This window comes from Limibacter armeniacum (genome assembly GCF_036880985.1).
GTDB classification, from domain to species: domain Bacteria; phylum Bacteroidota; class Bacteroidia; order Cytophagales; family Flammeovirgaceae; genus Limibacter; species Limibacter armeniacum.
Map to the genome: position 1 here is coordinate 230,686 of NZ_JBAJNO010000003.1, position 57,671 is coordinate 288,356.

49 protein-coding genes (2 of these 49 only partly in view) are annotated in these 57,671 nt (G+C 39.4%); 31 read left to right on the forward strand and 18 right to left on the reverse strand.

Annotated features, from left to right (window positions below; all coding sequences use genetic code 11):
- Nucleotides 1–1,170 carry the 5' portion of a sodium/sugar symporter gene (locus V6R21_RS03265; protein WP_334240852.1) on the reverse strand. The gene continues 396 nt to the left of window position 1, outside the view, so 1,170 of the gene's 1,566 nt are visible here — the first part of the coding sequence; its start codon is at nt 1,168–1,170; its stop codon lies off the left edge, out of view.
- Between the two features lie 207 nt (nt 1,171–1,377).
- Nucleotides 1,378–1,791, reverse strand: a complete 414-nt coding sequence (locus V6R21_RS03270; protein WP_334240854.1) for a hypothetical protein — start codon at nt 1,789–1,791, stop codon at nt 1,378–1,380.
- Nucleotides 1,792–2,063: 272 nt separating this feature from the next.
- Between V6R21_RS03270 and V6R21_RS03275 the strand changes: the two genes are divergently transcribed.
- From V6R21_RS03275 to V6R21_RS03315, 9 genes are all read left to right on the forward strand, one after another.
- Nucleotides 2,064–3,224 (forward strand): hypothetical protein, encoded by a 1,161-nt coding sequence (locus tag V6R21_RS03275; RefSeq protein WP_334240856.1) that lies wholly within the window; start codon nt 2,064–2,066, stop codon nt 3,222–3,224.
- Between the two features lie 1,728 nt (nt 3,225–4,952).
- Nucleotides 4,953–5,225 carry a hypothetical protein gene (locus V6R21_RS03280; protein ID WP_334240858.1) on the forward strand — a complete coding sequence of 91 codons (273 nt, stop codon included), beginning with the start codon at nt 4,953–4,955 and terminating at the stop codon, nt 5,223–5,225.
- Nucleotides 5,226–5,771: 546 nt separating this feature from the next.
- Nucleotides 5,772–6,761: a ParA family protein gene (locus tag V6R21_RS03285; protein ID WP_334240860.1), complete on the forward strand. Its 990-nt coding sequence runs from the start codon at nt 5,772–5,774 to the stop codon at nt 6,759–6,761.
- Nucleotides 6,754–7,659, forward strand: coding sequence for a ParB/RepB/Spo0J family partition protein (locus V6R21_RS03290; protein ID WP_334240862.1), 906 nt, complete (start codon nt 6,754–6,756; stop codon nt 7,657–7,659). The genes V6R21_RS03285 and V6R21_RS03290 overlap by 8 nt, the downstream gene beginning before the upstream one ends.
- A 789-nt stretch (nt 7,660–8,448) precedes the next feature.
- A complete protein-coding gene (locus V6R21_RS03295; protein WP_334240864.1) occupies nt 8,449–9,600 on the forward strand; it encodes a replication initiation protein in 1,152 nt (383 codons plus the stop codon).
- A 144-nt stretch (nt 9,601–9,744) separates the two neighbouring features.
- On the forward strand, nt 9,745–10,980 hold the full coding sequence (locus V6R21_RS03300; RefSeq protein ID WP_334240866.1) for an ROK family protein: 1,236 nt from the start codon (nt 9,745–9,747) through the stop codon (nt 10,978–10,980).
- A gap of 189 nt (nt 10,981–11,169) precedes the next feature.
- Nucleotides 11,170–12,096 (forward strand): nucleotidyltransferase family protein, encoded by a 927-nt coding sequence (locus V6R21_RS03305; protein ID WP_334240868.1) that lies wholly within the window; start codon nt 11,170–11,172, stop codon nt 12,094–12,096.
- An 18-nt stretch (nt 12,097–12,114) separates the two neighbouring features.
- On the forward strand, nt 12,115–13,233 hold the full coding sequence (locus V6R21_RS03310; protein ID WP_334240870.1) for a phosphotransferase enzyme family protein: 1,119 nt from the start codon (nt 12,115–12,117) through the stop codon (nt 13,231–13,233).
- Nucleotides 13,234–13,292: 59 nt separating this feature from the next.
- The gene (locus tag V6R21_RS03315; RefSeq protein ID WP_334240872.1) at nt 13,293–15,128 is read left to right on the forward strand and encodes a DUF3472 domain-containing protein; all 1,836 of its coding nucleotides are present in this window, start codon (nt 13,293–13,295) and stop codon (nt 15,126–15,128) included.
- 118 nt (nt 15,129–15,246) lie between these two features.
- On the opposite strand, the gene V6R21_RS03320 is transcribed toward V6R21_RS03315, so the two are convergent.
- Together V6R21_RS03320 and V6R21_RS03325 are read right to left on the reverse strand one after the other, a co-directional pair.
- Complete coding sequence (locus V6R21_RS03320) at nt 15,247–15,528, reverse strand: hypothetical protein (RefSeq protein ID WP_334240875.1); 282 nt, start codon at nt 15,526–15,528, stop codon at nt 15,247–15,249.
- Between the two features lie 175 nt (nt 15,529–15,703).
- A complete protein-coding gene (locus V6R21_RS03325) occupies nt 15,704–17,071 on the reverse strand; it encodes a Gfo/Idh/MocA family protein (protein ID WP_334240878.1) in 1,368 nt (455 codons plus the stop codon).
- A 273-nt stretch (nt 17,072–17,344) separates the two neighbouring features.
- Here V6R21_RS03325 and V6R21_RS03330 point away from each other — a divergent pair, with 273 nt between their 5' ends.
- Nucleotides 17,345–18,589, forward strand: a complete 1,245-nt coding sequence (locus V6R21_RS03330) for a Gfo/Idh/MocA family protein (protein WP_334240880.1) — start codon at nt 17,345–17,347, stop codon at nt 18,587–18,589.
- 55 nt (nt 18,590–18,644) lie between these two features.
- On the opposite strand, the gene V6R21_RS03335 is transcribed toward V6R21_RS03330, so the two are convergent.
- Together V6R21_RS03335 and V6R21_RS03340 are read right to left on the reverse strand one after the other, a co-directional pair.
- A complete protein-coding gene (locus tag V6R21_RS03335; protein WP_334240883.1) occupies nt 18,645–20,288 on the reverse strand; it encodes a RagB/SusD family nutrient uptake outer membrane protein in 1,644 nt (547 codons plus the stop codon).
- 19 nt (nt 20,289–20,307) lie between these two features.
- Entirely contained in the window at nt 20,308–23,229 is a 2,922-nt protein-coding gene (locus tag V6R21_RS03340) for a SusC/RagA family TonB-linked outer membrane protein (RefSeq protein WP_334240885.1), read from the reverse strand.
- Nucleotides 23,230–23,564: 335 nt separating this feature from the next.
- Between V6R21_RS03340 and V6R21_RS03345 the strand changes: the two genes are divergently transcribed.
- Both V6R21_RS03345 and V6R21_RS03350 read left to right on the forward strand, forming a co-directional pair.
- Nucleotides 23,565–23,801, forward strand: a complete 237-nt coding sequence (locus tag V6R21_RS03345; protein ID WP_334240887.1) for a hypothetical protein — start codon at nt 23,565–23,567, stop codon at nt 23,799–23,801.
- Between the two features lie 269 nt (nt 23,802–24,070).
- Nucleotides 24,071–25,282, forward strand: a complete 1,212-nt coding sequence (locus tag V6R21_RS03350; RefSeq protein WP_334240888.1) for a Kelch repeat-containing protein — start codon at nt 24,071–24,073, stop codon at nt 25,280–25,282.
- A gap of 63 nt (nt 25,283–25,345) precedes the next feature.
- On the opposite strand, the gene V6R21_RS03355 is transcribed toward V6R21_RS03350, so the two are convergent.
- Nucleotides 25,346–26,545, reverse strand: coding sequence for a tyrosine-type recombinase/integrase (locus V6R21_RS03355; RefSeq protein WP_334240890.1), 1,200 nt, complete (start codon nt 26,543–26,545; stop codon nt 25,346–25,348).
- Between the two features lie 99 nt (nt 26,546–26,644).
- Nucleotides 26,645–28,015 (reverse strand): FAD-containing oxidoreductase, encoded by a 1,371-nt coding sequence (locus V6R21_RS03360; RefSeq protein WP_334240893.1) that lies wholly within the window; start codon nt 28,013–28,015, stop codon nt 26,645–26,647.
- Between the two features lie 171 nt (nt 28,016–28,186).
- Between V6R21_RS03360 and V6R21_RS03365 the strand changes: the two genes are divergently transcribed.
- The 16 genes from V6R21_RS03365 to V6R21_RS03440 all read left to right on the forward strand — a co-directional run bounded on the left by V6R21_RS03365 (nt 28,187) and on the right by V6R21_RS03440 (nt 49,354).
- Nucleotides 28,187–28,834 carry an energy transducer TonB gene (locus V6R21_RS03365; RefSeq protein ID WP_334240895.1) on the forward strand — a complete coding sequence of 216 codons (648 nt, stop codon included), beginning with the start codon at nt 28,187–28,189 and terminating at the stop codon, nt 28,832–28,834.
- A gap of 143 nt (nt 28,835–28,977) precedes the next feature.
- Nucleotides 28,978–29,997: a YARHG domain-containing protein gene (locus tag V6R21_RS03370; RefSeq protein WP_334240896.1), complete on the forward strand. Its 1,020-nt coding sequence runs from the start codon at nt 28,978–28,980 to the stop codon at nt 29,995–29,997.
- 53 nt (nt 29,998–30,050) lie between these two features.
- Nucleotides 30,051–30,638, forward strand: coding sequence for a DUF2306 domain-containing protein (locus tag V6R21_RS03375; protein WP_334240898.1), 588 nt, complete (start codon nt 30,051–30,053; stop codon nt 30,636–30,638).
- Nucleotides 30,639–30,810: 172 nt separating this feature from the next.
- Nucleotides 30,811–31,326 carry a GNAT family N-acetyltransferase gene (locus V6R21_RS03380; protein WP_334240900.1) on the forward strand — a complete coding sequence of 172 codons (516 nt, stop codon included), beginning with the start codon at nt 30,811–30,813 and terminating at the stop codon, nt 31,324–31,326.
- A 167-nt stretch (nt 31,327–31,493) separates the two neighbouring features.
- Complete coding sequence (locus V6R21_RS03385; RefSeq protein ID WP_334240903.1) at nt 31,494–32,432, forward strand: polysaccharide deacetylase family protein; 939 nt, start codon at nt 31,494–31,496, stop codon at nt 32,430–32,432.
- A 184-nt stretch (nt 32,433–32,616) separates the two neighbouring features.
- Nucleotides 32,617–33,039, forward strand: coding sequence for a hypothetical protein (locus V6R21_RS03390; protein WP_334240905.1), 423 nt, complete (start codon nt 32,617–32,619; stop codon nt 33,037–33,039).
- Nucleotides 33,040–33,079: 40 nt separating this feature from the next.
- A complete protein-coding gene (locus tag V6R21_RS03395) occupies nt 33,080–33,490 on the forward strand; it encodes a hypothetical protein (protein ID WP_334240907.1) in 411 nt (136 codons plus the stop codon).
- A gap of 443 nt (nt 33,491–33,933) precedes the next feature.
- Nucleotides 33,934–37,041, forward strand: a complete 3,108-nt coding sequence (locus V6R21_RS03400) for a SusC/RagA family TonB-linked outer membrane protein (RefSeq protein WP_334240909.1) — start codon at nt 33,934–33,936, stop codon at nt 37,039–37,041.
- 12 nt (nt 37,042–37,053) lie between these two features.
- The gene (locus V6R21_RS03405) at nt 37,054–38,682 is read left to right on the forward strand and encodes a RagB/SusD family nutrient uptake outer membrane protein (protein WP_334240911.1); all 1,629 of its coding nucleotides are present in this window, start codon (nt 37,054–37,056) and stop codon (nt 38,680–38,682) included.
- A 155-nt stretch (nt 38,683–38,837) separates the two neighbouring features.
- Nucleotides 38,838–40,160 (forward strand): pectate lyase family protein, encoded by a 1,323-nt coding sequence (locus V6R21_RS03410; protein WP_334240914.1) that lies wholly within the window; start codon nt 38,838–38,840, stop codon nt 40,158–40,160.
- Nucleotides 40,147–41,382, forward strand: coding sequence for a glycoside hydrolase family 88/105 protein (locus tag V6R21_RS03415; RefSeq protein WP_334240916.1), 1,236 nt, complete (start codon nt 40,147–40,149; stop codon nt 41,380–41,382). Before V6R21_RS03410 ends, V6R21_RS03415 begins: the two co-directional genes overlap by 14 nt.
- Nucleotides 41,383–41,405: 23 nt before the next feature.
- Nucleotides 41,406–42,356, forward strand: a complete 951-nt coding sequence (locus tag V6R21_RS03420; RefSeq protein WP_334241021.1) for a pectinesterase family protein — start codon at nt 41,406–41,408, stop codon at nt 42,354–42,356.
- A 2-nt stretch (nt 42,357–42,358) separates the two neighbouring features.
- The gene (locus V6R21_RS03425) at nt 42,359–44,014 is read left to right on the forward strand and encodes a glycoside hydrolase family 43 protein (protein ID WP_408612968.1); all 1,656 of its coding nucleotides are present in this window, start codon (nt 42,359–42,361) and stop codon (nt 44,012–44,014) included.
- Between the two features lie 24 nt (nt 44,015–44,038).
- The gene (locus V6R21_RS03430) at nt 44,039–45,712 is read left to right on the forward strand and encodes a glycoside hydrolase family 28 protein (RefSeq protein ID WP_334240917.1); all 1,674 of its coding nucleotides are present in this window, start codon (nt 44,039–44,041) and stop codon (nt 45,710–45,712) included.
- Nucleotides 45,713–45,760: 48 nt separating this feature from the next.
- On the forward strand, nt 45,761–47,026 hold the full coding sequence (locus tag V6R21_RS03435) for a DUF4861 family protein (RefSeq protein ID WP_334240919.1): 1,266 nt from the start codon (nt 45,761–45,763) through the stop codon (nt 47,024–47,026).
- 171 nt (nt 47,027–47,197) lie between these two features.
- Entirely contained in the window at nt 47,198–49,354 is a 2,157-nt protein-coding gene (locus V6R21_RS03440; RefSeq protein WP_334240920.1) for a M3 family metallopeptidase, read from the forward strand.
- Between the two features lie 100 nt (nt 49,355–49,454).
- Here V6R21_RS03440 and V6R21_RS03445 read toward each other — a convergent pair whose 3' ends face one another.
- Entirely contained in the window at nt 49,455–50,651 is a 1,197-nt protein-coding gene (locus V6R21_RS03445; protein WP_334240924.1) for a hypothetical protein, read from the reverse strand.
- 297 nt (nt 50,652–50,948) lie between these two features.
- On the opposite strand from V6R21_RS03445, the gene V6R21_RS03450 reads away from it, so the two are divergent.
- Nucleotides 50,949–51,284 (forward strand): HopJ type III effector protein, encoded by a 336-nt coding sequence (locus V6R21_RS03450; protein WP_334240925.1) that lies wholly within the window; start codon nt 50,949–50,951, stop codon nt 51,282–51,284.
- A 68-nt stretch (nt 51,285–51,352) separates the two neighbouring features.
- Here V6R21_RS03450 and V6R21_RS03455 read toward each other — a convergent pair whose 3' ends face one another.
- Nucleotides 51,353–52,282 carry an alpha/beta hydrolase gene (locus V6R21_RS03455; RefSeq protein WP_334240927.1) on the reverse strand — a complete coding sequence of 310 codons (930 nt, stop codon included), beginning with the start codon at nt 52,280–52,282 and terminating at the stop codon, nt 51,353–51,355.
- Nucleotides 52,283–52,416: 134 nt separating this feature from the next.
- Between V6R21_RS03455 and V6R21_RS03460 the strand changes: the two genes are divergently transcribed.
- Together V6R21_RS03460 and V6R21_RS03465 are read left to right on the forward strand one after the other, a co-directional pair.
- Nucleotides 52,417–52,815, forward strand: a complete 399-nt coding sequence (locus V6R21_RS03460; protein WP_334240929.1) for a transposase family protein — start codon at nt 52,417–52,419, stop codon at nt 52,813–52,815.
- Nucleotides 52,816–52,830: 15 nt separating this feature from the next.
- Nucleotides 52,831–53,337, forward strand: a complete 507-nt coding sequence (locus V6R21_RS03465) for a transposase family protein (protein ID WP_334240931.1) — start codon at nt 52,831–52,833, stop codon at nt 53,335–53,337.
- Nucleotides 53,338–53,357: 20 nt separating this feature from the next.
- Here V6R21_RS03465 and V6R21_RS03470 read toward each other — a convergent pair whose 3' ends face one another.
- From V6R21_RS03470 to V6R21_RS03505, 8 genes are all read right to left on the reverse strand, one after another.
- Entirely contained in the window at nt 53,358–54,068 is a 711-nt protein-coding gene (locus V6R21_RS03470; protein ID WP_334240933.1) for a hypothetical protein, read from the reverse strand.
- Between the two features lie 207 nt (nt 54,069–54,275).
- A complete protein-coding gene (locus tag V6R21_RS03475; RefSeq protein WP_334240936.1) occupies nt 54,276–54,701 on the reverse strand; it encodes a hypothetical protein in 426 nt (141 codons plus the stop codon).
- Nucleotides 54,695–55,219, reverse strand: coding sequence for a hypothetical protein (locus V6R21_RS03480; RefSeq protein WP_334240938.1), 525 nt, complete (start codon nt 55,217–55,219; stop codon nt 54,695–54,697). The genes V6R21_RS03475 and V6R21_RS03480 overlap by 7 nt, the downstream gene beginning before the upstream one ends.
- A 293-nt stretch (nt 55,220–55,512) precedes the next feature.
- Entirely contained in the window at nt 55,513–55,983 is a 471-nt protein-coding gene (locus V6R21_RS03485) for a hypothetical protein (RefSeq protein ID WP_334240941.1), read from the reverse strand.
- A 108-nt stretch (nt 55,984–56,091) separates the two neighbouring features.
- Complete coding sequence (locus V6R21_RS03490; RefSeq protein ID WP_334240942.1) at nt 56,092–56,406, reverse strand: hypothetical protein; 315 nt, start codon at nt 56,404–56,406, stop codon at nt 56,092–56,094.
- Entirely contained in the window at nt 56,399–56,653 is a 255-nt protein-coding gene (locus V6R21_RS03495) for a hypothetical protein (RefSeq protein WP_334240943.1), read from the reverse strand. The genes V6R21_RS03490 and V6R21_RS03495 overlap by 8 nt, the downstream gene beginning before the upstream one ends.
- 121 nt (nt 56,654–56,774) lie before the next feature.
- Complete coding sequence (locus tag V6R21_RS03500; RefSeq protein WP_334240945.1) at nt 56,775–57,272, reverse strand: OmpH family outer membrane protein; 498 nt, start codon at nt 57,270–57,272, stop codon at nt 56,775–56,777.
- Between the two features lie 140 nt (nt 57,273–57,412).
- Nucleotides 57,413–57,671, reverse strand: partial view of a hypothetical protein gene (locus V6R21_RS03505; RefSeq protein ID WP_334240947.1) — the 3' portion only. The gene runs 128 nt beyond the window's last position; the window shows 259 of its 387 coding nt (coding positions 129–387); the start codon falls outside the window, past its right edge — the gene reads right to left on this strand; the stop codon is at nt 57,413–57,415.

Consider the following 57,671-nt stretch of genomic DNA (forward strand, 5'->3'; position numbering starts at 1 on the left):
AACAGCAATCAACAGTGCTACAGCACTTGTCAAACGACCTACTTTTACCAGATTACCTTCAGAAGAGTTTTTGTTGAAAAACGGCTTGTAGATATCTAGCGTAAAGATAGTAGAAATACTGTTGATCATTGAGCTAAGTGAAGAAACCACTGCTGCAATCAATGCTGCGAATGCCAGTCCTTTGATTCCTGTTGGCACAAATGTACTCAGAAGCCAAGGATAAGCCTCATCTGGCTTGGCAATATCTGCCTGCAATGCGAATGCTGCAATACCTGGAATTACCACGATCAAAGGCAGAACCACTTTCAAGAAACCTGCAAACAGGATACCTCTCTGTCCTTCTTCAATGTTTTTAGCTGCCAAAGCACGCTGGATAATGTATTGGTTACATCCCCAGTAACTCAAGTTAGCGATCCACATACCCCCTACCAGTACAGAAATACCTGGTAAATAAGAATATGCCTCCTGATTAGAATCAAAAATCAAATCAAACTTTTCAGGAGCTTTTTCCAATAAAGCAGAAGCACCTGCAAAGAAACCAGTATCACCACCCACTGCATTTACAGCCAAGTAAGTTGTAATCAGACCTCCACCAATTAGGAAGATCACCTGAATCACATCTGTCCATGCAACAGCCTTCAGACCGCCATAGATCGAGTACAGCCCTGAAAACAATGCCAAACCGATGATACCATACATCAGATCAACCCCCATAATGGTCTGCAATGCTAATGCACCCAAGTAAAGGATTGAAGTCAGGTTGACAAATACAAACAGGAAGATCCAGAAAATCGCCATACTTGTTCTCACTCGGCTATCGTAACGATGCTCTAGGAACTGTGGCATTGTAAATATTTTTTCCCTGATAAAAATGGGTAAGAAGAATTTGGCAACCACAATAAGTGTTATTGCTGCCATCAGCTCATAGCTGGCAATACCAAAACCGATTGCATAACCAGAGCCTGACATACCAATAAACTGTTCAGCAGAAATATTGGATGCGATCAGTGACGAACCAATAGCCCACCAAGGTAATGACTTACTGGCCAGAAAATAATCTTCGGAGTTCTTTTCATGCCCTCCCTTGTCTCGAGATACCCACAAGCCAATCCCGATGATCAGCAGGCAGTACCCGATAAACACAATAAAATCAATCGTTGAGAAATCCATATCTTATAGCTAATAGTCGTAAAAAGTACATTTTTTTACCAATTATATACTATTGACGGGATATAAAACAGTATCTATCAACAATTTTGAGTGTCTAAACACGAAATATCGTTTCCGGTAACGTTATCGGAATCTTATGCTGACTTGGTTAGCAACAAAAAAGGAGTCCTACACTGGACTCCTTCTTATTTGTCATCAAGACAATTATTATTTCAATTTTTTGACGTTGAGATCTTCTGCAACCTTCTCCCCTAATACCTTTGTCAGATAGCCTAACATTTGCCTGTATTCGTTCTCTGCACTCCTAAATTCCTTCTCTCGCTCCCTACTCTCTTCTACCTGTTTACGTAAAAAAGCGATCTCTGAGCGCAACTGAGCAATCATTTCAGACTCATCTATCGATTTATCATCTGTATTTTGATCGCTAATACCGAACAGTTGCTTAGCGTATTCCAACTCTACAAAGTATCGCACCTGTTTACCACGGTACGGCTCTGCAATAATGCTGTCATTATGCTTATTTTCCTTGAATTTGGCAGCAATTGTCTTTCTTACCGTAACTTCCGCCTTGCCAGCTAGTTCTGACAGTTCGCTTATCTTGAGATACCTTTTATTGCTCATTTATCAGTTAAATATCGATTAATTAGCGATATTTTTATCGTTATTTTATTGCTAATTTTATCGCTAATCTATAAAATTGCAGTAAATCATCCTAATCGCTCACTGAGCGCAAACTTATTGCACCCATTAGGATGATTAAGAGCTATTACTTTTGAAACCACTTTTTAGGGAAATCAACAGCTTCTCCTAAAAGAATTTAATTAAAAAAACACTTCCCCTTCCGCGACCAAACTTCAGGGGAAGCGCTTAAATCAAAATTTATCATTGATCTTATGTCAAAATTACAAAATCCTCTCGAAAAAATCCTCGAAAGAACCAAATACGAGGATCACCTGCATAGAGCACAAGATCGTTTTGCATGGAAGCCATTTGCTATCAGGTTTGCATCACTCAGAAAAATTGCATCATTGAGTAAGTATCTACTACCATTACTCTCCATTGCGACGGCAACTACTTTTCTTTGGACACTACTTGCTACTTCCCTTCCAATATGGCTGGCAATACCTTTGGCACTTCTAATGCTCACAGGTTGGGAAACAGCGAAAGCCCAATTGGTACGTATCAGTTCAGAAATGTACTATGGAGGCAGACAAGCTGGTATTGCTTTACTTGTAGTTACATTGTTTTTTTCAGTTGGAAGTGTAGTGATGAGTATGGAAGGAGCCAAACAGCTTTACAATCTAAGTAACTCATCATTCCAAGAGCTTCAAAAAAGTCACCTGAAAAGTGTCGATTCTCTTCAAAGTTACTATACTTCAGAAATCCAATCTCTAAAAGAGGAGAAAAAGCAATTCTACCAAAACAATACAGTTTATTTAGGAAAAGGAAAATATGCGCTAAACCATAAAGTCGCAAAAGCATATGCTGACTATGACAATAGGATTTCCTATCTCCAAAAATTGATGCATACCAAGCAAGGGCAATTACAGGATCAATTTAAAGAGCAAAAGTATTTACTCTCTCAAGGTCATCAGTTTAATAGTTTGATATTTGCGGCTGTCGCATGTCTGGTTGATTTACTTATTTTACTGACAGGTTGGTTTATTATTTATTTTGACTTTCAGGTGTTGCACGAGCAGCAACTTATTTATAAGTATCAGGCAGTCTCTCCAAACGATCAGCTAAAGCAATACGCCACGCTCCCATCCACTGTCTCTGACTGGCAATTGGAAACCACTACTTCAGCGAATACTTCATCCGTTAGCCACAAAGAAGAAAGTAATGCTAGTATTGGATTTAAATTTAATGGTAAAGATGAACCACAAAAAGAAGACAAAGCCGCTTCCCCAAAAATTAAAGTTTCTCCAAGAACAGACTTGGATGGCCTAATTGGAGCTGTCAGGTCTGGCATTAGAGATTATCGATACTTAATGAAAATTTTTCATGCCAATGTAAAAACTGTTACAGAAGTCATTAACACATATGGACAGTAATCGTAAATCCACGCTCTTATTACTTTTTCATCAACAACCATGGTATCAGAATGACACCATGGTTTCTTTTTTGTGATAATGGTATCAATTTGATACCATGACTTCATATCACTCAATATAAGACGGTAAACCAATTGTAGAAAGTGACAGACCTTTATACTTATTCGAGCAATTTCGATTTTATAGCTTGGTATCATTTTGATACCATACAATGAAACCTTGATTCAAAAAACTACTAACGCATGGTATCAATTTGAAACCATGACCTATCAACATCTTAATAGATATACAATTGATTTAGCTACTAGTATTAAGACCCTCAAAAAATTATTGATAAGATAAATCGTAGAATTATTTTTTAACCAACTACTTCAGGTCTCCTACCCTATTCAGAATACCTCCCACTTTTCTCTTGATCAAATTTTCAATACTGAATAATTGGTTCATTCTTCAATCAAAAATTGATTTAGCATCTGTTATTAGAATAGGCATGTAAAAAGAGTTATCCAAAATGATATTATATGTAAAAGAATATCATGGTATCAATTTGAAACCATGACTTCATATCACTCAATATAAGACGGTAAACCAATTGTAGAAAGTGACAGACCTTTATACTTATTCGAGCAATTTCGATCTTATAGCTTGGTATCATTTTGATACCATACAATGAAACCTTGTTTCAAAAAAAATACTAACCTATGGTATCATTTTGACACCATGACCTATCAACAACAGAATAGAAATACAATTGATTTAGCTACTTGTATTAAGGCTCTCAAAAAATTATTGATAAGATTGGCTGTAGAATTATTTTAGAGCGAACTATTACAAGTATAAAAACTACATCGAGTATTCAATCCAGATATTTCCCATTTTTCTCTTGATCAAATTTTCAATGTTTAAAATTTGGTTAATTCTTCAATCAAAAATCTATTTAGCTTCTGTTATTGGGATAGTCATGCAAATAGATTCAATCCTAAATTACATTTAATAACACCATGGTATCAAAATGAAACCATGGGAATCATTACCTCATATTGTCTTCTCTTGACAAAGAATAGAAAATATCAGTAGAAATTATAGATGTAAAATAGAGTATTGAAACTTGGTGTCATTTTGATACCAAGACTTCTTAATTGTAGCTTTTCATTATGCTATCTTAAGAATAGTATATATTCTATTGGCAATTGAAATTGCATTAGGATAAAACTGGATATCATCAGTCACTACATTACTGAATTGGTAATAGCATTAAGATATTTATCTGAAGGTTAGATGAAAATTAAACTTGATGAAAGGAATTCATAATATGTTTATGATATAGCCCATGAAGAATAATTTAGAAATAACTTCATTAAAGACTTTAATACAAATATGCTAGTTTAGGTATGGTATCAAATTGATACCATGATCAACTTATACATAACATTTATTTATTTTGGATAAAAAAGCCTAAAGAGAATTAGCAAAGAAGGAAGTATTTAAAACTAGATTTTTCTCAATAAACTAAAATTAGCTACATGTTATATTTTGGATTAGTTACCCTCTTTATAGGTACCATTGGATTATTGTCTACAATTAGTCACTGCTTTCTATAGCAGAAGGTCAGAATACTGGACTTATACCAGAAATAGCTTTGCTATTACAATCACGATTACATTAATACTTACCCTAATCCAGGAAAATATTTTATATCCACCTAATCCAAAAATTGACCAACTGATATTGTCAGCATATAGAGAAGCTCCATTTGGAGGATACTGGTTAGGTCTTTATACTGACTTAACTTGGGAATTAGGTAATACATCTAGAGAAATTTCTGCAAAAGGTATCTATGCAGTAAATAATGATACCTTGGAATTGACAACAGTAAAAGGGAGTTATTTTAATGGAGATACAATTAACACCTTTATTTTTGAAGGTAAACATCTTATCGAAGTAAAGAATACTGGAATAAAAGGGCTAGAAATCGAGTTAAATAAGCTACGTAAAAAATGAGCTTATATCTCAAATAGCCAAAACCTCGCTTTTATTTAGCTAGTAAAACTTCTAAACAATAGTATATAATATCACTAAGTACTTAACTACATTTTTCTATTACAGTAGTATTTAAGTGAACTATGGATTATATCTCCCTTTCAGGGCTAAAAAAATGTCCTCTCCTTTACAATGGGATAAATCCCATCGCTGATATATTTTGTCCCTTCAGTACATATACCCTGAAGGGGCTTTATACAATAGAAATGGGATTCATCTCATTGACATGATATATGCAATATCCTGCCCTAAAAAGACGAAATAAGAGCTATTTTAATCCATAACTCACGTTATTTACTAAGTCATAGGTAAGTTTAAAACTTCTCTAAAACAAGCTTCAATTACCCAAAAATAGCCTTCCCAATATAAAAAATAAGGTTTAGTAATATTTTAGTACGAAATATGATTTTTTGTCTATGATTCTTGACAATTGTGCCTCATTTTATCTTATATTGCATACAACAAAAGTTATTTTGTCGATTTTTTCAGACATAAACAAAACTAGTGATGACAAACACTGATGTTATTAATTTTTTAAAGCGCAATCCGTCTTTATCTATTTCCGGATTGGAAAAAGAGGCTGAAATTCCTGCCTCTACCTTATCAAAAGTTATGTCTGGCTCTAGGGTACTCAATGACGAGCATCTTGGAAGACTGGAACCAATTCTTAAACGATATGGCTATCACGAAACTATGGGAGCAAAAGTAATCAGCATTGTAAACAACAAAGGTGGCGTTGCCAAAACCACTACCTGTTCAAACCTTGGAAGGGCATTACACCTAGAAGGATATAAAGTTTTGATGTGTGACCTAGACCAACAGGGTAACCTGTCTCAAACTTATGGTATAGATGCTCCTGAAGATGAACTTTACCAAAGTCTTTCTTTTGCCATCAATGCGCCTCTCCATAACTGTATTATGGAAATATTTGAAGGATTGGATATTTGTCCCTCTTCAATCGCATTGGGACAGGCTGCTCTTGACCTTCAGAATAACCAACTGACAGGTTATAAACGAATGGCTAAAGTATTGGAGCAAGTTAAGAATGAGTATGACTTCATCTTGATTGACTGTCCACCTTCACTAGACATCCTGACAGGTACTGCGCTCGTTGCGTCTGATTCAGTTATTCTTCCTGTACAACCAGAAGAGCATGCCGTAAAAGGTTTACGCAATGTATTTAACCTGATTGAGCAAATGAAAGACCTTAACAGCCGTATTCAGGTTGACGGGATTCTTTACACATTGGTAAATCCAAATACCACTTTGCATAAGAGCTATATGGAAGCTATTAAGGAAGGTATGCCGCATGTAAGGTCATTTGAGGCAATGATCAGAAGGAGCATTTCCATCCCTGAAGCAACAGCTACCCATCAGAGTATCTTTGATTATGACAAAAACTCTAATGGCTCAAAGGATTATAAAGCCTTCGCTCAGGAATTGCTTGGTAAAGTAAAAAAGAAGAAAGACAAGAAAGAAAAAGTAGCAAATGGCTAAGAAAAAATTCAATACATCAAACCTTGTATCAGAAGTAGGATCAGCGGCATCCAATATCACAGGAAAGTTTTCTCCTTCACCAAGTGTACCAACAGGTGACAGAATTGAGAAAGCCGTAAGGGACAATATCAAAATATTGCCCGAATTGGAGTTCTTTATCCGTAAACTGGGAGAATCTGAGTACAACCTGCTAAAAGAAGATATCAGTAAAAACGGCTGTAAGGAATCCATTAAACTATGGAGACGTGAGGATGACTTTGTGATTGTAGATGGTCATCACCGCTATCAGATCTGCCAGGAGCTTGGTATTGATTTCAAGACAGAGTCATTGGATTTTGCATCAATCGAGGATGTGAAAATCTTTATGGCAAAGTTACAGTTAGGCAGAAGAAACCTAACTCCCCAAGAATCAAGCTACCTGAGAGGTATGCAATACGGTTTGTCTCGTAAAACAGCTGGAGGTATTCAAGAAGATAGTGGACAGGGTAGAACCCGAACATTACTGGCTCAGGAGTATGGAGTGAGTGAAGCCACTATTATGAGAGATTACAAACTTTATAGAGGGTTGGAAAAAGTAGGGGAAGCAATCAAGCAAGACTACTTGAGCGGTGATTCCTTCCTTAGAAAAATGCATATCGAATACATTGCAGTTGAGGAACTGTTGGATGTACAAAGGTTTATTTATTTCATCGAAAGGGGTGGAAGTCTTGAGGAGTATAAAGCCCAATCGCAACACGGAACTCAACAAATTCAAACTGCACCTAACGGGTCAAAAAGCAAACCTAGCTATTTTGAGGCTTTTGCGAGTAAATTTGATAAGGAGTTAAAGGTCGCTGATACTGAAAGAAAGCAAGAAATGAAGCATATGCTACAGAGAATGCTCGAAAAGATTGGCTAATAGAACCCAAAAAGATGAATATAGGCTTAGAAAAACACTCAAAAGGATGAACTTCATGTATCTTTTTCATCCTTTTGAGTGCAATAAGCCTTTTTTTATATCCTATTGGGGTGTTCAAATAGTACCAAACAGTCTCAACTAATAAGAAATTTCGACTTAATTGGTGTAAATATATCTTTTAAGGTATAATTCTAAGATCACTTTAACCTTTAAATACACCAAAAAGGATGTTATTACACCGAGTTAGATGAATCTGGATAGTATAATTGTTCATCAATTTGATTTAGGGGCTTTAATTTTTAGAAAAAGAAAAATATTGAAAAAAGAATTCATCCCAATCGGAACAGTTTATACCTATAATTATAGAGTTTGTAATTACTTTATAGTATTTATTATTTATGTAAGCCATTTCATCATGATTTACAGGTAGTTAAGGGGCTTAAATGTACCGAAATAGATGAATCACAGCACCCTGTTAGATGAATATCTACACCCATTCAGATGATGGTATTACACTTAAAAGGATGAATATCTACACCCATTCAGATGAAAAAATGCACCAAAAAAGTCGAATATTATTTTAATGTTCCAAAAAAGATGAACTTATTGCACTCAAAAGGATGAATAATTACGGCTCAGGTATCACTAGATGAGAATTGATAAAAAAATACCAGCTTAAATAAATAACCTATTTTCATCCTTTTCGGTGGTTTTTACTATTAACCAAACTTTTTACTATCCTTTTGGGAGCTTTTCAAGAGCTGAAAGCTTCAGGAACCAAAGACATCCATGAAATTCATCAAAAGAAAAAAGCTAATCAGGAAATCGAATAAACTGATTAACGCCAAAGAGAATACACCACTAACAGCCCTTGAAAGAAAGCTCATGCTATATTCAATTGCTGAAGTAGACAGTGACGGTAAAGTAATATTTCGGATTCAGGATTTATATGGTACAAGTAAGCTCAACACGAGCCATTACCGTAACGTCAGAAAAGCTGTAGAAAACCTCCTCAATGTAAAGGTGATTGTAGAGGAAGGAGATGTCTCGGATGAGGATTGGAGCATTAAGGGGATGAACGTGTTTGATGTGATAGAGGCAAGTAGGGCAGGAGGCAGGATTGCGGCAAAATTTACTCAGTCAATGATGCCTCACATCATAAACCTGAAAAGAAACTATACCACTTACCTTTATGATTCCGTTTCCTTGTTTCGTTCAGATTTTAGTATCAGGATTTATGAGTTGTTGATGCAAGGAATCGATAGGTATGGTAAGAGGGAGTTTGATGTGGAGGACTTGAAGCATAAGCTTAGCCTTAATAACCTGAAAACATATCAGAACTTTAATCAACTACGGACTAAAGTATTGGATAAAGCCTGTAATGAGATAACAGAGAAATCTGACATCAATGTCTCTTGGGAAATATCCAAAAAGGTGGGCAAGAAAGTGACAGCCATTACTTTCTTTATGAAGAGAAAGGAGAAAGAAGGTGATGGAGAGCAGCTGAATGTACTCAAAGACAGTGGCAATGATAAGCAGCTTGATGCGCTAATGGCATTGGGTTTCTCAGAAGAGCAGGTTAGGCTTATTCTCAATATGAAGAAAAGCCCAAGTTCAGGACCAAGAGAGGAACCTATTGAAGAAGCTGAAGTAGTGGACGAAGCTGATACCCAGGCAGGAGGACAACAGTCTTTATTTGGTGAAACAAAGGCTGCCGATGGAGAGTTGGAAGCCAAGCAAAAACGCCTTGTCAGCAGGTTGAAGCAGTTAGGCTTGGAGAGCCCTCTTATCAAGAAGACCTTGGAAACGACGGGAGCTTCTAAAGAATCAGGAATTTGGAAGATTCTTTATGACCTTAATATTGCGATGAAGGACAATACTGTCAAAAACCCCAAAGCTTACCTTGAAAAGGTATTATTTCAGCAATATGGCATCAAATAAAAAGCATTATATTTCCATATATTATGAATGCTAAATAAAAAGGGGTTTTAAAAAATATTTATTATTAAATTGTGAACCTACAAGAGACTACCATATGATGGCTTTTCAATTGTGAAAGAAGCTAACAAAGCATTTCTCAAGAACATGGAAAAAGAGAGTACAGGAAAAGTATCGATAAAAAAGAGAATAAGGAAAAGCCAGATATTGAGCATCCTGAGAGATCGTGAAACCCTTTCACCTTCAGAAGTTGCGGGCTATACAGAGTTTACCTTACCAATGTCATCCAGCCTGATGAAAGAGCTGATGGCTGAGGATATGTTGCTACTGGTTGAAGACAGGGCTTCTACAAAGATAGGCCGTCCGCCAACCTCATATGCGCTAAACCCCGATGGAGGCTATTTTTTGGGTGTTAAAGTGGGTTTGAGAAAAACCCGACTGATTCTTTTGAATCTCAGGGAAGAGGAAGTCTATTTTCACGCTTCAGATACCGCAGGTTTAAATGATTCTGTCTCTTTTTTGGATCAGTTATGCGATAAGATCAATTACGCATTGGCTGAGTCAGGCATTGACAGGAAGAAGTTACTGGGCTTGGGCTTGGCTGTTCCTGGACTGGTAAACCGCCAAACAGGACATTCTATTACCTATTTTTCAGACCTTGAACTCAGTTTGAAAAAATATATGGAAATGAAGCTAGGGGTAAAGGTAGAGGTTACAAATGATGTGAATGCCGTTACACTAGGTGAGAAACACTTTGGTGCAGCCAAGGACCTTCAGAACGTAGCCTGTATCAACCTTGACTGGGGTATCGGTATGGGACTCATCATAGGAGGGGAGCTTTACGAAGGTAAGTCAGGTCTTGCTGGTGAGTTGGGACATATCAAGGTAGAAGAAAACGGAGATATTTGTACTTGCGGCAAGATAGGCTGTCTGGAAACGATTGCATCAGGTAAGGCAATGCTCAAACAGTTAAAACAGGCTGTAGAGAATGGTCAGGCGACCAATATTGTCAAGATGGTTGAAAACGGAGATATTGAGAATGCTAGGCTTAATTCGCTGATTCAGTCTGTACAGACAGGAGATCACCTGACCTTGCAACTTATGGAGGATGCTGGAGCCAAAATTGGTAAAAGTATAGGTATCCTGATCAATCTCTTGAACCTTGAGTGTATCATTCTGGGAGGAAAGCTGAGCCAAGCCGGAGACTCAATCCTGTACCCAGTGCGTTCAGCAGCAATCCGTAACTCATTGATTGAGTTGTATAACGACAGTAAAATCATCTGCTCTGACATCAGACGAAAAGCAGGTTGTTTGGGGGCTTCTACGCTTATATCCAGAAGTGTTTTCAATGCTGTGGAGGATGTAGCAGCTTATTATGTATAGTTCCTGAAAAGGATTTTATAAAGTATCACCAAGCAGGTTGGTATAAGGCTGAAAGCCATTGTACTAACCTGTTTTTTTATGCCCTTTGGTGAATTTATATAAAATATATTACCATTATCTTTTAAATAATTAATAAAAATTATTTAATTGTCAGTAATTAGTTTTTAAAATATATAAATAGGCGATCGGATGAAAGCTACTTTGTTAATACTGGCGGCAGGAATGGGCAGTCGTTATGGCAGCCTGAAGCAGATAGACCAATTTGGTCCTTCTGGAGAAACCATTATTGATTATTCAATATATGATGCAATCGAGGCGGGGTTTGATAAGCTCGTATTCGTGATCAGAAAAAATATAGAAGAAGAGTTTAAGGAAGTATTTGTAGACAAGTTTCAGGACAGGATAGAAATCGACTATGCTTTTCAGGAACTGGATATTGTACCCAAAGGGATAAATGTTCCAAAGGAGCGGGTAAAACCATGGGGTACCGGTCATGCGTTGATGGTGGCAAGGGAAAAGATCAATACACCATTTGCGGTTATCAATGCCGATGATTTTTATGGAAAAGAATCATTTAAGGTAATGGCTGATTTACTTCGAGAGCTTGACCCCAATAGTATAGACACTCAGTGTATGGTGGGCTTCAGGTTAGGGAATACGCTTTCAGAGAACGGGTATGTTTCAAGAGGAATCTGTCAGGTACATGAAAACAGTATGCTTGAAGCTGTAGTGGAGCATACCAAAGTAGGATATGGGGCTGATAAGACTTCTATTTTTTCAACTGAAAATGCTCCTGAGCCTATTCAATTGGCATCTGATGCCGTAGCGTCAATGAACCTTTTTGGCTTCACCCCAAGGATTTTTGAACATGTCGAAAGGTATTTCAGGCAGTTTATTGCTGAACGCTATACAGAACTGAAATCAGAGTTTTACCTACCTTCCATCGTGAACAATCTTATAGAGGAAAATCTTTCGCAGATCAAGGTCCTAGACACACCAGAGAAGTGGTTTGGAGTTACTTACCCAGAAGACAAGAAAATAGCACAGCACAAGCTCTCTGAGCTTGTAGGTCAAGGAATATACCCTAATAACCTGTGGGCGACTGTACCACAGTAAACGAAACCAAAGATACCGATGAAGACTGAAACACTGAGAAGTATAATAGGACACTTTGCTGTCAAGGGGACAATCACTTCCATTACGCCATTTGGCTCTGGACATATTAACGATACTTTTTTGGCTGAGACAGCTGAGGAGGGAGCGACAGACTACATTTTGCAGCGTGTAAACCACGCCATTTTTCCGAGAGTAGACAAGGTAATGGAAAATATGGAGCGTGTGATTGATCACCTGAAGGCAAAGTATACATCGATGGAAGGGTATGACCCTTCTCGTAACACAATGACGATCATTCCGACGCTTGAAGGAGCACTTTACCTGTTTGATGAGGAAACAGGCTATTGGAGAGTATTGGAAAGGATTACACAGAGCCGCAGTTATGATCAGGTTACAGATGTTACGCAGGCCTATGAAGCAGGAAAAGCATTTGGAGAGTTCCAAAAATTACTCGCAGACCTTCCGGGGGAACCACTTTTTGAAACGTTGCCCAACTTTCACAATGTAGCTTGGAGACTGGAAAACTTTGAGAAAGCAGTTGCTGACAATAAAGCAGGAAGAGCAGCTTCTGTACAGGCTGAGATTGACTTTGTAAGGTCACGTGCTGAAGAGATGAAGACCATTTTGAGGTTGGGAGAAGAGGGTAAAATACCATCGAGAATTACCCATAATGATACCAAAATCAACAATGTATTGCTGGATGAGCAAGACAGGGCTCTTTGCGTAATTGATATGGATACAGTAATGCCTGGTTTTGTCCATTATGATTTTGGGGATGCCATCCGTACATCCACCAATACGGGAGCGGAAGATGATAAAGACTTGAGAAAGGTCTCCATGAATATCAACTATTTTGAAGCGTTTACAAAAGGCTTCTTGTCACAGACAGCTGATACCCTAAATGAGGTTGAAATTGAGCATTTGGCAGGCTCTGCCAAGCTGATTACCTATATCATGGGTGTACGTTTTCTGACTGACTATTTGGATGGAGACAACTATTACAAGATTGCTCATAAAGAGCACAATATTCAACGGACACAGGCTCAGTTCAAGCTAGTGGAAAGTATGGAGCAACAATATGAAGAAATGCAGGAAATAGTGAAGAAAGCAGCGTTGTGTGGAGAAGCTCCTTGCTGAGAAATGGGTCCGTATTACTACTACTAAATACCCAAATTTTTCACTATAACAATCTGTAAATGAAAACTAGAATTGAATCAAAAACTGGAATGCTACTTACCTGCTTTATCTTGCTACTACAACTTTTTACGGCGTGTTCTCCTGAAGCAGTTGTTTACCAGAAAGATACTACTCCAGAGGAAGATGCTGGGGATCGAGTTTCGGCAGCGAATACTGCATTGAGCCTTACGTATACCGTCTCTCCAGGTGGGAATAGCTGGGTAATCAACAGTATAGCAGACAACGGTGATGTAATCTATGATGACGGAGTGCATAACTGGACCAATTTGGATCATGTGATCAGGACTTACTTCAAGACGTCCAGTACTGGAGCACTTGATGTTGGGCTGAACATAAAAGCACCTACAGGGTCGTCCAAAATCGCTGTAACTGTCGGTGATGAAACCAAAGAAGTAGAAATTACCAATACGGTCTATCAGGTGGTTGACATCGGTACTTTCTCGATTGATACAGCAGGATACCAGTTTATTGAAATTCAAGGTGTAGAGAAGTCTTCTGCCTATATCGGAGATATTACAGGTGTACTGGTAGGAGGAGCTGCTACTACTGGAGGGATCACTTATGTTGAGGACGATTTCTATTGGGGTAGAAGAGGGCCTTCGGTACACTTGAGCTATGAAGTACCTGAGAATAAGGATATCAAATGGTTTTATAATGAGGTGACAATTCCTCAGGGAGAAGATATAGTAGGATCTTACTTTATGGCCAATGGATTTGGAGAAGGTTACTTCGGGATGCAGGTCAACTCTGAAACAGAAAGAAGAATTCTGTTTTCTGTATGGAGCCCTTACGATACCCAAAACCCAGATGATATTCCGGATGATTATAAGATAACCCTTTTGGGAAAAGGAGATGGAGTGACGACGGGTGAGTTTGGAAATGAAGGTTCTGGAGGACAAAGCTATATGGTATATAACTGGACTGCCGGTAATACTTACAAGTTCCTCCTAAAAGGAGAACCATCGGTGAATAATTCTACAGATTATACTGCTTATTTCTATGCTCCAGAGGTGGGGGACTGGCAACTGATTGCTAGCTTCAGAAGACCTTATACATCGACTTACCTGACAAGACCACATTCATTCCTTGAGAATTTCGTAACAGGTGCAGGTTACCTTACCAGAAAAGGCTTATATGGTAACCAGTGGGTGTTGGATACACAAAGTCAGTGGCATGAGATGACCAGAGCCAAGTTTACGGCTGATGCAACGGCTAGAAGTGGTGCCCGTCTCGATTATGCAGGAGGTGCCGATGGCAATACGTTTTTCATGCAGAACTGTGGCTTTTTCAGTGATAATACCACAATTGATAGCTACCATGACAGAACAGCCAATGGAATTGCTCCAACAATCGACTTTTCTCAGCTGGAAACGCCAACAATAGCAACAGCACCAACCTTGTTGGATAAAACAGGGTGGGAAGTGAGTGATTTCAGTTCTGAAGCGACTTCAGGTGAAGGAACTAATGGGTTTGCTTCACTAGTATTGGATGGAGATGGTGAGACTTATTGGCACTCTTGCTGGACAGGTTGTAACCAGACTTACGATTACCCACACTTTTTGACTATAGATACAAAACAAACGCAAAGTGCTGACGGTGTCGCATTTGTGCAGCGAAATGGCTCAAGAAAGGTGAAAGACATTCAGATAGAGGTCAGTACAGATAACCTGAATTGGACTAGTATGGGGACATTTGTGCTGCAAAATACAGCAGCGGAACAGTATATAGATTTCAGTCAGACGACATCCTTCAGGTATGTCAAGGTAACAATGTCATCAGCTTATGATGGACTTTCGTTTGCGGCCATGGCTGAGGTATCGCCATTTGTTAGGTAAATTTTTAACGCAACCAGCTACTTCCTGAACTGTAAAATCAGGCAGGAATCCCTATCAGTTTATAATAGAAGTGTTAGCCGGATGGTCAGGTGATTTTTCATCAGCCATCCGGCTTTTTTTACCTCATTTTTGAGAGTCGTTTTCTGTTTCTCTTTGTCTTATCTGACTTGACAGTGACCGGCTTATTACGGACCATCAGATTGTAATTCAAATGGCGAGACCGACTTCTGCTTACTTTGTCAGAGGTGACAGGTTTTCTAGCCTCTTTTAGAGGCACATCTTCTTTCAGCAGTGTTTTGGATTTACTTCGACTGACCTTGTCTGATGAAGTACTTTGTCCCATGCTATTTTGGGAAGACATCAGCCAAAGTAAAGCAATAATTGTTACGATACTTTTCATAGTGTTAGTTGACAGCAATTGCTGATTATATTATGTGTTTTAGATGGTTTTTATAGCAGTTTTCCTGATAGGGAAATGGTTGTATGGGTACAATCTCCAAATATTTTGGCACATAAAAAAACAGCCGCTTAAGCGAAAGCGGCTGTATATATATTCAAAGCTGGTTATTGGTCTTTTATACTTGGCTGAAGCCGAATACTGGCTTTCTTTTAAACCATTTTCCTCTCGTAAAATCAGGGAAGCTTTGTGGTTCTCCACCTTCCTGTATTGACATTTCCGAAAGTGGTGTTACCGCACTCCATGCAGCCGCATCATAGGCATCCAATGGAGGAGCTGCTTGCGTTCTGATAGCATGGACAAACTCATGCATCACAAAGAAGTCCATACCGCCGTGGCCTGCACCTGTTGCATGCTCACCATATTTTTGCCACAGTGGGTGGTCATATTTATTCAGCCACTCATCTGCATTATCCCAGTGGTGATCTTTGGTATGTCCCTGAATATGCATCAGGTTACCGCCCATATAGCCATCTTCATGTTGCCATAGCCCGTTGGTGCCTTGTACACGGAAGCCCAAAGAGTAAGGTCTTGGTAAGTTGGTATCGTGGGTAACGATGATGGTTTCCCCATTGGCTGTCGTGATGGTTGATGTAACAATATCCCCCAGTTTCCAGTCAAGGTGTGCATTAGGGTGATCTTTTCCACCCTTCTCGATAATGTAGTTATTCAGTCCTCTTGATTTGGTAGCAAAAGAAGAAATGGAAGTAAAACGGTTGCCACGGTTAATATCCATATAAAGTGCTACAGGTCCCAATCCGTGGGTAGGGTAGAGGTCACCGTTTTTATGCAGGGAATGGTGGGTTCTCCATTTTGCTTCTGAAGCTGCTTTTTCGCCAAACTCAACACCACCACCATAAATCTGCTCTCCGTTGTTGAACTTGACATGTCTTAGGTCATGCTGATAGCCACATCTTGCGTGCATCATCTCACCGAAAAGACCTTCTCTTACCATTTGAAGTACAGCCATTACATCTCTTCTGTAACATACGTTTTCCAGAATCATGCAATGTGAACCTGTTTCTTCATGGGTATTTACAAGGTCCCAGCACTCTTCCAATGTCATGGCAGCAGATACTTCAACCCCTGCATACTTGCCAGCTTTCATCGTGTCTACAGCCATTGGTGTATGCCATACCCAAGGAGTTGAGATAATTACGCCCTGAACGTCTTTGCGCTCCAGCATATTCTTGTAATCCTTCTCGTTTTTGCCATAAACCTCAGGAGCTTTTTTGCCGTATTTCTCAAATTTCTTGAGGGCATTATCAATGGCTTTAGGTGAAATATCACAGATGGCTGTAATCTCTACATCGTCACGCTGCAAGGCATTGTTGAGGTGGTTCATCCCTCTGGCGCCAACGCCAATAAAGGCTAGCTTAACGATTCCGTCTTTTTTGCCTGCAAATGCAAGTGAAGGGGCAAGGGCAAAACCCAATCCAGTGATACCTGCTTTTTTGATGAAGTCTCTTCTGCTGTTTTTATCCATAGTAGTTCAGTTTGGAAGGAATTCTTAATATTTCTGCTGTTTATTCGGTTTGCTTTAGAAAAGATTGATTTCTAAAGTTAACTCTGATAAAAGGGTCTATTTCAGATCAATAATCCCGAAATATACAGCCTTTTTACATGTTGTCACATGCGCTTAATCTCTGTAAATTTATTTCCCACTAATATATATAATTTTTATAATTAAATACATGTTTTTAAATTACAATTATTCTTAAATAGCTTTGAGAGGAACAATTACCTAGAAATAGCACCTATGGATAAAGTAAGGATAGGGATCATCGGAGTAGGCTACAGAGGGATGATTCATTTGCAGAACCTGTTGCAACGTGATGATGTAATTATTAGGGCAATCAGTGATCCTAACATTGATAACCTGGCAAAAGCCCTAAGTTTTATAGAGACCCGTGGAGAGAAGAAACCTAATTTGTATTCTGAGCTTAACGGATATAAGCACCTGTTAGATAAGGAAAAGTTGGATGGGGTTATAGTCTCTGTACCTTGGCATCTTTACTATCCAATCTGTAAATATGCGCTGGAAAAAGGCATTTATGTAGGTGTTGAAGCTGCTAGCGCTCAAACGATGGAAGAGTTGTACGATCTGCTTGAAACAGCTCAACGGTTTGGAGGAAAGTGTATGTTGCTGGAAAACGCTTGTTACCACCGTGATGTAATGGCAGTGATGAATATGATAAAGGATGGACTTTTCGGAGAACTAGTGCACTGTAGGGGAGGGTATGAGCATGATTTGCGTTCAATAAAGTTTTCTCCTGAAATGGAATTTGGAGCTGGTACACAATCGGAAGCAGCATGGAGAACAGAACATTCAGTCCGTCGTAATGGAGACCTGTATCCAACACATGGAGTAGGACCTATTGCTCAGTTACTTGATATCAATAGGGGGAATAGGTTTATATCCCTTTCTTCCTATTCCACTAAATCAGTAGGGCTGAATCGTTATGTAGCCAAGCATCAAGGTGGTCAGCATGAGAACGCAAAGCGGAAGTTCAGACTTGGTGATGTTGTGACAACAACCCTGACCACAGCCAAAGGGGAAACGGTAGTGCTTACGCATAACACCAATGTAGCCAGACCATACTCTTTAGGATTCAGAGTGCAGGGAACGGATGGAATTTGGATTCAGGAAAATGGCAATCACCTTTACCTAGAGCATTTTGGGGAAGACAATATATGGCATGCAGACAGTAAGCAGCTATTGGAGCAATTTGACCATAATTTATGGCAACGATTTGGGCTTGCAGCAGCCAAAACAGTCAGGCATGAGATGGACTATTTTGTGTTGAAGGAATTTGTGGAAGCTATTCAGGAGGAGCGGGAACCTAGGTTTGATATTTATGATATGGTGACTTGGCTGTCGATAACACCTCTTTCTGAGCGGTCAATCGAGCAAGATAATGCAAAAGTGGCTTTTCCTGATTTTACAGAAGGGAAATGGCAGGAACGAATTAGCTTTTATAAAGAACCAAGCCTGACTTATTAAAAAAACAAGGGGTGACTTTACTAAGTCACCCCTGTTTATTCTGGTCATTTCACAATTATGGATTCTGCTCCAAGTTACCTTGGATAAGTCTTTGTGATTCAGGAATATAATCTACTACTCTAGGGTGTGTGGCTGGTACTTCATACAGAGGTTCAGCACCAGTCAGGTGAGTACCAGGATAGTTTCGATCCAGTGTCAGCCCATTTCTGAATATATCAAACTTACGGTGGCCTTCCCAAGCTAGTTCGAGTCTTCTCTCTTCTAGTACTACATCCACTACACTTTTGCCTGTTGGTAAGTTACCTTCACTGTAGAGGCCTTCAGTTGGAATCCCTGCTCTTTCCCTGATCATATTGATATCAGCAAGTGCTTCAGTATCATTGCCTAGGTGTGCATTTGCCTCAGCTTTGTTGAGGTATACTTCTGCCAATCGTGAAATCACAGGTGACCATAGGTGTGCTTGTTCATCTTGTCCTGAGCATTTCAGGATATAGAATTTAGGATAACCATTTCGGTCTGTCATTGCTTCCTGAATAAATGCTGAATATGATTTGCCACCTTCTTCCAAAAAGTACTCAGTATTTCCATACTCATTAGTGCTTTTTGTCAGGTAAGTAGTTGTTCCAGCATTATCATAGAAGTAATTGTCAGTATCCTCGTCATAAGAGATCACCTTGTGAGCATAATTGGTGTTATCATCGACATATAGAGCCCACATTTCACCTGACCCGTTTTCTACAGGGTCTATGAAATTGTTACGCTGGTCTTCAGGGTATTGTCTTACCAGCCTCAGGAATGAAGATGATGCATACATTTCACCCCAACCAGACCCTTGGAAGTTTGCATACATTGAGCCAATGGTATACCATCCATTTGATTCATAATCAATGTCAGCTAAGTGTTTGATTGTGAATATTGTCTCATTGTTATTATCAGGATTGATTCTGGGATAAACTCCGATATCATTGGTAGATACGAGGCTATATTTTCCTGAGTCAATTACCTTATTGGCATGTTCAATTGCCTTGTCATATTCTCTCATATACAAGTAAACTCTTGAGAGTAGGGCATTTGCAGCTTCTTTTGAGGCATAGGCATTGGCTTTATCTTCAGTCATCAAAGAAGCAGCCTTGGTCAAGTCATCCACTATTTGGTTGTAGACCTCACCAACCGTTGCTCTCGGAGGGAAGTTAAGGTAATCGTTGTCAAGCTTCAAAGGTACAGAAAGGTTACTTTCTCCCTGATAGTATGGTCTGCCAAATACATTGGTCAGGTAGAAGTAGATCATAGCTCTTAGGTAATAGTTTTCACCCAAGTATTGGTCAAATTTGGGACTTTCTCCTTCGGTTACACCTGTAATGATCTTATTTGTACCACCAATAATCTGATAGGAAGCATTCCAAAAGTTGTTTGTTCGGTAGTTGGTTGGAATGTGCTGATAGTTATAAGAATAGAATAGGTTGTCAGTTGTAGTACCGCTAAGCGCTACATCATCACTACCATATTCAATTACCCTGTACCAGTTGTCAGTCCAACTTTTGAGTTTGGCATAATTACCGAAAGTTGCAACTTCCACACCATCAGGAGAGCCTTGAATGGTGTCGGCAGTCTGTGCTTCATAAGGTTCTTTATTAATATCGCAGCCTATGATAGAGACAGCTGCTGCACAAAGCATCGCGTATCTTAATATTTTTTTCATCTGTCTGTTTCTTTAGGGTTTAGAATGAGATATTAGCACCTATCATGACTTTTCTTGGTAGTGGGTATAAAGAACTACCATCGCCATAGATTGCAGCCTCTGGGTCAACGCCTGAGAATGGAGTGGAAGTAAATACATTGTCAATTGATAGGTAAACATTGGCACTGCTCATAAATGCTTTATTGACTAAAGTAGCCGGCAGGTTATAACCTAGTGTAATGTTTCTTAGCCTTAGGAAATCAGCTTCCTCAAGGTACCTTGAAGAGGTCTTGTGTGCGTTTTTATTACCACCGATATAAGCAGCAGGGTGCGTAGCCACATCTCCTGGCTTTTCCCAACGGCTCCAGCCATCAGCCAGTACCATTTGGTTGTAAGTACTATAAGCACCATCACTGTCAAAAGTTTCTCTTGCAGCATTGTAGGCCATTGCACCCACAGAGTAGTTGAAATTAAGAGAGGTATAGAAACCTTTATATGAGAAGTATGTTCCAAATCCACCATAGAAGTCTGGTGTACTTACTCCAACATCCTGTAATGTCGCTTGTGCATAGTTTTCTGTAGTGCTTACTTCACCCGTTTCCTCATCAACAACTTCCCAAAGTGGTGCACCGTTATCAGGATTTACACCTAACCATTTTCTCATATACCAAGTATCGATATTGCTACCTTCCTTGATGATTTTGTTACCGCCGAGTTGTTCGTCACCATTATACAGTGAAGTGATTTCATTGCGGTTACGAGTCCAGTTAGCATTCAAACTCCACTCTATATCTGCTCTTTTCAGGATGTCTACGGTTGTAGACAGCTCTATACCTTTGTTTCTTACTGCGCCAATGTTGTCATAGTACCCACTAAAGCCTGAAACAGCAGGAAGTGGTACATAGCTTAATAGCTCTGAAGTATTCTTATCATATACTTCGAAGTTTATATTCAAGATGTCGAATACATAGGCTTCCAAACCAAAGTTTGTTTCAAAAGTTCTTTCCCATGTCAGGTCATCATTACCCAATGAAGATGGAAATGCTGAAGGGGAGCCATTGTATTGATCACTAAGAGAGTAAAGCTCATACTGTGGGTATAGAGAACTTGGAGTGTTACCTATGCCACCATAGCTGGCTTTAAGTCTTAAGCTATTGATATGTTTTACATTGAAGAATTCTTCATTGTGGATATTCCATGCACCACTGATGGCATAGAAATTACCATACTTGTTGTTGTCTCCAAACCTTGAGGCACCGTCTCTTCTGAATGAGAACTGAAGTGAGTACCTGTTGTCATATGAATAGTTTGCATTGAACAGGTATGATTGAAAAGCGTAATCGTTGGCTGTACCACCAATACTTACAGGTTGGGAAGTGGTATTCAGTACAGTTGTACCAGGTACCATGCCTTTTCCTGTAGCACTCATATCACGGTATTTGTAATCGTTGTATTCATAAGCTACTAGAGCGTTGATAAAGTGATCTCCAATAGATTTTTTATAAGAAAGCATTTGGTTGGTAAAACGGGTAACACGATCTGACCTGCTGTTGTAAAGACGTCCTTGGTCACCTTGTCCTGAGATGGATCTAGGATCAGTATAGGAAGTATAGACAGAAGTATAGTAAGACAGGTTGTTGGTAGAGATAAACTTCAGTCCATCTGTCAGTTCCATTTCAAAATCAAAGTTACCGATCAGGTTCACGATTTCATTCTCACCGTAATTCCACTGTAGGTCATACAGGTAGTTGCTGTTGTCACGGCCATACCATTGTACTTCCTGTGCGTTGACAGGGTTACCTTCTTCGTCATAAGGATTGTCCCAAGGCATATTTCTGTACAAAGCATACAGGCTATGTTGTCTACTGTCTGTGTTGATGTATGAGGTCGCAATCTTTGGCTTAATAGTTAACCAGTCTGTAACATCATAATCAAGGTTAAATCTACCATTGAAACGGTCATACACATATCCTTTTACAGAGCCTTCTTCATTGTAATAGTTGGCAGTCAAATATGTGCGGACCTTCTCGCTACCACCATTAAAAGTAAGGGCATAGTCTTGTACTACACCTTGTTGTGTGCCTATATCAAACCAATCTGTATCAGTATTTTTCAGCTCTTCATTGTACCAGCTTGGAATTTTGTCTGGGTTTTGGAAGCTTTGGTAGTAGTCATACAGCTGGCTAGAGTTCATCAGCTCAAAATTGCCTCTGTTCAGTTGAGAAACACCATAGCGTGCAGTGAAATTGATCTGCTTGCCACCATTACCAGACTTTGTAGTAACTACAACTACTCCATTGGCAGCCCTAGAACCGTAAAGTGCAGCAGAAGCGGCATCTTTTAGTACAGAGATACTCTCGATTTCTTGTGGTGCTATATAAGGTGTACCGTGCATAATTACACCGTCAACTACCCAAAGTGGATCTTGTCCTGAGTTAATTGAAGAGCGACCACGAATCCTGATAACCGGAGAGGCTCCCGGACTACCCGAGCTTTGAGAAATATTTACACCAGCAATCTTACCCTGAAGCATATTAGCAACTGTAGGAGTTGTTACGTCTGTCAGCTTTTCAGATGTTACTTGTGCTACTGATCCTGTTATGTTTTCTCTTTTTTGCTCGCCGTAACCAACCACGACTACTTCATCTAGTGCTTCTGTATCCTGCTCTAGTGAAATATTAAAGCTGGTTTGTTCGCCTACAGTTATTTTCTTTTGCACATAACCAATAGAGCTAATCGTAATCAGGTCACCTTTTGCCGCATTGAGAGCAAATTTACCTTCAAAGTTTGTGACCGTTCCTTGCCCTGTTTTTTCAATTAAAATGTTTACACCTGGGATAGGTTCGTTTGTTGTAGCGTCTGAGATTTGCCCCCTGATGATTTGTTTATCCTGAGCAAATGCAGGAAAACAAAGCAAAGCCGTCAATAGGAGCAGAGACATGCTTTTTTTTAGTAGTAACATATTTGTTATCAGTTAATGGTAATTACTAATAAATAAATGTGATTAAATAAGCATTTATAAATAATAAAAATTATAAAATAAGAAAAGCCATATCTAGCTCTGAATAATTTTGATCACCATTGCATATTAGGAATTATGTTAGTTAAGGAAACAGTAGTAGCATATATGATGATGCTTTAAATATATAAATAATATTATTATTAAATAATTATTAAATAATAAAAATGAATAAATACCTCAAAGCACTTCTGATCGCTCTAAAAAGTGCATAGCGTGGAACCTATGGAACAAAGTAACCGACCTCCGGTTTCAGAATAATTTTTTAATATGGCTTTATGGTAGATCAGGTTTCTCTTTTCAATCGCTTGGCTTACGCCAAAAAAATAGAACTGCTGCACAAGCAGGGAACGTTACTGGCGACATTGCCTTGGGTATGCCGCAGCTATGAGCTATATATGCTTAACAACATGTATGTGGAAGTTGTGAACTCAAACGGGAGAGTGGCTGATATTCGGATAGTGGAAGATACGAGTCGGTTGGAAGACTATGTACCTGCCGGTTGGCAAGGATAATCACAACCTAAAGCATTGGTGGCCCATCCTGTAAGGATGGGCTTTTTTATTGTAAAAGGGATAGTTTCTAACAGAATAAGGAAAAAATAGCGCTTTTTAGTTTGTTAATCTTCCTAACTATCCTTAATGATATTGATTATTTGTTATTATGATTCAATATTGCTATTGTCTGATTTGCAATCTGTTATGACAGGTTATTGTAATCCTGTAGCTTCAATTTACCCAACACTTGAAAGATTTTTTACTTTTAACTGATAAAACTACCAGCTATGCTACGGCCCTACCTTATTAGAGCAGTTGCTCTATTCATTTCAATCTTATCCGTTGCTGCCTGTGAAGATGATACTGCCGATACAACCCCTGATGAAGTTGTAAAGGAAGATTCATTGAAAAATGATACGACAGTTGTGGACACAGTTATCGTGGATACCACTGTGATAGATACTACTGATATAGATACTGTAATCGTAGACACCACTGTGGTGGATACGGTTATTGTGGATACAGTAGTTACTGACACAGTTACTAATGAAGACACCACAGTCGTGGTGAACCCATACCCTGGAAATACCAATAAATGGACCACCATTCAGGCTGCTGACGGCTCTCAACCTGTCGAAAGACACGAAGCAGCTTTTATTGAAGTCAAAAACAAGTTTTATCTCCTTGGAGGAAGAGGGATTCGTCCTGTCAGTATTTTTGACCCTGCGACACAGAAATGGTCGGAAGGAGCCAAACCGCCTAAGGAATTGCACCATTTCCAACCAATTGTCTGGGATGATAAGGTGTATATTCTGGGAGCATTTACGGGAGGATTTCCAAGGGAGACTCCTACAGCAAACATTTATATTTATGACCCTGCTGTGGATACATGGAGTGTTGGTGCTGAGGTTCCTGCCAATAGGAGGAGAGGTAGTGCAGGGGTAGTGGTTTATGACAACAAGTTTTATGTAGCTTGTGGTGTAGTGAATGGTCATACGGATGGACATCAAAAATGGTTTGATGTTTATGATCCGGCGACGAACTCATGGTCAGTATTGCCGGATGCACCTCGAGAAAGGGATCATTTCCAAGCGGTTGTCGCAGACCATAAGCTTTACCTTGCAGCAGGACGGTTATCAAAGGTTGATAACAATGTATTTGCAAATACAATTGGGGAAGTGGATGTGTATGATTTTAAGTCAGGCCAATGGACGACGCTAGCAGACCCGATCCCTACCCAGCGAGCAGGAACAGCGGCTACACTATATAAAGGTGAAGTTATTATTGCCGGAGGAGAGTCTGATAAGCAAAATCCTGCACATAGTGAAGTGGAAGCATTAAATCCGGATTCGCATCAATGGCATGCTATGCCACCACTTGTGGAAGGTAGGCATGGATCAGGTCTTATTGTATGGAAAGGGATGATATTTATAGCTTCTGGCTGTGGTATTCGAGGAGGAAAACCTGAGTTGAAAACGATGGAGTATTACTCTGAATAGATAGGTTTCTTTACTGAAAGTACAAAGCGCCGCTTCTGATATAGAAGTGGCGCTTTTTTATATTTAATCACCTGAAGTCTTGGTATCTTCTGGTTTGACTCTTGGATCTCCTTTCAGGTAATTCTCTTCCACAGCCTTACTGATATATACCATGGTTGATTCAATTCGGCGGTGTCTTGCATGTCGCTGAACATATTCCAATGGATAGCCTTTGTTAATTAGCAGCTGTAAAGCTGTATGGCGTAGTGAATGTGGAGAAACCCTTTTGTCTTTGTGGATTCCTGTCTCTGCCAATACCTGCTTGAAAATCTTGAAAGCCTTGCTCTTGCCTGTAGTAGGGAACAGTTCAGGGCCTGAAAGCGGAACTTCACTGATATATTCTTTGAAGTATGCAGCCGAAGTTTCACTAAAGTTGACAGCCTGCTTGTTGTGTGTACCTTTACCTTTTACATATATAACCCTTCTGAGGTGGTTGACATCACTGACCAGCATACCACAAGCTTCCGATATACGAAGTGCCTCATAAGCCATCAGGCTGAATAGTAATTTCGTTTCTGAATCAGGACAGCAGTCAAGGAAGAAATCACGCTCCTCATCGGTAAAGGCATCCTTATAATACTGATTGGCATCTTCCCTGAAAGACTTAAGCATGGTAATGTCACGCAGCATGTGGATGTCTCCATCAGAAAACTTGTACTGGAAACTGGCCTGAAGGCTATCCCTGCGTTCAAGAATCCATTTAGCTAGTGACTTGAAAATGGAGATATAACGGTTTTTGGTAAATACGCCGTCTATGCTTTCCGTGTATTGGATAATGGATTCAGGAGCCAGAAAGGGCTTACCTGTATCAGAACACCACCTTGCATAGTTATTCAAGGCATAGGTGTAGTTTCTCCTTGTTGGAATGTGTGCAATACTGCTTGTAAACTTCAGGATAAGTGGTGTTTCAGAAGCAGGACCTTTTTCCAGATCATAAATAAACTCACGGTATCCCATGTTTTCGCAGTAAAGAATAAACTTCCTCAGGATGGATTTCATGGATTTTTTCAGCTGTTGGGCACTCGCATAGATATTGAAGCTCACTTCATCCACACCCTGTTTATTCTCATGGCAATGGCGAAGGAACATATGGGCTACCCGCAAATAATTCTCATAGCGACCATTTCCTGTGGAAAGAAACTTTTTGTATTCTTCCAACAGACGAGATGCCTTTATCCGTGTTGAACCTGTAGAGAGCTGCTGATTATTCTGTACCGTTAGCATAATTAACAATCAAGGAAAAAATATTACCAATTGAATACGAAAGAACAAAAAGAAGTCAATACTCACAAATAAAATTGGAGTACTTTGGGCTACAATTTATCATTCTAACGGCTTGAGATCCCCCAATACTGTTGGAATAAGCTCTGACACAGTAGGATGTATATGCATGGCATGTGTAATCACCGTATAAGGTTTTTCTGAATACATCACATCTAGCAGTGAGTGGATCACCTCATCTCCACCAACGCCCAAAATGGTTGCCCCTATAAGCTTTTGGGAGTCTTCTTCTACCAGTATTTTCATAAAACCATATGTCTCTCCTTTTTCCTTAGCCCGAGCAATTCTTGACATAGGCCTTTCTCCTTTCAGTACTTTTTTGCCACTTTCTTTAGCCTGCTGCTCATTCATGCCAACTCTAGCCAAAGGGGGATCCATATACAATGCATAACATGTAATACGGTCACTGACTTTTCTGTCAGTGTTTTCGAGCAAGTTGTCAGCAACGATCTCATAATCATTGTAGGCAGTGTGTGTAAAAGCCCCTTTTCCATTGCAATCACCTAGTGCCCAAACACCTTTTACATTGGTTTCCAGTTGCTCATTGACTTTGATAAAGCCTCTTTGGTCCGTTTCAATACCAGCTTTGTCAAGCCCAAGGTCATCAGTATTAGGAGTCCTGCCGACAGCCAAAAGCAAGTGGGAGCCAATAATATCAGAACCGTCCTCGTCACAATTTACTTCTACCTTGATTTTATCTCCCTTCTGTGTAGCCTTGATACATTCTGCATTTAGTCTGATATTTACGCCTTCTTTTTGCAGAATTTCCTGAACAGCTACCGATACATCCTCATCCTCTCTTCGGATAAGCCTGTCACTCATTTCCACAATGGTTACTTGACTGCCAAACCTGCTGTACATCTGCCCGAACTCTATACCTATATAACTGCCACCTATAATAATAAGGTGTTCAGGTACAAAGTCTATATCCATAATACTGCTATTCGTGAGGTATTTGACCTCTCTTGCCCCTTCTAAAATCCTTGCTCTTCCACCAACATTGATATAGACTTTGTCAGCTTGTAACTGTTCATCTCCGACAGCAATAGTATGTGCGTCTATAAACCTGCCATGCCCTTCATAAACATCTAAGTTTTTCATCCCTTTGAGTGCATTTTCAATTCCCTTGGTAGATTCCTGCACAATCTTGTCTTTTCGAGCCTTCACCTTTTTCATATCCACTTTCACATTGCCTTCAATAGCAACGCCAAGTTCAGAACTGTTACGGCTAACATGGGCGGCACGAGCACTCGCAATTAGGGTTTTTGTGGGGGTACAACCATTGTTGACACAGGTACCACCATAAAACTTTCTTTCAATGATGGCTACTTTTTCACCTTTTCCGGCAAGCTTAAGTGCCATTGAAGGACCTGCTTGACCTGTACCGATAATGATGGAATCGTATTTTTTCATGTAGGTAGGGTTTGGATGTAGTGAGTTGAGGTGTAGAAACTAAGCGAAACTTTGTCTTTATCAATTTAGTGAAATCAGCTTTTAAAGTAAGGATGGATGTCCAATCAATTTAGATGTAACAATTTTTTGGGAAGCGTTATGGATAAAAATCACTTATCATAAAGCAAGAATATGGCAATGATTAAAGATGTAAAGCTAAAGTTTGCTTGCCCGAAAAAGCTTGACGAAATGAAGCAAAGGGATGGAAAGTACTTCTGTGACCAATGTTCAAAACAAGTAACAGACTTCATGGAAAAAACAGAAGAGGAAATGAAAGCAATATTGTCTGCGTCCTCCACTTCCATTTGTGGTATCTTCAATGTGAAGCAAGTAAGTAGTTCGTTTCTAAAGTATGCAGCAGCTACCTTATTAACATCTGCTATAGGACTACCAATAAAGGCTCAAGAATATCCAGTTGAAGATACTGTAGCGGTTAATGAGGGTACTGATATCGTTTTTGGAGAAATATTGGAAACCCAACCAATTTTGAAAGGAGGATATAAAGACCTAATTGAGTCAGTGAAACGTGAAGTAGCACTTTCAGTAGACTTAAAAGAAAAGGTAAGAGTATATGTACAGTTTACTGTCGATACTCTTGGCAACCCCAAAGATTTTAAGGTAGTAAGAGGATATACTGAGGCTGTAGATAAAGTAGTTTTGAAATCTCTTTCTTCTAAGAAAATGAAATTTGAACCTGGAAGACAAAGTGATATTCCTGTAGCAATGGAGGTAATAATCCCTATAATTATAGATCCTAAAAGGAAGGGAGGTATGCACTAATAGTCAATTATAAGAATAAAAATATAATTACAACAAAGCCTATAAAAATACAGCATTAGCATTTAAAATAGTAGGTTTGTAGAAGTAAGTTATTGTTAGTGTTACTAAGACAATACTTTAGATATAATTGGAACGATATTAAAATGAAACAAATATTAGCTATTATCATTAGTTCAGTTTTCATAACCTCTTCATGCTCAACTAATATCAAGAATAAAGAAGCAAAAATAGAGATTGAAAAAGGGACCGAGATTGACTCATCGAAAATTAAAGGAAAGGTCACTACAAACCCAGTAGTTAGTCATCAAGTACCTAAAAAACTTCAACATCAATTAAAACCTCTATTAAATGCGAACTCAGAAGATTCTATAATAGGTTTTTGGGTCGGGTATTTTGAAAAAGATGATGACTCCAATGGATATTTAAGTGAGAATGATCTATATGTAGATGATGGGTACTATTGGAGAAGAGAAAATAAAATCAATATATCAATTGATAATATTCAAGATACAATCGTTACAGGTCATAGTGTAGTTGCAGGAAATGACAGGCCTTTTAATGGAACTGTTAAAGAAGATTCAATAGGAACCTTATTTTTTAAAGTAAAAGAGCCTGGTAATGATAAATATGATGGTGAATTTACCTTTAAAATTGAGGATAGCGTTTTAGTTGGAACATGGAAAGCCTACAGAAAAATTAATATCCAAAAAAGGAAATATGATTTAAGAAGAAAAAATTACACCTATAACCCTAATATCAATCTTGAAAGAGCCAAAGTATATATTGATTGGAATAAAAAGATTGGTACTAGTAATGAACCTGACCCAGATGATGAATTTGGTGGTTGGGTGTCTAATGAATTTTCATCGGCAACGAACAAAATATATGAAATCAATGCTTCTAATACTGTTCTAAATAAAGCTGATGTTGAGAACCTAAAGAAAGGGGATTTGTTAATAATCAGAAATACAATTTATGCAAGGCATGGTTATTCTTTCAAAAAAAGACCTTTGAGAGTATTCTTTGATGCTCAAAGTTGGTATATACCTGTTCACACTGATATTAGACATGAATTCACTGAGATAGAAAAAAACAACATTCAGCTTCTCCTAAAATATGAGAAAAATGCTGAAGAGTACTATGATTATTTTGGACGAGGTTAAACTGTAAGATGAAATTCTCCATTAGTCTAATTGGGAAAATTACGTACTATACCATGGTCGCCTACTTTGGCTATTTAATGTGCTTAATAACTATCCAGTACATTCCTATTGATGATAATGTAGCTTTTTTAAATATCAAAACTGAGGAGATTAAGTTAGACTATTATAAAGTCGCTTTCTTCTCTCATGTTTATACAAGCTTACCAATTTTGATACTTGGGATATTGCAGTTCTCAAAATTATTAAGAGTCAAGTTTCCACAGCTACATAAGAAATTTGGATGGGGATACGTATTACTTATCCTGTTAATTTCAGCACCTTCAGGCTTTATTATGGCTGTGCATGCGAATGGTGGAATTTGGAGTAAAACATCTTTTGTCTTGCAAGCTATCCTATGGTTTTCTTTTACACTTAATGCGTTAATACACGCACTAAAGCATAATTGGAAAGAGCATTTCAACTCAATGCTTAGAAGTTTTGCTCTAACTTTATCTGCTATCAGTTTGAGGTTATTTAAATGGATTATTGTTTCAACTTTCGCTTTACCTCCTATGGATACTTATAAAATTGTTTCTTGGTTGGGCTGGGGTGTAAACATCTTGATTGTTGAAATCTATATTATAAGTAAAAAAGCAACTTAGCAAGTTCTGAAAGGCATTGCTAATGAATCAAAACCCATTGCTAAAAGGCTTGTGATATCTTCAGAAAATTGCATCTTCTAAGAATTTAACGATGGAAACGTACAAGTTTCTAAGTACTTAATAGGTAGCGAAAAGTGCTATGGGCTGTACCTGGGACATTAATATCCAGCTAATGAAAATACTGGAAACCAAAAGATTATATCTCAGAGAAATGACACCGGATGATGCAGAAGATATTTATCGACTAAATCTGGATTGGGATCATATTAAATACACGGGTGATAAACCATTTGAGAGTATTCAAGAAGCAAAACGGTTTTTAGAAAATTATAGTCACTATAGGACTTATGGATTTGGAAGGTGGGCGGTAATTGAAAAAGACTCAGACAAATTTCTAGGTTGGTGTGGACTTAAATACACTCCTGAATTAGAGGAATATGATATTGGATTTAGATTCTTTAAGGAGTATTGGAATAAAGGAATTGGAAGCGAAGCAGCTAAAGCATGTCTTGACTATGGGTTTTCGAAGTTTGGTTTGACACGTATTGTTGGACGTGCAATGAAAGATAATTTAGGATCAATTAGGGTACTTGAAAAAATTGGACTAGAGTATTTGGGTGAATATGATTTTGATGGGGAAGCAGGTGTTATTTATGAAATAAAAAAATTGAACAAAGGAAAGGTTTAGTCAGCACTGAGGAAATTGGAGTGTATTTATTTTACTACAGGGATGCTTGAAAAAGAAACAACGATTAATGAATAGGTTGGTTTCCCGAACTTCTAGCAATATTTTTGGATGATAATTCTTTTTGGACTTGTGTCTGCTTTAATACAGACCTTTAAATATGCAGAAGTATGAAAATGATTACAATGGCGGGGGTTCTGTCTATCCTTTTTGCTGTAAACCTTTTTGGACAGTCATCAGTAGCTATCACAATCGATGATGTACCAAATACTGTCAAGTTTGAACGGGATGGTTTTCATTCAAAGCTGATGGATAAGCTAGATTCCATGGATATTCCCGTGGCTATTTTTATCAATGAAGGACTCTTGTTTAAGACAGATTCAATGGTTGAGAATTTCGCCTTGCTGAATGAATGGGCAAAACGGGAAAATGTTACTTTGGGTAACCATACTTTCAATCACTCAAGTTATTCTGAAGTAGGCTTTGATACATTCAAGCTAGATGTAGATAAAGGAGCATACCTGACTCAAGAGCTATCCACTAAATATCAGAAAGAGCTAAAATACTTTAGGTTTCCTTACAATAACTTGGGTAAAGACTCCCTGCAACATCAGGAAATAAAGGACTACTTGATAGGTCAGGAATATATAATTACACCTTTTACAGTAGAGAGTTCTGATTGGATGTTCAGCTACATTTATGAGCATTACTTGAAGGAGGGAAAGAAAGAAGAAGCCAAAAGGGTAGCAGAGACCTATATTGAAAAAACACTGGCGTATTTTGATTTCTATGAAGCCATGGTAGCCGAGCAATATGGTAGGAAAATCAAGCATATTTACCTTTGTCATGACAATAGCTTGAATGCGGATTATCTTGAAATCCTGATTACAAAACTGAAAGAAAGGGACTACAATTTTATCAGCCTTGATGAGGCGATGGGAGACAAGGTTTACCAGCAAAAGGACTTGTACACAAAACAATGGGGAGTCTCTTGGCTTTACCGTTGGATGTCAGACAATAAAGAGAGAACTAAGCTGATGAAACAAGAACCTGATATGAGTGCAATACAAGAGGAATACAAAAAGATAACATCAAATACAACTCCATAAGACTTGCCAAGCCCTTCCAAAATGGAAGGGCTTTATAATTGTATATTATTACTTGCCTTATTAAGCCCAAAATCATAATTTATATAAATGTTCTCACAGAATTGTGCAGAAAATCAGCCATAACTAACTTGGGTTTGCCCCAACACGATTTTATCTCATAGATTAGCCTATCCGATTTATTAACATGTTAAAAGCAGCCACACCTTATACCTTACATCAGTTTGATGTAGAGCATCAGATTCTTTACACGAGTGCACTTAGGGATACAGCCCCCTTTGTGGCAACGGATTACTTCAAGGAGTTAGATACTGTACATATGTGTCTTATGAAATATAACCCCCGATATTGGTTAGTGGACTTTCGTTTGCAACTGGTTTATTTTTCTCCTTTGGAAGTCACAAAACATACACCACGATGGAAACTGATCCTTCAGGATACAGTTCTGGAAAGAGTGGCAATTATTGCTGATAATAACAATAATGATTCAGTTAATTATGCCAACCAAGTAGTATTAGAGTTGAGTCACCTGAACGACTCATTGCCAATCGACATTCAATATGGACGGTTTATATTGAAGCAAGATGCTATGAAATGGCTGCTTGGGTAAAATTATATCAAGAAATCGATGAACCTTAACCTGATTTGAAATGCAAAAAACTGTAACCAATTTCTTCTTACATCATTTTGATGACGAGCATTTGCTGATGCATTCAGAAGGAATGTCCTCCATGGTTCCATTTACAAGGACGGAGTATCTGCATGAAGTGGATATTACCTTGTCGTTACTGTTTAAGTATGACCCACAAGGTTGGTTGATTGATTTTACCAAACACGTTCGAAAGTACTCCTCAGATGAGATTGCCAGAATCGCTGATATATGGGTGCCAGTACTTCAGGAGACCCACCTAAAAAAAGTAGCGTATGTTGTAAAGAGCGATTCTTTCTCTACAGAATATGCAAACAACTTACTCAATGAAACCAAGCAGCCACAGAACAGTTTGCCTATCCATTTTCGCTGGTTCCATGATTGGGATGAAGCGATGTTCTGGTTGTTGTAATTAGTACCTTTATTAATGCCTTATCGAGGCTTACTCCTGTTTTGTCAGGGGTAAGCCTTTTTTGTTTTAGCCATACGATAGTATAGATAAAGAAAGACTGCCTAATGAACTTGCCAATATTTTAGGGATTCTAAAATGTGATTTTTTGTAGGAAATACACTTTTTAACCTGTCGCTTTCTATGTAGTTATTCCAAAATTCACTATTCTGAAAAAATATGAATATAAGTATTGGTAGTTAAACTATGCCATTAATGCAGTTATAGGGTGGTTTTGGGCATACTGATACATTCCCAAAAAAATGCTATACATATGTTAATTTATGAATAAACACTAACAGCCTATTTTTTCAGATTTGACTATTCCATCGATGCGAATAACCCAAAGCTGTTGACTAAACCCAACACTAAAAACGACAACACATGTTTTAAATAATTGTACTATCATGTATCAGAAACTACGATATCATGGCTACTCTACAGGCATGAAACTGATCGCTACCATAGGAGCGCTCTTGCTTTCAACTGCCTTGATGGCTCAAACAAAAGTAACAGGAACAATCTCCACAGAAGCAGGCGAACCACTGCCGGGGGTGAACATCATGATTGAAGGAACTACCAAAGGTGTAATCTCTGACCTTGATGGGCGATACAGTGTATTGGTATCAGAAGGAGAAAGCGTTTTGGTAGTAAGTTATATAGGTTATGTAACTCAAAAAATTGAAATCAACGGACGAAGCGCTATTAACGTCTCACTGGCTGAAGATATGGAAGCCTTGGAGGAGGTAGTAGTAGTGGGTTACGGTACTGTCAAGAAAAAGGATCTGACAGGTTCCGTGGCGGGCGTTGATGCAGCTGTATTGGCAGAGAGAGGAACTACCAGCCCGATTCAAGCACTCCAAGGTAGTGTGGCAGGTGTACAGATCAACAACTCAACGGGTCGTGTAGGTGATGGATTCAATCTGACCATTAGGGGTAAAAACACAGTGAACAGTAGTGCTAACGCACCATTATATGTGGTGGATGGAGTAATCACAGATGGTATAGACTTCCTGAACCCTCAGGACATTGCAAAGATTGACATCCTAAAAGATGCCTCTTCAGCAGCAATTTACGGATCAAGAGGTTCCAATGGTGTTGTTTTGATTACGACTAAAAGTGGAGCATCTATTCCAAGTGGTACAACTGTTTCATTCGACACTTTTTATGGCACTAAGAATCCGGCAAGACTGCCTAAGATGATGAGTCCTGAAAAATGGAAGTACTACCATATGTCAGCTTATTTGGCGACTAACTATTCGGAAGGTATGACATCTGAAGAGTTTTATGACAAAGTAGTATCGCCAAGTAAGAATGCTGTTCTGCGTGAGCGTATGGATAACAATGATGGCTATGACTGGTATGATGCAGTTTTGAAGCCAGGTATGCAGTCTAACAGTTACTTGTCAATTACGCACAGAAATGGCAGGTCTTCTTATACGTTAGGTGCAGGCTACCAACAGGAAACGGGTAATATTGAGAATGAAGGGTTGGAGAAGTTCACACTACGATCAAGCATTGATCAGGAAATGAGTGACAGACTGAAAGTAGGGGGTAGTTTTGCAATTTCACTAAGCAATATTGAGAGAGGTAGTAAGGATGCCATGCGTGATGCTTTTCGTCTGAACCCATTCTTGAGTCCTTGGGCAATAGATGAAAATGGAAATGAAATTGAAGGGGAGTATTATGCACAGCCAGGTAAACTTCAGTACCCTGATGGCACTTCTGCAGCTGACAAAACAAGTACATACAACCCACTCTTACAGATTGATAACTCTAGTGATGAGACAAGACAATGGAACTTGTTGGGAAATATCTATGCACAGTATGACATCCTAGACTGGATCAATGTAAAGTCAGCGCTTTCAACAGGATTGAAAACCTATAGAAGAGGTGAGTTCTGGGGAGTTCTAACGGAAGTAGGGGCGAATAATAATGATTTAGCTTCTTCTGCCATGACTAACTATGAGAACTTCAACCTTACTTGGGATAACCAAGTAAATATCAATAAAGAAATTGGAGATCATAGCTTCAACCTATTGGGTTTGCAGAGTATTTATATTGATAGAACAGAAGTATCGGAGTTTGCTTCTACTGACCAGCCGTTTGAAACTGGCTTCTATAACATAGGGTCAGGTGACATGGCTACACATAATATCAATAACTATTTCAGACAGGCTCAACTGGCTTCCTTTGCAGTTCGTGCTAACTATACTTATAAGGATCGCTACTTATTGACAGTGACAAACCGTTGGGATGGTGCATCTCAATTGGCAGAAGGTCACAAATGGAATGCTTTCCCTTCAGCTGCATTAGCATGGAGAGTAAGTAATGAGAATTTCATGAAAGGAGTTGATAAGATTTCTGATTTGAAACTAAGAGTGAGTTATGGTACAACAGGTAACCAGAATATATCTCCTTACTCGACCTCTAACACGTTGGATGTACAAACATACTATGACTTTGATGGATCTGCTGCAAATGGTTGGGTAGCTTCTTCCATTGCCAACAAGGCACTGACTTGGGAGAAAACAAAGGAGCTTAACCTAGGGGTAGATTATGATTTATTCTCACATAGAATCAGAGGTAGTATTGATTGGTATGACCGTCTGTCAGATGGATTGTTAGTGCAACAAAAACTACCTTTTGAATCAGGCTTTGAGTCTATTGCTGCAAACTCTGCATCAGTTAGAAATACAGGGGTAGAATTGATGTTGACTACAACGAATGTTCAGTCAAGACTAGTGACTTGGGAGACTATATTTACATTTACTAAAAATACAAACTCAATTGAATCTCTTTATGGTCAGTCAGAAAATGATGACGTAGGAAACGGATGGTTTATTGGTGAGTCCATTGATTCACATTATAACTATCAGTTTGATGGTATTTGGCAACCTGGTCAGGTTGATGAGGCTAGTGCTTACAATCAGGAGCCAGGTCAGGCCAAGGTTAAAGATATCAATGGCGATGGTGAAATCTCACCTGAAGATGATAGGGTAATCTTAGGTTCTTCTAACCCTGACTGGACAGCAGGTATTATCTCAAGATTGAATGTAGGTAACTTTGATTTGAACCTGACTATCTCAGCAGTAGAAGGAGTGTTGGCATACAGTAACTTCCACGCCAACTTTGAAGATGTTCGTGATAGAGGTCGTCAAAAGCTGGATATCGCAGATTGGTATGTACCTGAAAATACAGCAGGTATTCAAGCTCAATATTCCAACTCTTACCCACAACCTAGAAATGCAGGTACCTATTGGAGAAATGATGGTGTAGGGTACTACAAAGATGCATCTTTCATTAAAGTAAATAATATCTCTCTAGGATACTCTTTGCCAAGTAATGCACTGTCTAGATTGAAACTTCAGTCAATGAGAGTATATGTAAATGTATTGAATCCATTTGTGATGACAGACTATACAGGCTGGGATCCAGAATGGGCTGAAGCATCTTTCTCTGTAGGTAGAGTGAGTAACATCACAACACAAATTGGTATGAGTCTTAAATTTTAATCTGTATCAAACATGAAAAAGATATTAATACTGATGGCGTTGGGGTTGTTTACCATCACGTCATGCGATGACTTTCTGGAAGAACAGAATAAATCAAATGTAACAGCTGAAGAGTTTTATGTAACGGAGGAAGGCTTTAATGCATTGGTGAATGCCAACTATGCCTCACTTCGGGAAATATATGGACAAGATCCTTGGCTTTTTGTAGCGGGTACAGACCTGTACAGAGAAGGCAGAGACCAAGCGCCTACAGGTTTGAGTCAATATACACAGTTGAACCCTTCTTCAGAAGGAGTAGATTTTCTATACTCAAACTGCTTCAAGACAATTCAGCAGGCAAACACAGCATTGCACTATGCTGAACTTACTGAGCAAAATAATATGATTCCTCAGTATGTAGGTGAGGTAAAATATATTCGTGCTACAGCTTATTTCCTTTTGGTGCAAACCTATGGGGGTGTCAGTAAGATTGATGCCATTTTGGAAGAAGCGATTACGGAATATGAAAGAGAGTCTGCTGAAAACATCTATGCTTTTATTATTCAGGATTTAGAGCAGGCATTGGCAGCTGTAAAGGATGGTGCGTTTGACGGGAGAGTGAATAAAAAAGCTGTTCAGCATATGCTGGCAAAAGTTCACTTGACTAGAGCATATGAGTCATTTGCAGCAGGTGATGACTTTGCTAAAGCAGCAAGTTATGCAGATGCAGTTATCGGAGGGCAACCACTTTCTCTTTCTTTTGAAGAACTGTGGACGCCTGGTAATGAGATGAACTCAGAAGTGGTTTTCTCGGTGCAGTTTAGTTCTGGTTCAATTGGAACAGCGGATAACAGATTAGGTAATCAGCAACAAGGTTTCTTTGGCCCATACTTAGGTGGCTCTGATGTAGCAGGCGATGCACCTTGGAAGTCATACAACCTATGTCCGACAAGGTTTGCGCTAGACCTTTATGAACAAGGTGATGAGAGATGGGAAGGAACATTTATGACAGAAGTATACGATCGATACTATGACTATTTTGATGTGGATGACCATTCAGAATTAACAGTAGCTCACTTCTATGCACCTTCATGGTTTACTGCTGAAGACGAAGCCGCTTATATGGCCGAACATCCTGAGGCATCTTATCACGCATATGGAACGCATGATCCAGATGGTGCAGAAATCTTGAGTGATTATACCACAATTATTGTGAAGAAGTTTGATGACCCTGAATCGAGATTTGGAGGTAGAGGAGACAATGGTAGAGTAAGTGCACGTGATTTTGTTGTATCAAGATTGGCAGAGACTTACCTGATTGCCGCAGAAGCATACCTAGGCGTTGGCAATGCAGCAGTAGGGCTTGATCGCTTGAATGAAGTAAGAAACCGTGCAGGTGTAGCACCGGCAGCTGCAGCAGCGTTTGATATCGACTACATTTTGGACGAAAGAGGCAGAGAGCTATTGGGCGAGTACCACAGATGGTTTGACTTGAAGCGTACTGGCAAACTGCTTGAGCGAGCATCTGCTTACAATAGCCTGATTGAGCCTTCTAACTTTGATGGTAGCAACGGTGAGAAGAAAATCCTGAGACCGATTCCACAGCAGGCAATTGACTTGAACCAGAATAAAGGTTTCCAACAAAACCCAGCTTACCAATAAGCATAAGTTTTTTTAGATATAGGGGCAGGCATCAAAATGCTGAGCCTGCCCATTTTTCTCCATAACTGCTTGAGCCAATGGTTCAGGACTGGAACCTTTTTTCCTTTATTCAAATAATCTGAACCTATAACACCTTTCAAAAAGGGATTTTTCAAATGAACAGACTGCTATATAAAATGCTGATTTTTCATGCTGCCATGCTTATCAGCTGTCATGTTGATGGTCAGGGACTGGCTTTTCCTGAAGCGGAAGGTTTCGGAAAGTCCACCACTGGTGGCAGAGGGGGGGAAGTAATGGTTGTAACCAACCTGAACGATAGTGGAAAAGGGAGTTTGAGAGAAGCAGTAAGCAGTTCTGAGACAAGGATAATCACTTTTGCTGTAGCAGGGAATATAGCCTTGGAATCTCCGCTTGAGATAAAGCATGGCAACTTGACAATAGCGGGTCAATCTGCACCGGGAGATGGGATCTGTATTAGAAACTATCCTGTAAATGTAAAAGCAGGTAATATTATTATCCGTTATCTGCGAATCAGAATGGGAGATGAAGCCCAAGTTGAGGGAGATGCCTTGAGCATAAGGAAACAGAAGGACATCATTGTGGATCATTGCTCTTTCAGTTGGGGTACCGATGAAACCGCTACTTGCTACGACAATGAAAACTTCACACTTCAGTGGTGTATCATTTCGGAAAGTCTGAACAGCTCAGTGCATAAGAAAGGTGAGCATGGATATGGAGGTATCTGGGGAGGGAAGAAAGCTACTTTTCACCATAACCTGTTAGCACACCATAAAAGCAGGAACCCAAGGTTTTGTGGGGCAAGGTACCACCGAGAGCCAGAAAAGGAGATAGTGGATTTCAGAAACAATGTGATTTATAACTGGAAAGAGAATAGCTCTTATGGTGGTGAAGAAGGGAACCATAACATGGTAAGCAACTATTACAAGCCAGGTCCCGCAACTTCCAATTCCAAGTTCAGGATTATGGATCCATTCAAGCCCTACGGCAGTTACTTCTTGTCCGGTAATGTGTTTACTGCGAACGCTGAAATTACAGCAGATAACAGTAAGGGAATTACAGGAGGAAACCTACGACAAACGCCAGTGCTTAGTGAACCGATTCATCAGCAAACAGCTGAAGCAGCTTTTGAAAGTGTGCTTTCACAGGCAGGTGCGTCTCTTCACCGTGATCGCATCGATAAGCGTATTGTCAAGGAAGTTTTGGAAGGAAAGGCAACTTATGGAAAGTCAGGAATCATTGATTCACAAACAGAAGTTGGGGGGTGGTGTGAGCTGAAAGCAGGAGAAGTGCCAACAGATAAGGACTGTGATGGAATGCCCGATGATTGGGAAATATCCAATGGACTAGACCCCAATAACCCAGATGATCATGCAGGTAATAACCTAAGTGAATCCTACTCAAATATCGAAATCTATCTGAATCAATTATTGGAAATGAAAAGAGATGAAAAGAATTAATATATGCGTGATGCTCCTTTTCCTTTTTGCCTGCAGTAGCCAGTCAGGAAATAGGAAGCAGTCAGCAGAAGCAACATTAACAGCACCAACAGTACCTCTTTTTGTTCAGATGAGTGATGCTGAACTGAAGAGAAACCCAGACCCAAGACTGATTGACTTCAGGGAAAAACCAAAATGGGAATACACTAACGGACTGATCTGCTTAGCGGTACTTCAGGTATGGCAAAAGACAGGAGATGAGAAGTATTACAATTATGCCAAGAGCTATGCAGACTCAATGATCAGGGATAATGGTTCGATCCTGACTTACAAGAAAAGCGATTTCAATATTGATAGGCTCAATGCAGGTAAGTTCCTTTTTACACTGTACAATCAGGAGTCAACCGACAGGTACAGATTGGCTTTGGATACTTTGAGAAGCCAGATGGAGGAACATCCTCGTACTGCAGAGGGAGGTTTCTGGCATAAGAAACGCTATCCGAATCAGATGTGGCTGGATGGTTTGTATATGGGATCACCCATGCTGGCACAGTATGCCGCTGAGTTTGAAGAGCCTGCCTTGTTTGATGATGTGGCACAACAGTTTTACCTGATCGACAAGTACACTTGGGATAATGAAAAAGAGCTTTTCTATCATGGTTGGGACGAGAGTAAGACACAACGTTGGTCTAATCCTGAGACAGGTGTTTCTCCTCATTTCTGGGGGCGTGGCATGGGATGGTTGGCAATGGCATTGGTAGATGTCTTGGACTATTTCCCTGAAGACCACCCTAAGCGTGAAGTGATTTTAAATATTCTGGACAAGATGGCTAAATCGGTAGTCCGCTATCAGGATGAGGAAACAGGAGTCTGGTGGCAAGTATTGGACAAGGCACATGAAGATGGAAACTATCTGGAAGCCTCTTGCTCAAGCATGTTTACCTATTTCTTGCTGAAGGGAGTGCAGAAAGGCTATCTGTCAGATGAGTACAAACCTGTTGCTGAAAAGGCTTATAAAGGTGTCGTTTCTCAATTTGTGAAATATGAAGAAGACGGAACCGTGAGCCTGACCAATATCTGTGGCGTAGCAGGATTGGGAGGTACGCCCTACAGGTCAGGTACTTATGAATATTATATCAATGAGCCCAAAAGGGACAACGACCCAAAAGGTGTCGGACCATTTATCATGGCTTCATTGCTCTATGAGACACAATTTGCAGATCAGAAAAACGCAGCACTTTGAAGAATTTCATTTTCATATTTATAATGATTTGGTTGTGGCTGGTAAGTTCCCCGGTTGTCCATGCTTCAGTTCAGTATGATTTTGTGGTAGCAAAGGACAAGTCCGGGGACTTCACGACCATTCAGGAAGCCATTAATGCTGTTCCTGATATCCGGAAAGCCGTAACAACTATTTTTATCAAGTCAGGAGTCTACAAGGAAAAACTTATTCTACCAGCCTCCAAAACCAATGTAATGATGATTGGTGAGGATGCTTCCAAAACCGTGATCACCTATGATGATTATGCCAAAAAGTTGAACCGTTTTGGAGAAGAAATGGGAACCTCAGGTTCATCTAGTTTCTATGTTTTTGGAGATGGGTTTACAGCCAAGAACCTGACTTTTGAAAACTCATCGGGGCCTGTTGGTCAAGCTGTGGCAGTGCGGATAGATGGCGACAAGGTATTGTTTGAAAATTGCCGTTTTCTTGGCTTTCAAGATACTTTGTACCCCCATGGCAAAAACAGCAGACAGTATTACAGGAACTGTTATATCGAAGGTACCACAGACTTTATCTTCGGTTGGTCCACTGCAGTTTTTGAACAATGCGAAATCTTTTCGAAAAAGGGCGGATACTATGTAACGGCAGCCAGTACAATTGAGGGTGCTCAAAATGGGTTTGTCTTTATTGACTGCCGATTTACAGGAGATGCACCCGAAAAGTCAGTGTACTTAGGGCGACCTTGGAGATCTTTTTCACAGACTGTACTGATTGATTGCACATTGGATCAGCATATCAAGGAGGAAGGTTGGCACAACTGGAACAAGCCTAATGCAGAACAGACGGCCTTTTATGCAGAGCATAATTCCAAGGGGACTGGCGCAGCACCATCAAGTCGGGTAGCGTGGTCGCATCAGCTTTCAGATGCGGAAACAGAGAAATACACATTGGAAAACATATTGGGTGATTGGGAACCCAATATCAATTCGAACTAAAAATGTCTGTAAACAAAATTGTCCATATCGCCTTCACTTTTTTGCTGGCAGCATACGGAGGTGCTGTTATGGCTCAACATGACAGTCCTACGACCTCCAAGGTGTGGGTAGCCGATCAAGGTGATGGAACCTATAAAAATCCAATACTGCATGCCGATTACTCCGATCCTGATATTTGTAGGGTTGGTGAAGATTACTATATGACAGCCTCTAGTTTCAATGCAGTTCCAGGCTTACCGATACTTCATTCCAAAGATTTGGTGAATTGGGAACTGATTGGACATGCATTAAAGAGACAGCCTCCATTTGAGCACTTTTCAGTCCCTCAACATGGAAATGGCGTATGGGCACCCGCTATCCGCCATCATAATGGACAGTTTTATATTTATTATGGAGACCCTGACTTTGGCATTTATATGGTCAAATCAGATAACCCCGCAGGTCCTTGGGAAACCCCTATTTTGGTACAGGAAGGAAAAGGGCTAATCGATCCATGTCCATTTTGGGATGAAGATGGAAACGCCTATCTGGTACATGCCTTTGCAGGTAGCCGAGCAGGGATAAAAAGTATTCTAGTGATCAATCAAATGAATAAGGAAGGGACTCAACTGTTGGATGAAGGGACCATTGTATTTGATGGACATGAAGAACACCCAACAGTGGAGGGACCGAAGTTTTACAAGCGAAATGGCTACTACTATATTTTCGCACCAGCCGGCGGTGTTTCAACTGGATGGCAATTGGTACTAAGGTCAAAAAACATTTATGGGCCTTACGAAGAGCGTATCGTGATGGCACAGGAAGATACACCCATCAACGGACCACATCAGGGTGGTTGGGTGGAGACCGTATCGGGAGAATCATGGTTTGTTCACTTTCAGGATCTTGAGGCGTATGGACGTATCGTGCACCTACAACCGATGAAATGGAAAAGTGACTGGCCTGTAATTGGAGAGGATAAGGATGGAAATGGTACAGGCAAACCGGTTTTATCATATAGAAAGCCGACAGTAAAAAGTGAAATACAGCTAAAGACTCCTCTAGACTCGGATGAGTTTGATAAAAATAAACTAGGTCTTCAATGGCAGTGGCAGGCAAACCCTAAAGCTACTTGGGCATTAGCCAATGGAGCAAAAGGATACCTACGACTTTATACTGATATGCTTCCCGATACGGCTACAAGTCTGTGGAATGCTCCTAACCTGTTGCTTCAGAAGTTTCCGGCTTCTGCTTTCAAGGCAACAACCAAGGTTACTTTCTTTCCAAATAACAAAATGCAACATGAGCGAACAGGACTGATCGTAATGGGAGAAGACTATGCTCATTTATCAATGATCTCAAAGGCGGATGGCATTTACCTTATTTATGCGACGGCATCTGATGTTAGGCATGGAAACAAGGAGAAAGTAACAGTAATCAGAAAGCTAAAGGAAAATCAGCTTCACCTGCGGGTAACCGTTTCAGGAAAGGGCAAATGTAGGTTCAGTTTCAGTACGGATGGACAGGCATTTACAGAAATAGATGAGGCGTTTACAGCAAAACCGGGAAGATGGATTGGTGCTAAAGTAGGCATCTTTGCCCAAAGGGAAGCGCAAATAAATGACTCAGGATATGCCAATTATGATTGGTTCAGGTTTGAGCCTGTAGATGATATTTAGAAATCAAAGAAACCATATTTAGACATGAGAAGAAAGGCAATAATATTGATGTGCTTCTGCCTTATTGGGCTGAATGCATGGGCACAAACTGACCTTTATAAAGGGCTGGAATTTAAGATGTCTCAAGTAAAGGAACCATTATTTCCAAAGCATATGGTCAATGTCAAGGAGCATGGAGCTGTAGGAAATGGATTGGTTGATAACACGGAAGCATTCAGCAAAGCGATTGATGCCGTAGCGAAAAAAGGAGGAGGGACAGTACTGATTCCAAAAGGGATTTGGAAGACAGGGCCAATTAGCCTGAAAAGCAATATTCGTCTGCATACAGAGAAAGGCGCTTTGGTGATATTTGATGACGATTTTGACAAGTATCCAGTCGTGGAGACAAGTTATGAAGGTTTGGAAACATACCGTTGTACTTCTCCAATCAATGGCAAGAACCTTGAAAATGTTGCGATCACGGGAGAGGGTGTTTTTGACGGTGCGGGAGATTCATGGAGATTGGTCAAAAAGTCAAAATTGACTGCTGCACAGTGGCATCAAAAAGTAAAGTCTGGAGGGGTTGTGAGTGATGATGGCAATACATGGTACCCGTCAGAGCAGGCAAAAGAAGGAGCCAAATCAACAGGAAATTTTGGAGTGCCAGACCTGAAAACATATGAGGAGTTCTTGGAGGTAAGAGACTTCCTGAGACCGGTAATGGTGAGCTTGGTTGGGTGTAAGAAAGTATTGCTAGACGGACCCACTTTCCAGAACTCTCCTGCATGGAACCTACACCCGCTGATGTGTGAGGATGTGACACTAAGAAACCTGACAATCCGTAACCCTTGGTATTCTCAAAATGGAGATGGCTTGGACTTGGAGTCTTGTAAAAATGTGGTAATCCATGACAACAGCTTTGATGTGGGAGATGATGCCATTTGTTTCAAGTCTGGAAAGAATGAGGACGGCTTGAAGCGTGGTATGGCAACTGAAAATGTGATCGTCAAAAACAATACAGTATATCATGCTCATGGTGGTTTTGTAGTGGGAAGTGAAATGTCAGGCGGTGTAAAGAATGTGCACGTATCCAATTGTACTTTTATAGGAACAGATTGTGGACTCAGGTTCAAGAGTACAAGAGGTAGAGGCGGTGTTGTAGAGAATATCTACATCTCCAATATTGAAATGGTCGATATCAAAACGGAGGCTATTAGGTTCAACCTTTTTTATGAGGGCAAATCACCTGTGCTGGAAGATGGCAGTTTCAGCAACGAGCGAGTGAAGGCACAACCAATTCCGGTGACTGTTACAACACCGTCTTTCAGGAATATCTATATAAAGGACATCACCTCAACAGGTTCGGGAGCTGCTGCATTTTTTCAGGGATTGCCGGAAATGAAATTGAAAGAAATCCATATGGAGAATGTAATGCTGGAAGCTTCAAAAGGAATCACGATGATTGATGCCCAAAACATCTCATTGAAGGGGGTAGAAGTGCTACAAAAGAAAGGTCCTGCGTTGATCCTTTTCAACGGAAAAGATATCAGTTTGGACAAGTTTGAATGTAACATTACAGATCAACCATCTATCAAGGTGTTTGGAGATGAGAGCAATAAGATTGAACTGAGCAACTCCAAGATGGAGACTTCAAAGCTTCATTTGGGTGAAGAGGTAAACGCCAATGCAGTTCAGATCAAGCACCCGAAATCAAACTAAACGGGGTATCAATAACCTATATTTTTTACTGCTGTAAACCTTATAATGATGACTCGATACTTAAATACAATTGCTGCTTTGGCTATCGGAACCTTTGTTGTTGCAGGTTGTTCTTCCAAAGCTGAGACGGATACTTCAAGCCGTCCGAACTTGGAGATCAGCTTGACCAATCCGCTAACGTCTGAAAGGACAGAAGTGGTGGAGGTTACAGGATTTGAAGCAAACAGTCCGTTGGCTAAGCATGCCGTAGGTATTGTAAAAGTGGATGGGAAGGAAGTGGAGTATATTGATGTGGATGGAGACAAACAGGTCGACAAACTGCTTGTGAAAGCCACTTTCAAACCGGAGGAAACCATCCGGTTGAATTTGGCAAAAGAAAAAAAAGTACCCAATGGTGTGACAGGGCTTAAAAAAACACAGGCTGAAATTTCCCATAAAGAAGGCGGAGAGTGGAATGGTAGAAAATATGAAGGAGGAGAGTTTAAAAATGTAAAGTCACTGCGTGTGCCTGAGTCGCATACAGACCACTCATATTATATCAGGTATGAAGGACCTGGCTGGGAGAATGAGCAGATCGGGTACCGCTTTTATCTGGACTGGCGAAATGCCATCGATATATTCGGAAAGAAGGTTGATACGCTTGTCTTACAAAATGTAGGGCAGGATGGGTTTGACTCTTATCATGAGCCTTCCGGTTGGGGAATGGACATTCTAAAAGCCGGAAAGTCTTTGGGAATCGGTTCAATTGGACAGTACATCAACGGAAGTGTAGCACATTTTGAGCAGACCGATTCAGTTACTTGTAGCATTACAGAAAACAACTGTCTCGCTTCTTCCATTACAACATCATACTTTGGTTGGGAAACGTCAGCTCAGAAAGCAGACCTGACTTCTGTATTGAATATCCAGTCATCAGATAGAGCAGTAAAACATGTAGTGACCACTAACCAAGCGCTTGAGGGCTTTTGTACTGGAATCGTAAAACATGAAAAAGGAGATAGAATAGAATCGCTGATAAGCTCCAACGGATGGGTGTACCTAGCAACTTACGGTGAACAAAGCCTTGCGGAAGATAAGCTTGGTTTGGCAATTATATTTAATACCAAAGATGTTCAGCAAGTTGTAGATGGGGAACATGACCACCTGTTGGTTTTCAAACCTACCACAGCGCCTATTACCTATTATTTGTTAGGTGCTTGGGAACAGGAAAAAAATGGGATTACATCGCGAGAGAAGTTTGTCAGTTATTTGAATGAAAGAGTCAACAGGTTAAATAACCCAATTGAGGTACAGCTTAACTTCAATGGTCAATAAGTTTAGTAGCAGAACAGATGATCAAAATCAATAATACCTCTCCTTTTGGGAGAGGTTTTTTTGTTTGCCCCCTTTCAGTGATGGGAAAATCAATGTTAAGTAGTGAATTGTTGCATTTTTCTTAGAATGTTTAGCATATTATTATCTGAAAATAAACCAATTCAAAATTTCATGAAAAATACATTTACAAGAAAATGGCCAATTCTGCTGACAGTCTGTTTGGGAACAGCCTTGGCAGGATGCAATGTCAGTGAGCAGGATAAGCCAGCAACACTGTCAGAGAATCAACTATTGAATGAATGGAAAGGTGCATACCAAGGGTTGCCTGCTTTTGACAAGATGAAGCTGGAAGATTTGAAACCTGCACTGGAAGAGGCAATGGCAATGAACCTGCAAGAGGTTGAGACAATTGCTAACAATACGGAAGCGCCCACATTTGAAAATACGATTGTGGCAATGGAAGGAGCAGGTAAGGCATTGGATAGGGTGCTGACCTATTATTATATATGGAGTAGCAACCTTTCCACTCCGGAGTTTAGGGAAATCCAAAAGGAAATGGCTCCAAAACTTTCAGATTTTCGCTCCAAGATTATTCAGAATGAGCAGCTGTTCGACAGGGTGAAGTCCATTTACGATGCATCAAAAGAGGCACCATTGGAGGCAGACCAGCAAAGGGTTTTGGAATTGACATATTCAAACTTTGCCATCAATGGCGCGGAGCTCGATTCTACAGGGAAAGCACGATATGCAGCAATCAATAAGGAGCTTTCTGAGTTATATACCAATTTCAGCAGCAATGTACTGGCAGATGAAGAAGGGTATGTGACATACCTTACTGAAGATCAGTTAGGAGGCTTGCCGGAATCATTGGTAAAATCGGCAGCAAAAGCCGCAGCAGACCATGGGAAAGAAGGTATGTATGCAGTTACAAATACCCGCTCGTCAATGGATCCATTCCTAACCTATTCGGATGAAAGGGAATTGAGAGAGCAGGTTTGGAAAAACTATTATTCAAGAGGGGATAATGGTGATGAGCATGACAACAATCAAATCATCACAGATATCCTGAAACTCAGAGACGAGCGTGCCGAGCTTTTGGGGTTTGACAACTTCGCACAATGGAGATTGCAAAACCGTATGGCGAAGACACCAGAAAATGCCATGACCATGATGCGTAAGGTGTGGCCTGCTGCCGTAGCCAGAGTAAAAGAAGAAGTGGCAGACATGCAGTCAATTGCTGACCAGCATGGAGATGGCATTACCATTGCGCCTTGGGATTACCGCTATTATGCTGAAAAAGTAAGAAAAGCCAAGTATGACCTCGATTCGGATGAGGTAAAGCAATACCTGCAACTGAGTAAGTTAAGAGAGGCCATGTTCTTTGTGGCAGGTGAGCTGTTTAACTTCAAGTTTACGCCAGTGCAGGAAGGTTCAGTTCCTGTATTCCATGAGGATGTAAAAGTTTGGGAAGTAACTGACAAGACCTCAGGTGAGCATATCGGGCTTTGGTACCTAGACCCATATGCAAGACCTGGCAAGCGCTCGGGTGCTTGGGCTACCACATATCGTTCACATACCACATTTGAGGGTAAACAAAATGTATTGAGTTCCAACAATTCCAACTTTATAAAACCAGCACCGGGTGAAGCAGTACTGGTTTCTTGGGATGATGCAAGAACGTTCTTCCATGAGTTTGGTCATGCGTTGCACTTCCTTTCATCAGAGGTGAAATACCCAACACTGAATGGTGCTGTTCGTGACTATATTGAATTCCAGTCACAACTGTTGGAAAACTGGTTGCTGACAGATCTGGTAATCAATAACTACTTGGTGCATCACAAAACAGGTGAACCGATCCCCATAGAACTGGTAGCCAAGATTAAAAAAGCATCTACTTTTAATGAAGGCTTTGCTACAACTGAATACTTGGCCTCAGCACTGATGGATATGTATTACCATACTACAGACCCTGAGACAATAGAGCCAGATGCATTCGAAAGAGAAACGTTGGAGACGTTGAATATGCCAGAAGAGCTGGTGATGCGTCACCGTTCTACACATTTCAGCCATATATTCTCGGGCGAAGGTTATGCAACAGGGTATTATGGTTATATGTGGGCAGACGTGTTGACTTCCGATGCTGTTGAGGCATTCAAGGAAACAGAAGGTGGTTTTTATGATAAGGAGTTGGCAGCAAAAATGGTTAAATACCTGTTTGCTCCTCAAAACACCCTTGACCCTGCAGAAGCCTATAGAAAGTTCAGAGGCAGGGATGCAGATATCAATGCTTTGATGAGAGAAAGAGGCTTTCCAGTTACAGAAATGTAATGTAAACCTATTGGAATAAAGAAACGGGTTGCCTAATAAGGGCAACCCGTTTTTCTAAAAATACAGCATTAGACCTCAAATGGTGCACTCTGAAAGTCGATTAATGACCGTAGTTGGTTTCAACACCTAGTAAAGTCATCTGGAAAGGAGCTGCAGACACAGCAAAAGTCTGTGTTTCTTGTAGATCTGTTAGGTCATACTGTTTGACTGACCCTTGATCGGGGAACAGTAGGTAAAGGAAGTTGGAAGTAGCTTGTGCAACTGGTAGTGATTCAGCATCAGAAGCTACAGCAGCAAAAACACTTTCTTTGTGCTGAGTAGTTGCTGTAGTCAAGTTATAAGTAGTGACTGCACCGCTATAGTGCGTCACAATAATGGTTTCTCCTTTATAGTCAGCAGTACATTGCAGCATATCCGTTGTTTCAACTAAAGGAATGATTTGGCTGTTTTGAACATCAATTTCATAAACCCCTTTGTCTTTAGTATAACCAAAAAACTTGTTGGCATATTGGGCATAATAAATGGCGCCAAGCCAAGACTCACCAAAAGTTTCAGGGTAGGAAATCAGACTCTGAGTACCTGAAGAAGAGATGACTAATACTCCATCTCTAGAGCCGAATAAAGCATTGCCACCATCAGAGGCATTTCCATGAATCCCTTTGGTTTGTATCGTGGAAGCATAAACCAGCTCTCCATCTTGGTCAATGATCCTAACTCGCTCAGGGAGGGAACCGGCAATACTGCCATCTTTCTCGGTTACAGCATAAAGACCATTGTCAAATTTTGCCATTGCTCCATGATGCGCCTCAAGGTTTGCCTGAACTTCTTTCAGGGTAGCATTTTCACCATAGAAATCATTCTCGTTTCCTATGCTTAAGGTTCCCGATCCGTCATTGAATATGATAATTTCATTCCCCTTACTTTTAAAGTGTGTAGGAGCTAACCCATTACTGCTGGTATCTGTCCATCCGGCAGTTGTCAAGTCAGCATGGTCTCCATGACTTTTGACTCCTGCGTCAAATACTTGAACATAATTGTTGTCACGGAAAATAAGCGCAGCAAATTGCCCTGATCCAGTTGGATAGATTCTTCCTGAAGCGTATTGCGCTTCAAATGTTTCAATACCTGCACTATAAGGTGTCAGTAAAGTGACCTGATTGGATACTTTGTCTGTTACTGCAATTCTGATAAACTCGTACTCCGTTTGCTCTGGAGTTATCGTATCATGCTCATCGTTACACCCCCATAGTCCTAAAGTTGCAATACCTGTAATGAGTAAAAGTTTTTTTAGTTTCATAATTCTAATTTTAAAATGCGACATGGTCGCAAATATTGAATTAGAATTAAATAAAAGCAACAATGTTGCGTTTAAAAATTGAAGGTTTAGGAGTATTTATTTGTTTATCAAGTAGGTACGTTTTGCTGATTTGATGGAGTGTGATGGAGAGGAAGGTGATTGGTTATGGACATGGAATTGCTGATATCAACGTTTCACCTTTCTAAGACATATAACTGTACTTTTTATGGTGAAAGAGGAGCTATTTTTAATCCGAATAAATAGCAAAATCCCTTAAATTGGACGAAAAATAACTATATGACTTTGATCGAAAAAATTAAGACTGCACCACAAACTATTTCTTTTCAAGAAGTGATTGCTTATATCGATGAGCACTTTGCGTTTACGCCAACCAAGTTTACCAACGGAGAAACTGTCAATGAGGTAAACCAAAATAATGGCTCTTGCAAGATCTTTTATTTTGCAAAGCTAAGACAGCTAAGCCCTGAGCAAACACTACAACTTTTTGGAGATTACTACCGAGTAGATGTATTGCAAAATCCTGAAGGAACAGACCACCAAAATATCCGCAACTTTATGCAAAGTGGTTGGGAAGGTATCGCATTTGAAGGAGAAGCATTAAGTGCTAAATAATTCAGTAGTTGATACCAAGCAATATATGTCAAAGGCAGTGCTCATTTTATGAGGCTGCCTTTTCTTTTTTAAAAGACCTTATCCAGAAAATTACAGATGTGCGTGATTGTTGCATTATGCCAAGGGTGAAACAGCCAAAACGAGTGGGGTGCATCACCCATTTCTACCTTTTTGATTAGAATGCCATGCTTGTTCAAGGCTTCCATATAAGCAAGATGTCCTGCCAGAAATCGAGGGTGTTTACTGGCAATAAAAAGAGTAGGAGGAGTAGTTTGGTTTACATGGGATAATGCAGAAGCCTCTTCCCAGGTACTGCTTTTTTCTTCATAAGTTCCACCCAGCCATTGTGCAGCCATTGTGCCTTCTTTTGAAACGGGGTGCTTGAATGCTAAAACCCCATCTACATCAATGATCGCCTGTACATCAGCGTTGTATGGGGTTTCCGTGAACGTCTCAAAATGTGTGATGCCGTTTGTAGTGCCAACCAATGAAGCTAATTGTCCACCAGCTGAGAAACCAATAATGGCAACTTTTTCGAGGTCATAATCCCTTGACTTAAACCACTTGATAGCATCCTTTAAGTCATATACAGCAGCAGGGTAGGGAGCCTCCAATGACATTCGGTATTCTGGAACGCATACCCAATAACCTTTGTCGGCAAGTTTTTCAGCAATGGATTTCATCATGGATTTATCTCCTGTTCGCCACCCTCCTCCATGTACCAAAACAAGCCCATTCCTTTTTGTATTGGGTTTTGTAGGGTAATATATATCCGCTTTGATTTCACGGTTTCCTATTCTTTTGTAGGTCAGGTCATTTTGGGTAATAACTTGAAGCTTACCATCAGCTGTAGGTATCGAGATATTGGGGTATTTTACTTTAATTTTTTTGTAAGCACTTTGTATGGTATAGCTACTGTCTCTGGGTACTTGAGCCGCTAATTGGAAGGAAAAAGCAATTAAAGTCAGGAGGGTTGAAATTGTTTTGATTAGTTTCATAAAAAATGGCTCTTAGGTTTCAATTCGTTCTTTCAGAAATGGTAAATCTATTTGCTTTATCAATAGACATTATCACGATTAACAAAAAGTTGTGAATTAGGAACAAAAGAAGGCGACAAAGCACTCATTTAGTTGTGAAACCTAAATCCATAAGTGCCCGTCGCCTACAGAGTTTAACGTCCTTGACCAAGGAAGAGTTGAGAGAATTGGAAGGAATTTTCTCATATGTTTATGTTGAAGCCTTACAGCAGTATACCATGAAAGGGAGGCCTCGCAGGAAGCCTTTGAAGAAGCTGGATGATTACCGTAACAGCAGTCTCCAAGGGATAGAGACTAAACTCTTTTTTATTCTATATAGCTTGAAGGAGAATCCCACGCAAGAATCACTAGGATTGTATTTCAATATCAGTCAAAGTAAGGTAAGTGAATGGCTATATTTCCTGGGAAACTGCTTACTACAAACATTAAATTATGTAGGAGAGCTACCTGCCAATGTAATGGAAGAGTTTCGAAAAAAACTTAAGCCTTACTAGAGTGAAGTATTCTTAGTGGATGGAGTAGAACGCCTCATACAGCGTCCAAAGGACTCGGAAAAGCAAAAGATGAACTACAGTGGAAAGAAGAAGAGACATACTACCAAGAACCTTGTCATCACCGACAAAGAGGGTAAGCAAGTGCTCTATCTTTCTGAGACTGTAGCAGGTAGTATTCATGATAAAAAGCTTTTTGATCAACAACAGTTTGCCTTTCCTAAAAAAGGTATCAAGCTACTGGGGGACTTAGCCTTCAAGGGCATTGATCTTGATAATGTTACATTCATTGTGCCTATCAAAAAACACAAAGGGATTGAGCTACCTGATTTTATGAAAGAGGCGAATAGAAAGCTGGCAAGTATAAGGGTTCGTGTTGAGCATGCTATCTGCGGGATTAAAAGGCTCAGAATCCTCAAGGATATTTTCAGGCTAAGAAGAGAAGGGGCATTAGATAGAGTGATGAAAATTGGAGCGGGTTTACATAACTTCAGATCTCGAAGGAGAAGACTTGTTAATACATAGATTGTTAATCGTGATAAATACTAATTATCAGGTACAAAATCTTTCTTTAATTCATGGAAGTATGAATTTGCCAATTCATTATTCTCTGATGAGAAGGATGATATTTCATCGGGTAAGACTAACTTTATTTGATAACGCAAGTCAGTATCCTGATTTTTCAAAAACTCTTCAATTAAAAGACTTCTTCTCTTAATTAATAGTCTGCTTGATATTTCCTCGCATTCTGAAATTTCGGATTCAGTCATTTCAAAGTGAGTCCCACTATCCCAATCATAGTCACCATAATAATGACCATTCCACTTGGAAAAATATCCTTTCGTTTCCCAAGGCCCATTGCCTTTACTTACCTGAACTAAAGGTGACCTGGCCCAATAATATGCCTTACAGACACCAATCTTAGTTTGGTTATTACCCTCTTGAAAACGTTGGTTAAGCAATTCAAAGACTCGTTCAAAACCAAACACTCTTAAACAAGGACTTATATATTCTTCATTTAAGCTTGGGTCTGATTCATTAATTGCAGCATCAATAAATGTTTCGAAAAGTTGTTCAGGAATATTCTTTTGGAGAGCAAAAAGGTTGGCCACAAACCACTTCTTATCATCTTGTTTTAAGTATTCTGAACAAATTTCAATTTCTTTTTCATTCCATACTCTACTAAGTTCCCTAATCACATAAACAATTTCAGGAAACCAGTACTTTCCGTGAGAGCGAATTTCTTCTTTTCCCATTGTACATTCCAAGTTTTATAAATCTCCTGTATTGCCATTCTTCAATGTGTTACAACGCCTCCAGTATGTGGAGTAGCGTAAATTTATTGTAAGATAGTTTCGGTTTACTATGTAGGCAAATCGTAGATTTGCCGGGGTGTCCAAGTAGTACAATCGCTACGAAACATGCTACTAGCTATTACATCATACTGCTTGTTGTGAGTGTTTTTATTTTCCACCGAAGCTTGATATGATTCGACTTAGCAATGATTTTCTAGGTTTTATGTCCTCAAAGAAGTTTGGATTAAACTTAACGTCTTTTCCAGTTTCTTGTAATTGGACAGCTAGTTTGTTTGGGTCGAAATTATCTGAATTGTTGAATATACAATCAAGGTTTTCTTTGAGGTTGTCTTCTGACATTTTCAAAGGTTCGATCTGGTATTTCATGTTTTTCAACAATCCTAAGTATGTGAAACTTCCTACGTTAACGTTCCAGCCAGTCCATATTGATTTTAATACATTTTCGAGTCCAGTGATATTATCATTGACCCATAATTGCTTAGAAACTGTATCTAGCGCGATTAAATCGAATTCGTCAATTTCACCTTCGTTAGGAAACTTTTCAATTGACTTTTGAGATAAGATATCTAACAATTCCCCAATTGAGCAATTTGCTCTTCATTCCCTTTATAATGATTGATAATGCCAAATTCCTTTTTTGTTTTTAAAAGCACTTGGCAAGAAGTATACTCTTCTGGTTTATCATCTTTGATTTGGTCTAATTCAATTTGGCTTAGTTCAACCTCTTGTCGATCTGAATAAGCAATATTGAGTTTAGTCTCAATATCATACATAGCCTTTTCGGCATATTCGACATTCCATCCTTTCCATATATTTTTTAGTTCTTTCATGTAGGTCTCTCGGACACTATAATTAGGTAGAAGTTCCATTTCCCAAAAAAGAATTTCTTTATTTTCAAGGTCAACGTAAACAGCTCCTTCAATCCAAGGTTCATCAAGGAGTTCGTCATGTAAATCAAATTCCTTAATAAAAGAGATAAAAGTTTGACTACCTAAGAGAAGATCACAAGCAATCTTGTTAGCTCTCCAATGAGTGTAGTAGATTTTTGTCGAATCGGAAGATTTTAAAATATAATTGCCTCTTTGTCCCATTAAAAAGTATTACTCACAACAACAAGCTATCATTTGTTCAAGCTTAACCCTTTCCAATATAGTACTAACCCAAGATTTAATAAACTGATAGCACATGTTATAAGCTGTTTTACAGCGTTTCTTTGGCGAGGCACAGTGTGTGAAAGTAAAACAGGTACCGTCGGGAAGTGCTGCTCCTTCTACTTTGTTCGATCCGGCTTTTTCTTCACGCTAGAAGGGAGTATTAAAAAATGAAACGGATGGAGTTCGAGGCTGTGGCTAAACTATCGGCCATTGTTAGCTGCTGGCTTTTTTTATTCAATTCTAATTCCAAATTTATTGTCGTCTAATTCTGAAAGTAATAGGTAAATATAATTTCCATTACAGGTCAGGGTATCACATGTTGTGATCCTTGTTATTGTAAGTTGTCCAACGTTTTCACCGATTTGTTTTCTTTCATCATAGTTGGATAATGTGAAGTTGATTTCATTACCAATCCTAAGTGCCTCTTTTGAATTAATGGTACAAGTCACTGTTTGTGTACTAGAAGAATATTTCACCATTTCATTTTCAACTTTGGTTAGCTTATTTTCTTCGTTTTCAGTATTTATCTTGTAGACATCTGGATTAGTAATAAACATTCCATAAGATGAAGGTTTTGTCAAAGTATAAACAATTGTAATTGCCTGGTTTGACAAATTATATATAAAAAAATCGCTGACATAGGAACACCCTGACACTAGAAATAGAATTAAAATCAACGATATTATTTTCAGTCGTTTCATTTTTTTTTGCTTGCAGCTAACGTGAAGTATATGTTTCGGGGCTTTGGCAATGTGAAAGCCTTGTGTGGTACTGAAACATATACAGTGTTGGCTGTGGTTATTTGTTAATCATATCATTAATCTCCAAATTGGAGTAAATATTATTATCATTGAAAGTATACCTAAAGTCATTGAAATCCCAAAAAACTGTTTCCCCTCATTTTTTCTTTTACCTAAAATCGATGTGAGAATTGAACCAAAACTTAATCCAATAAACCAATATTTGTATGAAAAACTAAGTATCCCAACTAGTCCGAAAAGCGCTTGAGTTTTTCCGTCAGCTGATAAATACCGATTAGCAATTTTTATATTTATCCATATAATTATCAATAAGCACAAAATGCTTAAAATAATCGAAATCGTTGAGTTTAGTTTTTTAGTCATTCTTTATTAAATCAAAATCAAAGGATCTTTCTGTGATTGCAGCAGGTTTGAATTTACGTTCCTTACAATCATCTGGTGTTTTTTGTCTCTGAGAAATACCTATGTTATAGGAATTTATTAATCTTTTTAAATCATATGACGGGCTTACTGCTCCAACTCTAACTCTTTCTTTATTATAGTCAATATTTCCTATCAATCCGACTTTTGAAGTATCACTTTTTAAGCCACGCTCATTTAGGTAGGCCAAATCAAAAGTGGGGTTTTGAAGCCCACTTTGTCAGCCTACCGAAATGTTTGTTTAAATTTTAGGTTTACAATTTAACACTATTGCCCGCATTGCGTATAGGTTTTGTTGGCGTGTCGTTGCTTTATTTTCTTTTATTTAAATAGTTTACAAAGTCGTCAGTATAGTCAGTACAATTCGAACAATGCAGTATTGCTTTTTTATCTACTACGCAATCTATGTCCTTGTCCAAACAGTATTGTTCTAGTTCTTTAGTAATTAAATCTTTCAATTTGGTCTCGACTAACTTTTGGTCTTTGTTAATTTCGACTTGGGCGTTTTGTTGAAAGTCCTGAATTTTCTTACCCATGTTTCTAATTCTATTCTCAAGAGAAACTTTGTCGGTCGAGTCAAGTTCGACATTGTGCGGGATTCCATTTTGTAAATAATCCTGATACTCTGTCATCATTGCGTTGAGGGAATCCTGTAGTTGTCTATTTTTTGTCTCTAAATGTTTCAGTTCAGCTGCGTACTCAGGAAGTGTTTGAACCACTTTGTCATAATCGATATACCCGTGTTTGGTTTGTCCAAGTGTTGTCAGTCCGGAAAGCAACAATGTTAATATGAAGAGAATCTTTCTCATGGTGTTTTTTGATGCACGCCAACGTTTTGCATATGGCTTGTGGCGGTTTCGAAGCACTGTCCTGTCCAGCGAAACCAAAGCTGGCTGTGGAGCGAAAGCCTTTACCCGCTATAAGCTATATGCGTTGTTGTAAACCGTTTTTATTCTATCTTAATAAGTTCACTTTCCAAAACCTTATCGTACAGATTTGAAGTTGTTTTCTGTATATATGAGTTTTCTTTCGTCTCAATTATCTCAATCGTCAAGATCATTCCTTCTGGTAATTCAATATTCTTCGGATTTTCAAGGACTTTTTTCAATTCAAGTGTATATGTACAGTCGTCAATCCATTTCACTTTAAATTCAAGTTTCAGCTGCGATCCTTCTCCATGTTCAATTTGCTTTGACCCTTTTCGTGTT

Excerpts from the sequence above, each read along its gene's own strand:
- V6R21_RS03270 (WP_334240854.1), bottom strand. The coding sequence starts at position 1,791 with ATGAGCAATAAAAGGTATCTCAAGATAAGCGAACTGTCAGAACTAGCT.
- V6R21_RS03275 (WP_334240856.1), top strand. The coding sequence starts at position 2,064 with ATGTCAAAATTACAAAATCCTCTCGAAAAAATCCTCGAAAGAACCAAA.
- V6R21_RS03285 (WP_334240860.1), top strand. The coding sequence starts at position 5,772 with ATGACAAACACTGATGTTATTAATTTTTTAAAGCGCAATCCGTCTTTA.
- V6R21_RS03290 (WP_334240862.1), top strand. The coding sequence starts at position 6,754 with ATGGCTAAGAAAAAATTCAATACATCAAACCTTGTATCAGAAGTAGGA.
- V6R21_RS03295 (WP_334240864.1), top strand. The coding sequence starts at position 8,449 with ATGAAATTCATCAAAAGAAAAAAGCTAATCAGGAAATCGAATAAACTG.
- V6R21_RS03300 (WP_334240866.1), top strand. The coding sequence starts at position 9,745 with ATGGAAAAAGAGAGTACAGGAAAAGTATCGATAAAAAAGAGAATAAGG.
- V6R21_RS03305 (WP_334240868.1), top strand. The coding sequence starts at position 11,170 with ATGAAAGCTACTTTGTTAATACTGGCGGCAGGAATGGGCAGTCGTTAT.
- V6R21_RS03310 (WP_334240870.1), top strand. The coding sequence starts at position 12,115 with ATGAAGACTGAAACACTGAGAAGTATAATAGGACACTTTGCTGTCAAG.
- V6R21_RS03315 (WP_334240872.1), top strand. The coding sequence starts at position 13,293 with ATGAAAACTAGAATTGAATCAAAAACTGGAATGCTACTTACCTGCTTT.
- V6R21_RS03320 (WP_334240875.1), bottom strand. The coding sequence starts at position 15,528 with ATGAAAAGTATCGTAACAATTATTGCTTTACTTTGGCTGATGTCTTCC.
- V6R21_RS03325 (WP_334240878.1), bottom strand. The coding sequence starts at position 17,071 with ATGGATAAAAACAGCAGAAGAGACTTCATCAAAAAAGCAGGTATCACT.
- V6R21_RS03330 (WP_334240880.1), top strand. The coding sequence starts at position 17,345 with ATGGATAAAGTAAGGATAGGGATCATCGGAGTAGGCTACAGAGGGATG.
- V6R21_RS03335 (WP_334240883.1), bottom strand. The coding sequence starts at position 20,288 with ATGAAAAAAATATTAAGATACGCGATGCTTTGTGCAGCAGCTGTCTCT.
- V6R21_RS03340 (WP_334240885.1), bottom strand. The coding sequence starts at position 23,229 with ATGTTACTACTAAAAAAAAGCATGTCTCTGCTCCTATTGACGGCTTTG.
- V6R21_RS03345 (WP_334240887.1), top strand. The coding sequence starts at position 23,565 with ATGGTAGATCAGGTTTCTCTTTTCAATCGCTTGGCTTACGCCAAAAAA.
- V6R21_RS03350 (WP_334240888.1), top strand. The coding sequence starts at position 24,071 with ATGCTACGGCCCTACCTTATTAGAGCAGTTGCTCTATTCATTTCAATC.
- V6R21_RS03355 (WP_334240890.1), bottom strand. The coding sequence starts at position 26,545 with ATGCTAACGGTACAGAATAATCAGCAGCTCTCTACAGGTTCAACACGG.
- V6R21_RS03360 (WP_334240893.1), bottom strand. The coding sequence starts at position 28,015 with ATGAAAAAATACGATTCCATCATTATCGGTACAGGTCAAGCAGGTCCT.
- V6R21_RS03365 (WP_334240895.1), top strand. The coding sequence starts at position 28,187 with ATGGCAATGATTAAAGATGTAAAGCTAAAGTTTGCTTGCCCGAAAAAG.
- V6R21_RS03370 (WP_334240896.1), top strand. The coding sequence starts at position 28,978 with ATGAAACAAATATTAGCTATTATCATTAGTTCAGTTTTCATAACCTCT.
- V6R21_RS03375 (WP_334240898.1), top strand. The coding sequence starts at position 30,051 with ATGGTCGCCTACTTTGGCTATTTAATGTGCTTAATAACTATCCAGTAC.
- V6R21_RS03380 (WP_334240900.1), top strand. The coding sequence starts at position 30,811 with ATGAAAATACTGGAAACCAAAAGATTATATCTCAGAGAAATGACACCG.
- V6R21_RS03385 (WP_334240903.1), top strand. The coding sequence starts at position 31,494 with ATGAAAATGATTACAATGGCGGGGGTTCTGTCTATCCTTTTTGCTGTA.
- V6R21_RS03390 (WP_334240905.1), top strand. The coding sequence starts at position 32,617 with ATGTTAAAAGCAGCCACACCTTATACCTTACATCAGTTTGATGTAGAG.
- V6R21_RS03395 (WP_334240907.1), top strand. The coding sequence starts at position 33,080 with ATGCAAAAAACTGTAACCAATTTCTTCTTACATCATTTTGATGACGAG.
- V6R21_RS03400 (WP_334240909.1), top strand. The coding sequence starts at position 33,934 with ATGTATCAGAAACTACGATATCATGGCTACTCTACAGGCATGAAACTG.
- V6R21_RS03405 (WP_334240911.1), top strand. The coding sequence starts at position 37,054 with ATGAAAAAGATATTAATACTGATGGCGTTGGGGTTGTTTACCATCACG.
- V6R21_RS03410 (WP_334240914.1), top strand. The coding sequence starts at position 38,838 with ATGAACAGACTGCTATATAAAATGCTGATTTTTCATGCTGCCATGCTT.
- V6R21_RS03415 (WP_334240916.1), top strand. The coding sequence starts at position 40,147 with ATGAAAAGAATTAATATATGCGTGATGCTCCTTTTCCTTTTTGCCTGC.
- V6R21_RS03420 (WP_334241021.1), top strand. The coding sequence starts at position 41,406 with ATGATTTGGTTGTGGCTGGTAAGTTCCCCGGTTGTCCATGCTTCAGTT.
- V6R21_RS03425 (WP_408612968.1), top strand. The coding sequence starts at position 42,359 with ATGTCTGTAAACAAAATTGTCCATATCGCCTTCACTTTTTTGCTGGCA.
- V6R21_RS03430 (WP_334240917.1), top strand. The coding sequence starts at position 44,039 with ATGAGAAGAAAGGCAATAATATTGATGTGCTTCTGCCTTATTGGGCTG.
- V6R21_RS03435 (WP_334240919.1), top strand. The coding sequence starts at position 45,761 with ATGACTCGATACTTAAATACAATTGCTGCTTTGGCTATCGGAACCTTT.
- V6R21_RS03440 (WP_334240920.1), top strand. The coding sequence starts at position 47,198 with ATGAAAAATACATTTACAAGAAAATGGCCAATTCTGCTGACAGTCTGT.
- V6R21_RS03445 (WP_334240924.1), bottom strand. The coding sequence starts at position 50,651 with ATGAAACTAAAAAAACTTTTACTCATTACAGGTATTGCAACTTTAGGA.
- V6R21_RS03450 (WP_334240925.1), top strand. The coding sequence starts at position 50,949 with ATGACTTTGATCGAAAAAATTAAGACTGCACCACAAACTATTTCTTTT.
- V6R21_RS03455 (WP_334240927.1), bottom strand. The coding sequence starts at position 52,282 with ATGAAACTAATCAAAACAATTTCAACCCTCCTGACTTTAATTGCTTTT.
- V6R21_RS03470 (WP_334240933.1), bottom strand. The coding sequence starts at position 54,068 with ATGGGAAAAGAAGAAATTCGCTCTCACGGAAAGTACTGGTTTCCTGAA.
- V6R21_RS03480 (WP_334240938.1), bottom strand. The coding sequence starts at position 55,219 with ATGGGACAAAGAGGCAATTATATTTTAAAATCTTCCGATTCGACAAAA.
- V6R21_RS03485 (WP_334240941.1), bottom strand. The coding sequence starts at position 55,983 with ATGAAACGACTGAAAATAATATCGTTGATTTTAATTCTATTTCTAGTG.
- V6R21_RS03490 (WP_334240942.1), bottom strand. The coding sequence starts at position 56,406 with ATGACTAAAAAACTAAACTCAACGATTTCGATTATTTTAAGCATTTTG.
- V6R21_RS03500 (WP_334240945.1), bottom strand. The coding sequence starts at position 57,272 with ATGAGAAAGATTCTCTTCATATTAACATTGTTGCTTTCCGGACTGACA.